This window comes from Mesorhizobium album (genome assembly GCF_033977205.1).
In the GTDB taxonomy this organism is placed as follows: Bacteria; Pseudomonadota; Alphaproteobacteria; order Rhizobiales; family Rhizobiaceae; genus Mesorhizobium; species Mesorhizobium album.
In genome coordinates, this window is record NZ_JAVIIW010000025.1 from 1 (window position 1) to 56130 (window position 56130).

The 56130-nt window shown below is 62.0% G+C and carries 54 protein-coding genes, 1 tRNA gene and 4 pseudogenes (1 of these 59 only partly in view); 24 read left to right on the top strand and 35 right to left on the bottom strand.

The annotated features are described in order from the left end of the window. Window positions 1-55: 55 nt before the first annotated feature. Window positions 56-322 carry a hypothetical protein gene (locus RFN28_RS20595; RefSeq protein ID WP_320289121.1) on the bottom strand — a complete coding sequence of 89 codons (267 nt, stop codon included), beginning with the start codon at window positions 320-322 and terminating at the stop codon, window positions 56-58. A 185-nt stretch (window positions 323-507) separates the two neighbouring features. Between RFN28_RS20595 and RFN28_RS20600 the strand changes: the two genes are divergently transcribed. From RFN28_RS20600 to RFN28_RS20610, 3 genes are all read left to right on the top strand, one after another. After that, window positions 508-1614, top strand: a complete 1107-nt coding sequence (locus RFN28_RS20600; RefSeq protein ID WP_320289122.1) for an IS5 family transposase — start codon at window positions 508-510, stop codon at window positions 1612-1614. Next, a complete protein-coding gene (locus RFN28_RS20605) occupies window positions 1611-1937 on the top strand; it encodes a hypothetical protein (protein ID WP_320289123.1) in 327 nt (108 codons plus the stop codon). Before RFN28_RS20600 ends, RFN28_RS20605 begins: the two co-directional genes overlap by 4 nt. A gap of 129 nt (window positions 1938-2066) precedes the next feature. Then, on the top strand, window positions 2067-3518 hold the full coding sequence (locus RFN28_RS20610) for an MFS transporter (protein ID WP_320289124.1): 1452 nt from the start codon (window positions 2067-2069) through the stop codon (window positions 3516-3518). On the opposite strand, the gene coaBC is transcribed toward RFN28_RS20610, so the two are convergent. The 3 genes from coaBC to ubiE form a co-directional block, all read right to left on the bottom strand. Beyond that, window positions 3515-4993, bottom strand: coding sequence for a bifunctional phosphopantothenoylcysteine decarboxylase/phosphopantothenate--cysteine ligase CoaBC (gene coaBC / locus RFN28_RS20615; RefSeq protein ID WP_320289125.1), 1479 nt, complete (start codon window positions 4991-4993; stop codon window positions 3515-3517). The two genes, RFN28_RS20610 and coaBC, sit on opposite strands and share 4 nt — an antisense overlap. 81 nt (window positions 4994-5074) lie before the next feature. Beyond that, window positions 5075-6649 carry a 2-polyprenylphenol 6-hydroxylase gene (gene ubiB / locus RFN28_RS20620; RefSeq protein WP_320289126.1) on the bottom strand — a complete coding sequence of 525 codons (1575 nt, stop codon included), beginning with the start codon at window positions 6647-6649 and terminating at the stop codon, window positions 5075-5077. Between the two features lie 28 nt (window positions 6650-6677). Next, entirely contained in the window at window positions 6678-7454 is a 777-nt protein-coding gene (gene ubiE, locus RFN28_RS20625) for a bifunctional demethylmenaquinone methyltransferase/2-methoxy-6-polyprenyl-1,4-benzoquinol methylase UbiE (RefSeq protein WP_320289127.1), read from the bottom strand. Between the two features lie 168 nt (window positions 7455-7622). Between ubiE and RFN28_RS20630 the strand changes: the two genes are divergently transcribed. From RFN28_RS20630 to RFN28_RS20640, 3 genes are all read left to right on the top strand, one after another. Further along, complete coding sequence (locus tag RFN28_RS20630) at window positions 7623-8597, top strand: adenosine deaminase (protein ID WP_320289128.1); 975 nt, start codon at window positions 7623-7625, stop codon at window positions 8595-8597. Window positions 8598-8722: 125 nt separating this feature from the next. Next, entirely contained in the window at window positions 8723-9352 is a 630-nt protein-coding gene (gene upp / locus RFN28_RS20635; protein ID WP_067002624.1) for a uracil phosphoribosyltransferase, read from the top strand. A gap of 106 nt (window positions 9353-9458) precedes the next feature. Continuing rightward, entirely contained in the window at window positions 9459-10019 is a 561-nt protein-coding gene (locus RFN28_RS20640) for a TIGR02281 family clan AA aspartic protease (RefSeq protein ID WP_320289129.1), read from the top strand. A gap of 8 nt (window positions 10020-10027) precedes the next feature. Here the strand turns inward: RFN28_RS20640 and deoA are convergent, their stop codons facing one another. The 6 genes from deoA to RFN28_RS20670 all read right to left on the bottom strand — a co-directional run bounded on the left by deoA (window position 10028) and on the right by RFN28_RS20670 (window position 16266). Beyond that, window positions 10028-11344, bottom strand: a complete 1317-nt coding sequence (deoA, locus tag RFN28_RS20645; RefSeq protein ID WP_320289130.1) for a thymidine phosphorylase — start codon at window positions 11342-11344, stop codon at window positions 10028-10030. Further along, window positions 11344-12150 carry a purine-nucleoside phosphorylase gene (locus RFN28_RS20650; RefSeq protein ID WP_320289131.1) on the bottom strand — a complete coding sequence of 269 codons (807 nt, stop codon included), beginning with the start codon at window positions 12148-12150 and terminating at the stop codon, window positions 11344-11346. The genes deoA and RFN28_RS20650 overlap by 1 nt, the downstream gene beginning before the upstream one ends. 13 nt (window positions 12151-12163) lie before the next feature. Continuing rightward, the gene (cdd, locus tag RFN28_RS20655; protein WP_320289132.1) at window positions 12164-12556 is read right to left on the bottom strand and encodes a cytidine deaminase; all 393 of its coding nucleotides are present in this window, start codon (window positions 12554-12556) and stop codon (window positions 12164-12166) included. Between the two features lie 68 nt (window positions 12557-12624). Beyond that, entirely contained in the window at window positions 12625-13596 is a 972-nt protein-coding gene (locus tag RFN28_RS20660) for an ABC transporter permease (protein WP_320289133.1), read from the bottom strand. 1 nt (window position 13597) lies between these two features. Next, on the bottom strand, window positions 13598-14737 hold the full coding sequence (locus RFN28_RS20665) for an ABC transporter permease (RefSeq protein ID WP_320289134.1): 1140 nt from the start codon (window positions 14735-14737) through the stop codon (window positions 13598-13600). Continuing rightward, complete coding sequence (locus tag RFN28_RS20670) at window positions 14734-16266, bottom strand: ABC transporter ATP-binding protein (protein WP_320289135.1); 1533 nt, start codon at window positions 16264-16266, stop codon at window positions 14734-14736. Before RFN28_RS20670 ends, RFN28_RS20665 begins: the two co-directional genes overlap by 4 nt. A gap of 165 nt (window positions 16267-16431) precedes the next feature. Between RFN28_RS20670 and RFN28_RS20675 the strand changes: the two genes are divergently transcribed. Both RFN28_RS20675 and RFN28_RS20680 read left to right on the top strand, forming a co-directional pair. Further along, complete coding sequence (locus RFN28_RS20675) at window positions 16432-16641, top strand: SlyX family protein (protein ID WP_320289136.1); 210 nt, start codon at window positions 16432-16434, stop codon at window positions 16639-16641. A gap of 40 nt (window positions 16642-16681) precedes the next feature. Beyond that, a complete protein-coding gene (locus RFN28_RS20680) occupies window positions 16682-17089 on the top strand; it encodes a hypothetical protein (protein ID WP_320289137.1) in 408 nt (135 codons plus the stop codon). A gap of 60 nt (window positions 17090-17149) precedes the next feature. Here the strand turns inward: RFN28_RS20680 and RFN28_RS20685 are convergent, their stop codons facing one another. The 5 genes from RFN28_RS20685 to RFN28_RS20705 form a co-directional block, all read right to left on the bottom strand. Beyond that, window positions 17150-18139, bottom strand: a complete 990-nt coding sequence (locus RFN28_RS20685; protein WP_320289138.1) for a BMP family lipoprotein — start codon at window positions 18137-18139, stop codon at window positions 17150-17152. A gap of 202 nt (window positions 18140-18341) precedes the next feature. After that, entirely contained in the window at window positions 18342-18662 is a 321-nt protein-coding gene (locus RFN28_RS20690) for a hypothetical protein (RefSeq protein WP_320289139.1), read from the bottom strand. Window positions 18663-18814: 152 nt separating this feature from the next. Next, on the bottom strand, window positions 18815-19516 hold the full coding sequence (locus RFN28_RS20695) for a DUF2569 family protein (RefSeq protein ID WP_320289140.1): 702 nt from the start codon (window positions 19514-19516) through the stop codon (window positions 18815-18817). 183 nt (window positions 19517-19699) lie between these two features. Beyond that, window positions 19700-21109, bottom strand: coding sequence for a protein kinase domain-containing protein (locus RFN28_RS20700; RefSeq protein WP_320289141.1), 1410 nt, complete (start codon window positions 21107-21109; stop codon window positions 19700-19702). Window positions 21110-21127: 18 nt separating this feature from the next. Next, a complete protein-coding gene (locus RFN28_RS20705) occupies window positions 21128-21868 on the bottom strand; it encodes a metallophosphoesterase family protein (protein WP_320289142.1) in 741 nt (246 codons plus the stop codon). 435 nt (window positions 21869-22303) lie between these two features. Between RFN28_RS20705 and RFN28_RS20710 the strand changes: the two genes are divergently transcribed. Continuing rightward, window positions 22304-22393, top strand: a tRNA-Ser gene (locus RFN28_RS20710). A gap of 114 nt (window positions 22394-22507) precedes the next feature. Then, window positions 22508-23827 (top strand): integrase, encoded by a 1320-nt coding sequence (locus RFN28_RS20715; protein ID WP_320223723.1) that lies wholly within the window; start codon window positions 22508-22510, stop codon window positions 23825-23827. A gap of 78 nt (window positions 23828-23905) precedes the next feature. Here the strand turns inward: RFN28_RS20715 and ftsZ are convergent, their stop codons facing one another. Then, complete coding sequence (ftsZ, locus tag RFN28_RS20720) at window positions 23906-24898, bottom strand: cell division protein FtsZ (RefSeq protein ID WP_320223724.1); 993 nt, start codon at window positions 24896-24898, stop codon at window positions 23906-23908. Between ftsZ and RFN28_RS20725 the strand changes: the two genes are divergently transcribed. Continuing rightward, a complete protein-coding gene (locus tag RFN28_RS20725) occupies window positions 24888-25157 on the top strand; it encodes a hypothetical protein (RefSeq protein WP_320223725.1) in 270 nt (89 codons plus the stop codon). The two genes, ftsZ and RFN28_RS20725, sit on opposite strands and share 11 nt — an antisense overlap. A gap of 150 nt (window positions 25158-25307) precedes the next feature. Here the strand turns inward: RFN28_RS20725 and RFN28_RS20730 are convergent, their stop codons facing one another. The 12 genes from RFN28_RS20730 to RFN28_RS20785 all read right to left on the bottom strand — a co-directional run bounded on the left by RFN28_RS20730 (window position 25308) and on the right by RFN28_RS20785 (window position 37225). Then, entirely contained in the window at window positions 25308-25571 is a 264-nt protein-coding gene (locus RFN28_RS20730; protein WP_320223726.1) for a DUF2274 domain-containing protein, read from the bottom strand. Window positions 25572-25574: 3 nt separating this feature from the next. Beyond that, window positions 25575-26822, bottom strand: coding sequence for a TraB/TrbI/VirB10 family type IV secretion system protein (locus RFN28_RS20735; RefSeq protein ID WP_320223727.1), 1248 nt, complete (start codon window positions 26820-26822; stop codon window positions 25575-25577). A gap of 11 nt (window positions 26823-26833) precedes the next feature. Further along, window positions 26834-27862: a P-type conjugative transfer protein TrbG gene (trbG, locus tag RFN28_RS20740; RefSeq protein WP_320223728.1), complete on the bottom strand. Its 1029-nt coding sequence runs from the start codon at window positions 27860-27862 to the stop codon at window positions 26834-26836. Beyond that, window positions 27852-28583, bottom strand: coding sequence for a conjugal transfer protein TrbF (gene trbF, locus RFN28_RS20745; RefSeq protein WP_320223729.1), 732 nt, complete (start codon window positions 28581-28583; stop codon window positions 27852-27854). Before trbF ends, trbG begins: the two co-directional genes overlap by 11 nt. Continuing rightward, entirely contained in the window at window positions 28584-29906 is a 1323-nt protein-coding gene (gene trbL / locus RFN28_RS20750; RefSeq protein ID WP_320223730.1) for a P-type conjugative transfer protein TrbL, read from the bottom strand. It lies immediately after the preceding gene. Window positions 29907-29939: 33 nt separating this feature from the next. Further along, window positions 29940-30665: a P-type conjugative transfer protein TrbJ gene (trbJ, locus tag RFN28_RS20755; protein WP_320223731.1), complete on the bottom strand. Its 726-nt coding sequence runs from the start codon at window positions 30663-30665 to the stop codon at window positions 29940-29942. Next, on the bottom strand, window positions 30662-33112 hold the full coding sequence (trbE, locus tag RFN28_RS20760; protein WP_320223732.1) for a conjugal transfer protein TrbE: 2451 nt from the start codon (window positions 33110-33112) through the stop codon (window positions 30662-30664). Before trbE ends, trbJ begins: the two co-directional genes overlap by 4 nt. Then, window positions 33106-33378, bottom strand: a complete 273-nt coding sequence (locus RFN28_RS20765) for a VirB3 family type IV secretion system protein (RefSeq protein WP_320223733.1) — start codon at window positions 33376-33378, stop codon at window positions 33106-33108. The genes trbE and RFN28_RS20765 overlap by 7 nt, the downstream gene beginning before the upstream one ends. Further along, window positions 33375-33686 (bottom strand): TrbC/VirB2 family type IV secretion system protein, encoded by a 312-nt coding sequence (locus RFN28_RS20770; protein ID WP_320223734.1) that lies wholly within the window; start codon window positions 33684-33686, stop codon window positions 33375-33377. The genes RFN28_RS20765 and RFN28_RS20770 overlap by 4 nt, the downstream gene beginning before the upstream one ends. Window positions 33687-33697: 11 nt before the next feature. Continuing rightward, entirely contained in the window at window positions 33698-34666 is a 969-nt protein-coding gene (gene trbB / locus RFN28_RS20775; protein WP_320223735.1) for a P-type conjugative transfer ATPase TrbB, read from the bottom strand. After that, a complete protein-coding gene (locus tag RFN28_RS20780; protein WP_320223736.1) occupies window positions 34663-35076 on the bottom strand; it encodes a CopG family transcriptional regulator in 414 nt (137 codons plus the stop codon). The genes trbB and RFN28_RS20780 overlap by 4 nt, the downstream gene beginning before the upstream one ends. A 118-nt stretch (window positions 35077-35194) precedes the next feature. Continuing rightward, window positions 35195-37225: a conjugal transfer protein TraG gene (locus RFN28_RS20785; protein ID WP_320223737.1), complete on the bottom strand. Its 2031-nt coding sequence runs from the start codon at window positions 37223-37225 to the stop codon at window positions 35195-35197. Window positions 37226-37486: 261 nt separating this feature from the next. Here RFN28_RS20785 and RFN28_RS20790 point away from each other — a divergent pair, with 261 nt between their 5' ends. Beyond that, window positions 37487-37741, top strand: coding sequence for an NAD(P)-dependent oxidoreductase (locus RFN28_RS20790; RefSeq protein ID WP_320223738.1), 255 nt, complete (start codon window positions 37487-37489; stop codon window positions 37739-37741). Window positions 37742-37866: 125 nt separating this feature from the next. Beyond that, window positions 37867-37962 (top strand): annotated as a pseudogene (locus RFN28_RS34905) (DsbA family oxidoreductase); the annotation flags it as partial. On the opposite strand, the gene RFN28_RS20795 reads toward RFN28_RS34905, so the two are convergent. The 4 genes from RFN28_RS20795 to RFN28_RS20810 all read right to left on the bottom strand — a co-directional run bounded on the left by RFN28_RS20795 (window position 37962) and on the right by RFN28_RS20810 (window position 41207). After that, entirely contained in the window at window positions 37962-38381 is a 420-nt protein-coding gene (locus RFN28_RS20795; RefSeq protein ID WP_320223739.1) for a hypothetical protein, read from the bottom strand. The pseudogene RFN28_RS34905 and the gene RFN28_RS20795 overlap by 1 nt on opposite strands. Before the next feature lie 396 nt (window positions 38382-38777). Beyond that, window positions 38778-39167 carry a hypothetical protein gene (locus RFN28_RS20800; protein WP_320223740.1) on the bottom strand — a complete coding sequence of 130 codons (390 nt, stop codon included), beginning with the start codon at window positions 39165-39167 and terminating at the stop codon, window positions 38778-38780. A 112-nt stretch (window positions 39168-39279) separates the two neighbouring features. After that, entirely contained in the window at window positions 39280-41001 is a 1722-nt protein-coding gene (locus RFN28_RS20805; RefSeq protein WP_320223741.1) for an outer membrane protein, read from the bottom strand. Continuing rightward, a complete protein-coding gene (locus RFN28_RS20810) occupies window positions 40983-41207 on the bottom strand; it encodes a hypothetical protein (RefSeq protein ID WP_320212920.1) in 225 nt (74 codons plus the stop codon). The genes RFN28_RS20805 and RFN28_RS20810 overlap by 19 nt, the downstream gene beginning before the upstream one ends. Window positions 41208-42021: 814 nt before the next feature. Between RFN28_RS20810 and RFN28_RS20815 the strand changes: the two are divergent. The 4 genes and pseudogenes from RFN28_RS20815 to RFN28_RS20830 all read left to right on the top strand — a co-directional run. Beyond that, window positions 42022-42251 (top strand): annotated as a pseudogene (locus RFN28_RS20815) (IS6 family transposase); the annotation flags it as partial. Then, window positions 42245-42391 (top strand): hypothetical protein, encoded by a 147-nt coding sequence (locus RFN28_RS20820; protein WP_320223742.1) that lies wholly within the window; start codon window positions 42245-42247, stop codon window positions 42389-42391. The pseudogene RFN28_RS20815 and the gene RFN28_RS20820, both read left to right, overlap by 7 nt. A 194-nt stretch (window positions 42392-42585) precedes the next feature. After that, the gene (locus RFN28_RS20825; RefSeq protein WP_320223743.1) at window positions 42586-42810 is read left to right on the top strand and encodes a hypothetical protein; all 225 of its coding nucleotides are present in this window, start codon (window positions 42586-42588) and stop codon (window positions 42808-42810) included. A 143-nt stretch (window positions 42811-42953) separates the two neighbouring features. After that, window positions 42954-43175 (top strand): hypothetical protein, encoded by a 222-nt coding sequence (locus RFN28_RS20830; protein WP_320223744.1) that lies wholly within the window; start codon window positions 42954-42956, stop codon window positions 43173-43175. Between the two features lie 1129 nt (window positions 43176-44304). On the opposite strand, the gene RFN28_RS20835 is transcribed toward RFN28_RS20830, so the two are convergent. After that, window positions 44305-44949 (bottom strand): hypothetical protein, encoded by a 645-nt coding sequence (locus RFN28_RS20835; protein WP_320289143.1) that lies wholly within the window; start codon window positions 44947-44949, stop codon window positions 44305-44307. Between the two features lie 2553 nt (window positions 44950-47502). Between RFN28_RS20835 and RFN28_RS20840 the strand changes: the two genes are divergently transcribed. Further along, complete coding sequence (locus tag RFN28_RS20840) at window positions 47503-48003, top strand: hypothetical protein (protein WP_320222750.1); 501 nt, start codon at window positions 47503-47505, stop codon at window positions 48001-48003. A 33-nt stretch (window positions 48004-48036) separates the two neighbouring features. Further along, window positions 48037-48402 (top strand): excalibur calcium-binding domain-containing protein, encoded by a 366-nt coding sequence (locus RFN28_RS20845; RefSeq protein WP_320222751.1) that lies wholly within the window; start codon window positions 48037-48039, stop codon window positions 48400-48402. A 453-nt stretch (window positions 48403-48855) separates the two neighbouring features. Here the strand turns inward: RFN28_RS20845 and RFN28_RS20850 are convergent. Continuing rightward, window positions 48856-49334, bottom strand: a pseudogene (locus RFN28_RS20850) (ISKra4 family transposase); the annotation flags it as partial. A gap of 309 nt (window positions 49335-49643) precedes the next feature. Between RFN28_RS20850 and RFN28_RS20855 the strand changes: the two are divergent. The 4 genes from RFN28_RS20855 (at window position 49644) to RFN28_RS20870 (ending at window position 54570) form a co-directional block, all read left to right on the top strand. Then, a complete protein-coding gene (locus tag RFN28_RS20855; protein WP_320222752.1) occupies window positions 49644-50675 on the top strand; it encodes a LacI family DNA-binding transcriptional regulator in 1032 nt (343 codons plus the stop codon). A 154-nt stretch (window positions 50676-50829) separates the two neighbouring features. Beyond that, window positions 50830-51663, top strand: coding sequence for a TIM barrel protein (locus RFN28_RS20860; protein ID WP_320222753.1), 834 nt, complete (start codon window positions 50830-50832; stop codon window positions 51661-51663). Window positions 51664-51800: 137 nt separating this feature from the next. Then, complete coding sequence (gene purU / locus RFN28_RS20865) at window positions 51801-52685, top strand: formyltetrahydrofolate deformylase (protein ID WP_320222754.1); 885 nt, start codon at window positions 51801-51803, stop codon at window positions 52683-52685. Window positions 52686-53793: 1108 nt separating this feature from the next. Next, entirely contained in the window at window positions 53794-54570 is a 777-nt protein-coding gene (locus tag RFN28_RS20870) for an antitoxin Xre/MbcA/ParS-like domain-containing protein (RefSeq protein WP_320222755.1), read from the top strand. A 392-nt stretch (window positions 54571-54962) separates the two neighbouring features. Here the strand turns inward: RFN28_RS20870 and tnpA are convergent. Beyond that, a pseudogene (tnpA, locus tag RFN28_RS20875) lies at window positions 54963-55273 on the bottom strand (IS200/IS605 family transposase); the annotation flags it as partial. 161 nt (window positions 55274-55434) lie between these two features. On the opposite strand from tnpA, the gene RFN28_RS20880 reads away from it, so the two are divergent. Next, window positions 55435-56130 carry the 5' portion of a putative bifunctional diguanylate cyclase/phosphodiesterase gene (locus RFN28_RS20880; protein ID WP_320228066.1) on the top strand. 1923 nt of this gene lie beyond the right edge of the window, so 696 of the gene's 2619 nt are visible here — the first part of the coding sequence; its start codon is at window positions 55435-55437; its stop codon lies beyond the right edge, outside the window.

Below are 56130 nucleotides of genomic sequence, written 5' to 3' on the forward strand. Positions count from 1 at the left end.
CAGCTTGCGGTGGTTTGAAGCCTGCCCCTGACGGCCGGCTTCGAGGGACCTGCCCTCATCTCTTGTGCAGTTCCGCACCTCCATCGCTGTCAGCGCGTTCGTGGCACACAGCCGTCAGCATATCGGAAATCATTCCCGACATAGCTGCCGGCCGAAGCATGTCGTCTAGGCGATGAAGGCCCCGACTAAGCAGCATGGTATTTACATCGTGGAAGAAATCATAGACGTCCTGCATCGCGATCTCGAAATCCTTGAGCCGCAGCTGGTAGAGCAGCAGAGCTTCCGCGTTGAATTTCGACGTTTCTACAGTTTCGCGATGCATGGGACTGATTCCCCCCAACAGCTATGACTAGGGGCAATGGCGATAGTCGTCCAGCTAAGATTCACGAGCCCCTGAAGCAGACTTCGGCAGTCGCGGACCAATTGGGCTAGCAGGCTGTTGAAGAAGTGCTGGCGCGGTTGTTTGGAGCGTGATTCACTGCTGCCCTGATGATTTGGGGAGCGTGGATGCGCGGATTGGACGAACGGGCAGGTTCGCTGTTTTCCTATGTGGACCTTGAGGCGCGGGTTCGGCGGGATCATCCGCTTCGGGTGATACGGGAGATCGTGAACACGGCTCTTGTCGAGATGGACGGCGATTTTGCCGTGCTTTATCGGCCCGGGCTCGGCCGGCCCTCGATTGCGCCGGAGCGCTTGCTGCGTGCGATGCTGTTGCAGGCTTTCTACGGCATTCGCTCGGAGCGTCAGTTGATGGAGCGGATGGAGTTCGATCTTCTGTTTTGCTGGTTCGTGGGGCTCGGCGTTGACGAGCCGGCCTGGGATCATTCGAGCTTCACCAAGAACCGGGATCGGCTGTTGGAAGGCGAGATCGCGGCGAAGTTTCTGCGCGCGGTGCTGGCGCAACCAAGGGTGAAGCGGCTGTTGTCGTCGGATCACTTCTCGGTGGATGGGACGCTGATCGAAGCCTGGGCATCGATCAAGAGCTTCCGCCGCAAGGATGGCGGCGACAACGATCCGGATGGCGCTGGCCGCAACGCCGAGCGCGGCTTCCACAAGGAGAAGCGCTCCAACGATACGCACCAGAGCACGAGCGATCCGCAGGCGCGGCTCTACAAGAAGGGCGACGGTCAGCCGGCGAAGCTGTGCTACATGGGCCATGCGCTGATGGAGAACCGCCACGGACTGGTCGTGGACGGCGGCGTCACCCAGGCTACGGGCAAAGCCGAACGCGAGGCTGCGCTTGCCATGTTGGAACGCCGGCCATCGCGGCGGCGCATCACGCTCGGGGCCGACAAGGCCTATGACGTACGCCAGTTCGTCAAGGACCTGCGCGAGCACAAGGTCACGCCGCACATCGCCATCGACGGTCACCTCAGCAAAACCGGCAAGCCTCGTGTGACGGCGATCGATGGCCGCACGAAGCGCCATCCGGGCTATGAAGCCAGCCAGCGCTGCCGCAAGCGGATCGAAGAGGTGTTCGGCTGGATCAAGTCATCGGCCGGCATGGCCAAGGTCAAGCTGCGAGGATGCGCCCGTGTGGGCGCGGCCTTCACCCTGAACCTGGCGGCCTACAATCTGGTCCGCTTGCCCAAGCTGCTGGCGGTACAGGCATGAGCCTCGCCGGCCGTTGGCGGATCGTCGCGATGCCCGACTATGTCGAGGACTATCGCGACATGATGGAGCCCGCCTACATCGAATTCGCGACCAACGGCTCCGGCGAATTCGCCTTCGGCTGCGTCACCGGGCAGATCTTCGGCGCGGGCGACGGCAATCACCTCGCCTTCTCCTGGCAAGGCAACGACGAAATGGACGAAACCCAAGGTGATGGCTGGGCCGAAATCCAACCAGACGGCTCCATCATGGGCCAAATCTGCTTCCACAACGGTGACGAAGCTGACTTCATCGCCCGCAAGTGGACTTCTTCAACAGCCTGCTAGAGCTCGCACAGGACGATCAAGAATCCGCTTGAGCTCAACTGCGCTTGAGGTTCTACAAGCCCTGCCGAACTGGATCTGGCGCTTCCTTCGAAGGCGAATGAGGCTGCCGTTGGCAAGCAGGAGATCGACGTGACGGCAGCGTGCGGAAACAAGGTGGCCGGCAGCAGGGTGGATTGGCGGGCATTGTGGGCAAGCGGCGACCTGGCGCGCTTCTGCTTCATCAGCCTCGGCATCCTGCTGCATGCCACCAATGAGACGATGGTGGCGACCATCATGCCCGCCATGGTCGGCGAGCTGGCGGGCGTGCAGCTCGTTGGTTGGTCGCTGGCGATCTACGAGCTTGGCGCCATCGTTGCGGGTGCTGCGGCAGGCCGGCTGGTGAACTATGTCGCGCTGCACTCCAACATGATGGTCGCCGCCTTGCTTTACGCGACCGGCGCCCTGATCTGCGCCACGGCGCCTGCCATGCCGCTATTCCTCATCGGACGCCTGGTCGAAGGGCTCGGCGGCGGCGCGCTCGTGTCGCTCGCCTTCGTTTCGGTCGAGCGGCTCTTTCCACGCAACATCTGGCCGCAGCTCTTCGGCATCATATCGGCAATCTGGGGCGTCGCCGCCTTCAGCGGCCCGATGCTCGGCGCGATCATAACCGAGTTCCTGTCATGGCGCTGGGCCTTCGGCGTCTTCACGCTTGGCGGCGCGGCAATGGCCCTGGCCAGCTTCATCGTGCTCGACACGCCTGAAGCGGCGAAGCCGCGGGCGGGCAGCGGCACGGCGCCGCCCTTCCCCTATCCGGCGCTTGCCTGCCTCGCGGTCAGCGTCGTGCTGATCGCTGCTGCCGGCATCGACATTGCCCTGCTGCGCTCGTCGCTGCTGCTCCTCTCCGGCCTGATCGGCCTGGCGCTGTTCTTCCGCATCGATGCTCTCAGGCCACGCTCGCGCCTCTTCCCGTCACTTTTGTTTTCATGGCGCTCGCCGCTCGGCAGCGGCATGACCATGGTTGCGGCATTCTCCGTGGCCACCTGCACCTTCACCATTTACGGGCCGCTGCTTCTGACCACGCTGCACGGCATTCCGATCCTGACGACCGGCTACATCATCGCCGCCGAATCGATCGCTTGGTCGATCCTGTCGATCCTCATCGCCAATGCGCCGCTGGAACGTGAAAGGCTGATCATCGTCATCGGCGCGCTGATGATCGCCTCCGGTCTCGCCGGCTTCGCTTACACCATCCCGGCGGGCTCGATTCCGCTGATCCTGCTCTGCGCCCTGCTGCAGGGCGGCGGCTTCGGCGTCTGCTGGCCGTTCCTGACGCGCGTCATCGTCGCTTCGGCCCGCGACGGCGAGCAGACGATCGCCTCGGCCGCCGTGCCGACCATGCAGCGCATCGGCTATGCGGTGGGCGCAGCCCTTGCCGGCATCGTCGCCAACGCCAGCAGCTTCTCGGAAGGGCTGAACCGCGAGGCGGCCGCCGGCGTCGCCGGCTGGCTATTCCTTGCCTTCGTGCCGCTCGGGATCCTCGGCTGCATCGCCGCCCTCAGGATCGCACTACCGGCCATGCGGCCCCAGACAGCGGCCGGCTAAACGACGGTTGCCTGCAGCCGCTCGGCAATGAGCGCGGCGAGCCGTGCTGCCACCTCGTCCTTGCCCATCTCCGGCCATTCCTCGACCCCGGTCCTGGAGACGATGCGCACCTTGTTGCGGTCGCCGCCCATCACACCCGACGGGCCGATGCCGCTCGCATGCGAAACGTCGTTGGCGACGATGAAATCGGCGCCTTTCTTCCTGAGCTTGGCCTCGGCGTTGCCGATGAGGTCCTGCGTCTCGGCGGCAAAGCCGACGACAAGACCGGGCCTCTGGGCATGATGGCCAATGCTGGCGAGGATGTCGGGATTCTCGACCATCTGCAGCGCCGGCGGCCCCTTTCCCGCCACCTTCTTGATCTTCTCGCCGGAAGCGTTAGCGGTCCGCCAGTCGGCAACCGCGGCGACGAACACCGCCGCGTCCGCCGGCAAAAGGCTCTCGACCGCATCTTTCATTTCGACTGCGGTTTCGACATGCGTGGTCTTGACCCCGGCCGGGTCGGCGATGTTGACCGGACCGGACACCAGCCGGACATCGGCGCCGAGCTTCGCCAGCGCCGCCGCGATCGCGTGGCCTTGCTTGCCGGACGAGCGGTTGGCGATGTAGCGCACCGGGTCGATCGGCTCATGCGTCGGCCCCGAGGTGACGATGATCCTGCGGCCCGCGAGCGGCTTCGGCTTCTCGTCGAGCATCGCCTCGATCGCGGCCACGATCTCCAGCGGCTCGGCCATACGGCCTTCGCCGGCCTCGTTGCTCTCCGCCATCTCGCCCTTGGCCGGGCCGACAAAGGCGATGCCGTCCTTTTGCATGGTCGCCCGGTTGCGGCGCGTCGCCGGATGCGACCACATTCTTGGATTCATCGCCGGCGCCATCAGCACCTTCTTGTCGGTGGCTAAAAGCACCGTCGAGGCAAGATCGTTGGCATGGCCGTTGGCGAGCTTCGCCATCAAGTCGGCGGTGGCTGGCGCAACGACCAGTAGATCGGCATCGCGCGACAGCCTTATGTGGCCGACATCGTGCTCGTCATTGCGGTCGAACAGGTCGGTGAAGACATGGTCGGCCGAAAGCGCGCCGGCCGAAAGCGTGGTGACGAATTCCTGCGCGGCCGATGTCATCACCACCCGCACCGAAGCGCCGCGCTTGCGCAGGCGCCGGATCAGGTCAAGCGACTTGTAGGCGGCAATGCCGCCGCCGATGATGAGCAGGATGCGCTTGGCCGAGAGGGTCATGCGGTTTGCCGCAGATTGGCTACGCCGCGGTAGCGCAATATCAAAACCGCCATGCGGCTCGACTAAGCTTCGGATGGTCGCATAAAGGGTTTCGCCCTCGGGCGCGGCCGCCGCTCCCGCGGACAGAACGCTTTTGCCCAGGATGTCGCGTGCCTCTTCCTCCATCGACACGCCGCGCGCCGCGGCACGTTCGCGCAACTTCTGTTTCACATCGTCCGCTAGATTACGGACCGTGATCGTGCCCATGATCTCAGCTCCTAGCCATCGACGTTACGACCTCGTCGCCGCTTGCAATGCTAGCAAACGTGGCGCTAGCATTGCAAGCAGTCAGAGCAATTTCCACGCTATATAGATCAACGTCAGCGCTATCACCCACAGCGCCACGCGGCCGGAACGGGTGTGGCGCGCCTCGGCCTTGCCGATGGCATGCGCGGTGGCCTCGTCGAAGCGCAGGCCGTGCTCGGCCATCAGGTCGATCTCGCGCGACAGCCGCTCGGTGCGGGCCGCAATGTCCGGCGCCTGCCTCGCCAGCGACACCAGGGCCTTGCCGGCGTCGCGCGCGTCGGAAAGCATGCCGCGCGGGCCGAGATTGCCGGCGATCCAGTCGCTGACAACGGGTTCCGAGGTCTTCCACATGTTGAAGGCAGGATCGAGGGTTCGGGCGACGCCTTCGACCACGACCATGGTCTTTTGCAACAGCACCAGTTCGGTGCGCGTCGCCATGTCGAAGAGGTCGGTGACCTCGAACAGCAGCGTCAGAAGCTTCGCCATCGAGATCGTGTCGGCCGACTGGCCGTGGATTGGCTCGCCGATGGCCCGGATCGCCTGCGCGAAGGCCGAGACATTGTGCTGGCGCGGCACATAGCCGGCCTCGAAATGCACCTCGGCGACGCGGTGATAGTCGCGCACGATGAAGCCGTAGAGGATTTCGGCAAGGAAGCGCCGCTCCTTCTTGCCGAGCCGCCCGGCAATGCCGAGATCGACGGCAACGATGGTGCCGTCCGGCTCGACGAACAGGTTGCCCGGATGCATGTCGGCATGGAAAAAGCCGTCGCGCAGCGTGTGCCTGAGGAATGACTGGATCAGATTGGCGGCAATCGCCTTGAGGTCGTGCCCGGCGGCGGCAAGGCCGGCCAGATCGTTCATCTTGATGCCGTCGATCCACTCCATGGTGATCACGTCGCGGCCGGTCCGTTCCCAGTCGACTGCGGGCACGCGAAAGCCCGGATCGCCCTTCGTGTTTTCAGCGAGCTCGGAAAACGCGGCCGCCTCGAGCCGCATGTCCATTTCGACCTTGGTGGTCTGCGCCAGCGTTTGGGTCACCTCGATCGGCCGCAGCCGGCGCGACGACGGGATGTACTTCTCCTGTAGGCGCGCGGCGAGGAAATAGCTCTCGAGATCCTGGAAGAAATGATGGCGCACGCCGGGCCGGATGACCTTTACCGCGACGCGCGAAGCTCTCCCGTCACGAAAGACCTCGGCGCAGTGCACCTGGGCGATCGAGGCTGCCGCCACCGGATCGCCGAAGCTTTCGTAGAGATCGTCGATCTTGCGGCCGAGCGAGGCTTCGATCGCGTGAACCGCCTCCGCTTTCGGGAAGGTGTGCATCTTGTCCTGCAGCAGGGCAAGATCGACCGCCATGTCGTTGCCGACCACATCGGGCCGTGTCGCCAGGAACTGGCCGAGCTTCACGTAGGACGGGCCGAGCCGCACCACTGCCTTCGCCAGCCGGTCGCCGCGCTCGTAGGTCCGCGCGCGGCGGCGCGTCAGCAGCCGCGCCAGCTGCCAGCCGAGCTTTGGCATGCCGGAGAGCTCCTCGCCCGGCAGCGCCGCGACAACGCCTTCGCGGACCAGCACCCAGCCGGCCCTGACGAGCCGAAAGGCGGCGCCGACGCTGCTCATCGCCCAGCCTGCCTCAAGGATCCCGGCCTCAAAGCTTCCAGCCCGAATGGAGCGCTGCGATGCCCCCCGAATAGTTGCGGAAAGTGACGCGATCGAAGCCAGCCCGCGCGATCATCGCCGCGAAGTTCTGCTGGTTGGGGAATTTGCGGATCGATTCGACCAGATAGGAATAGGGCTCGCCGTCGCCGGTCACCACCTTGCCGATCCTCGGAATGGCATTGAAGGACCAGGCCTCGTAGACCCTGTCGAGCAGCGGCATGTCGACCTCGGAGAACTCGAGGCAGAGGAAGCGCCCGCCGCGCTTCAGCACGCGGAAGGCTTCGCTGAGCGCCACATCGATGCGCGGCACGTTGCGGATGCCGAACGCGATCGTGTAGGCGTCGAACGTATCGTCCTCGAAGGGCAGAGCCTCGGCATTGGCCTCGACGAAGTCGGCGTTTGCCGAAAGGCCCTGCTTCTCGGCGCGGTCGCGGCCGACGGCAAGCATCGAGCCGTTGATGTCGAGCACGGTGGCATGCGCGTGGCGGTGGCTGGCCTCGACGATGCGGAAGGCGATATCGCCCGTGCCGCCGGCGACATCGAGCACCTTCCAGCCGGGTCGCTTCGGCGGATTGAGCCACGCGACCATCGCGTCCTTCCACAGCCGATGCAGCCCGCCCGACATCAGATCGTTCATGATGTCGTAGCGATTGGCCACCTTATGGAAGACGTCGTTGACGAGGGACTGCTTGTCGCCCGCCCCTACCTTCCTGAAACCATAGGAGGTTTCCATGCCGCCCGCGGCCGTGGTTCTCTCAACTGACATTATTGTGATCCGCCATAAAACCGGCGGGACCATAGCCGATCGATGGGGCCGACGCTATTGTCCGAAGCGCGGTTTTCAGCCGCGCCTTCGAGACGGGTTCGGGCAGGGTCTCGCATGACTTTCCGCCCGCAATTCACGCGGGGACAGAGTACCGGACGGGATGACCGCATGATCTTGAAAGCCGAATTGCACTGCCACATCGAAGGGGCAGCGGCGCCCGACCTTGTCGTCAGCCAGGCCCGCAAATACGGCAAGGACCCCTCGCCCTACATCCAGAACGGCTCCTTCGTCTGGCACGATTTCTCCTCTTTCCTCGCAGCCTACGACTTCGCCTCCGACCTGTTTCGTACGGAGGAGGACTATGCCCGGCTGACCGATCATTACCTGACCAGCCTCGCCCGCGACGGCGCGATCTATTCCGAGATCTTCACCTCGCCGGATCACGCCAAGAAGGCCGGACTGTCGCCCAAGGCCTATACGGATGCGCTGGGCGAAGGCATGTTGCGCGCCAAGGCGAGGACCGGAATCGAGGGGCGCATGATCGTCACTGGCGTGCGCCATGTCGGCGTCGAGGCGATCGAGCAGGCGGCGCGTTTCGCCGCCCGCTGCGGCCATCCGCTGGTGACCGGCTTCGGCGTCGCCGGCGACGAGCGGATCGGCGATGTCGAGGATTATGTCCGGGCCTTCGAGATCGCCCGCGAGGCGGGCCTCGGCATCACCATCCATGCCGGCGAGCTGATGGGCTGGGAAAGTGTGGCGGCAGCGCTCGACCACATCCGCCCCTCCCGCATCGGCCACGGCGTGCGCGCCATCGAAAACCCCGACCTTGTGCGCCGCATTGCGGCCGAGGGCGTGGTGCTGGAATGCTGCCCCGGCTCCAACATCGCGCTCAAGGTGTTCGCAAGCTTCGCCGACCATCCTTTCCCGGCATTGCGCGCGGCCGGCTGCAGGGCGACCCTCAATTCCGACGACCCGCCCTATTTCTGGACCTCGCTGAAGCGCGAATACGACATCGCCGCCGAGCATTTCGCGATGGACGACAAGGCGCTCACCGCCGTCACCAGGACGGCCATCGAGGCCGCCTTCGTCGACCGGAAGACCAAGGCAGCGTTGCTTGCCCGTCTCAGCAGCGGCGGGCGCTGATTCTTCTTCTGGATTTCTTTTGCTGGATTCCTGGCAAAAGCTGTGGTGGATGACGGCTGGCGGTTTCTTGGCCGGCGCAATGCCGCTAGGGTCGCTGCAGCAAGCCGGAACTACAGGAGATCACGATGCAGGGCGTCACCGTCGTCGACCACCCCCTTGTCCAGCACAAGCTGACCATCATGCGCAAGAAGGAGACCTCGACCGCAGGCTTCCGTCGGCTGCTGCGCGAGATCTCGCTGCTCCTTGGCTATGAGGTCACCCGCAATCTCGAGCTCACCACCACCACCATCGAGACGCCGATCGAGGAGATGGAAGCGCCGACGCTGGAGGGCAAGAAGCTGGTCTTCGCCTCCGTGCTGCGCGCCGGCAACGGCCTGCTCGAAGGCCTGCTCGACCTGGTGCCGGCGGCGCGCGTCGCCCATATCGGCCTCTACCGCGACCACGAGACGCTGGAGGCGATCGAGTATTTCTTCAAGGCGCCGAGCGACCTCGCCGACCGGCTGGTGATCGTCGTCGATCCGATGCTGGCGACGGCGAATTCGGCGATTGCTGCGATCGACAAGCTGAAGGGCCGCGGCGCCACCAACATCCGTTTCCTCTGCCTGCTCGCGGCGCCCGAGGGCATCGAGCGATTCACCAAGGCGCATCCGGATGTCCCGATCTTCACCGCCTCGATCGACCGCCAATTGAACGACAAAGGCTACATCATGCCCGGCCTCGGCGACGCCGGCGATCGCATGTATGGGACGAAGTGAGCGGCTTTCTTTACCGCTCGTTTACGCAAGAATGCGGTTCCGCCGCACGTTAAAGCTGAAAACACCATGTCGGGCTTAAGGATCGGGCCTTCACGAAGGTCGATCCATGCTGCGCAAGCTGCTCATCCTTGGCGTCTTTGCCGGAACCTCGGCGTCAATCCCGATCGTCTATCAGTCGAACCCGCAGCTGCTCGACAGCTTGCTGAAATCGGCGGTCGCGCCCAAATCGCCGGTGCCGGAGCCGGACGTCAAGCTCGCCTCGGTTCCAGCCAAGCCGGCGGCACCGATGCTGCTCGGCCGCCAGGTGCTGCTCAATGCCGACGAGCGCGGTCATTTCACCTCCGCATTCAAGCTCAACGGCCGCCAGATCGACGGCATGATCGACACCGGCGCGACGCTGGTCGCCATCAACACCTCGACGGCGCGTCGCATCGGCATCTCGCTCAACCCGTCGGATTTCAATCAACAGGTGAACACGGCGAACGGCGCCATCAAGGCCGCCGTGGTGACAGTCGACCGCCTGCAGATCGGCAGGATCTCCGTCGACAACGTCCAGGCGGTGGTGCTCGACGACCGGGCGTTGCAAACCAACCTGATCGGCATGAGCTTCCTGCAGCGGCTGCAGAAATACGAAGTCCAGAACGGCGCGCTGCTGCTGGTGCAGTAGGCGCGCTCCTATAGCGGCAGGATTCGCCTGAGCACGGTCTTTTCGGCGGGCGGCTTCGAGGCGCCGATCGTATAGGCGGAACGCACCGCTGCGGCGGCGACCTCGGCATCCGCCTCGGTGCGCGCATGGACAAGCGCCAGCGCCTCGCCCGCCCGCACCTCCGCGCCGACCGGCAACAGCCTGGTGAAGCCGACGGCGTGGTCGATCCTGTCGTCCGGACGGGTGCGCCCGCCGCCAAGGGCAACGACCGCGAGCCCGATGTCGCGCGTCGCGATGCCTGTGACGAAGCCGTCCTCGGCCGTTTCCACGGCGAATTCCACCGCTGCCTTCGGCAGATATTTTTCAGGGTTCTCGACGAAATCGGCGGGACCGCCGAGCGCCGTCACCATCCGCGCGAACACCGCCGCCGCGCGGCCGCCGGCAAGTGTCTCGGCGGCGCGCCTGATGCCGTCCTGGTTAGACGAGGCAAGTCCGGCCGACTGCAGCATTTCGGCGGCGAGCGCCAGCGACACATCCTCCAGCCGCCGGTCGCGGAACCGGCCCGTGAGGAAGTCGACAGCATTCTTCACCTCGACCGCATTGCCGGCAGCCGAGGCCAGCGGCTCGTTCATGCCCGTCACCAGCGCCGAGGCCTTCAGGCCCGCGCCATTGGCGACCTCGACCAGGCTGTTCGCCAACGCCACCGCATCGCGCGACTTCTCCATGAAGGCGCCGTTGCCGACCTTGACGTCGAGCACAAGCGAGCCCAGCCCGGCGGCAAGCTTCTTCGACAGGATCGAGGCGGTGATCAGCGGCACCGACTCCACCGTGCCCGTCACGTCGCGGATCGCATAGAGCCGCCGGTCGGCGGGCGCGAGATCGGCGGTCTGGCCGATGATGGCGCAGCCGGTTTCCAGCACCGTCTTGCGCAAGCGCGCCACATCGGGCTGGCTGGTGTAGCCGGGGATGGCGTCCATCTTGTCGAGCGTGCCGCCGGTGTGGCCAAGACCGCGGCCTGAAATCATCGGCACATAGGCGCCGCAGGCGGCGACGATCGGCGCCAGCATCAGCGAGACGTTGTCGCCGACGCCGCCGGTCGAATGTTTGTCTGTGACCGGCCCCGGCAGGTCGGACCAGTCGAGCACATCGCCGGAATCGCGCATGGCGAGCGTCAGCGCCACTGCTTCATCGCGGCTCATGCCTTTGAGGAAGACGGCCATGGCGAAGGCGCCGATCTGGCCCTCGGAAATGGTGCCTGCCGTCAGCCCCTCGATGAAGGCCGATATCTCGGACGCCGACAGCCTGTGGCCGTCACGCTTGCGGCGGATGATTTCTTGGGGAAGCATCAGCTGTCCGGCAGGCCGTCTTGGAAGACGCGCCGCAGGATCGTCGCCAGCCGCGCGCCGCCGACCGGCGCCATGTCCTTGGTTTCCTGGTGCGAGAGCTCCGCCCCGGTCATGCCCGCCGCCAGGTTGGTGATGACCGAGCAGGCGGCGACCTTGAGGCCGAGGAAGCGAGCGAGGATGACCTCCGGCACGGTCGACATGCCGACGGCATTGGCGCCCATGACGCGTGCCATGCGGATCTCTGCCGGCGTCTCGAAGCAGGGGCCTGAGAACCACATGTAGACGCCCTGGTGCAGCTTGGTGCCGGTTGCCTTGGCCGCCTTCTCGATCGCCCCGCGCAGACCCGCATCATAGGCCTCGGCGAGGCCGACGAAGCGGCGATCGCTCGGCTCGCCGATCAGCGGATTGGAGCCGGAGAAGTTGATGTGGTCGGTGATCAGCATCACCGAGCCCGGTCCCATCTCCGCATCGACCGAGCCGGCGGCATTGGTCAGGATGAGATGCGAGATGCCGACGCCGGCAAGCACCTCCAGCGCCGGGCGCATCGCGGCGGCGTTGCCGTGCTCGTAGTAATGCGCGCGGCCAGAGAGCATCAGTGCGGGGGTGCCGGCGAAATAGCCGGCCACCACCTCGCCGGCGTGGCCGGAAACGCCGCTTCGCGGGAAACCCGGCAGCTCGGCATAGGAAATGCGGCGGGCATCCTCTACCTGGTCGACCAGCCCGCCAAGGCCGGAGCCCAGAACAAGGGCCGCGGTCGGCGCCAGCCCGTCCAGCTTCTCGACCAGATGATCCAACGCTTCCTTCATTTGAGCCCGTTCTTCATTTCAAAACATCGCCCCTAAAGCCGTAAGGCAGCATCTCGCCCATGGTGACCGTCTCGACCACGCCGGCATTGTCGCAGAGATAGAGCTTGGTCTCCGGCCGGCAGAATTCCGCCAGCCGCTGCCGGCAGCCGCCGCAGGGCGTGCATTTGGCCATGCGCTTGGCAACCACCGCGATCTCGGTGATCTTGCCGCCGCCGCCCATGATGTAGTGACCGAGCGCCGTGGTCTCGGCGCACCAGCCCTCGGGATAGGACGCCACCTCGACATTGGCGCCGGTGAAGACGCGCCCGTCCTCGGTGCGCAGTGCCGCACCGACGGGAAACTTCGAATAGGGCGCATAGGCCTTGGCCATCGCCTTCTTCGCCGCCTCGAACAGATCATGCGACAATTTCTTCTTCTCTCCCCGAGATCGTGTTCAAAAGCCGGCTGCCCTCGAGACCGGGCCGTTTCCCGACCTCAGCGTTCCTTGACATAGGGCACGCCGCCGGCGCGCGGCGGGATCGCCTTGCCGATGAAGCCGGCGAGCAGGATGACGGTGAGCACATAGGGCAGCGCCTGCATGAATTGCACTGGCACCTTTCCGATGATTGGCAGCGGCGTGCCTTGCAGGCGGATCGACAGCGCGTCGAGGAAGCCGAACAGCAGACAGGCGAACATGGCGTTGACCGGCTTCCATTTGGCGAAGATCAGCGCGGCAAGCGCGATATAGCCCTTGCCCGCCGTCATGTCCTTCACGAAGCCGCCATTTTGCACCATCGACAGATAGGCGCCGGCCACCCCGGTGAGGATGCCGGTGCAGATCAGCGCCCGGTAGCGCAGCCAGGCGACCGAGATGCCGGCGGTGTCGACGGCGGCCGGATTTTCGCCGACCGCGCGCATCCTGAGGCCGAAGCGGGTGCGGAACAGCACCCACCAGGTGAACGGCACCATCGCGAACGCGAAATAGACCAGGATCGAATGGCCGGAGATCAGCTCGGAATAGATCGGCCCGAGGATCGGCACGCCCCTCAACGCATCTGCGCCCGGCCAGACGATCGCCTCGAAGCGCTCGCCGGGCTGCAGCGCCGGCGTGCGGCCGCCCTGCTGGAACCAGGCCTGGCCGAGGATGATGGTCGACCCTGCGGCGACGAAGTTGATGGCAACGCCGGAGACGATCTGGTTGCCGCGATGCGTGATCGAGGCAAAACCGTGCACCATCGCGAAGGCGACCGAGATCAGGATGGCCATGCCGAGGCCGATGAACGCGGAATGGAAGACGGAAGCCGCGGCGGCGCCGGCAAAGGCGCCGACCAGCATCTTGCCTTCGAGGCCGATGTCGAAAATGCCGGCACGCTCGGAATAGAGGCCCGCCAGGCAGGCGAGCAGCAGCGGCACCGACAGGCGGATGGTCGAGTCCAGCACCTGGACGATGGCGTTGAAACTATCCATCTCAGGCCCCCTTCCCCTTGACCGCTTCGATGCCGACTGCCTTCGGGCTGAACGAGGCGAACAGCGCCTGGATATACGGCCTGAACATGTGCTCGAGCGCGCCGGCGAACAGGATGACCAGGCCCTGGATGATGACGATCATGTCGCGGCTGATCGCCGGCATCTCGAAGGCGAGCTCGGCGCCGCCCTGGTAGAGCATGCCGAACAGGATCGCGGCGAGCACGATGCCCACGGGGTGCGAGCGCCCCATCAGCGCCACCGCGATGCCGACGAAGCCGGCGCCGGAGACGAAGTCGAGCGCGACATTGTGCTGGTCGCCCATCACCGGGTTGAGCGCCATCATGCCGGCCAGCGCGCCGGAAATGACCATGGCGATCAGGATGATGCGGGTTTCCGAAATGCCGGCATAGCGCGCCGCCTTCGGGCTGTGGCCATAGGTGCGCATCTCGTAGCCGAGCTTGGTGCGCCAGATCAGCAGCCAGACGAGGAAGGCCATGACCAGCGCCAGCAGGAAGCAGATGTTCAGCGGCGCCGAGCGGATCTTGGCGCCGAACAGTTCGAGGATCCAGTTGAGCTTCGGCAATTCCGCGCCGGGCAGGAAGTTGCGCGTCTGCGGCGCCATCGAGCCGGCCGGCTTCAGCACGTCGACCAGCGCATAGACCATGACGCTGGCGGCGATGAAGTTGAACATGATGGTGGTGATGACGATGTGCGAGCCGCGCTTGGCCTGCAGATAGGCCGGGATCAGCGCCCACAGCGCCCCCATGCCGGCTGCCGCGATGATCGCCAGCGGGAAGGTCAGCCACCACGGGAAGATGCTGTCGAGGGTAAGGCAGACGACGCCGATGCCGAGGCCGGCTATGTAGCCCTGTCCCTCGCCGCCGATGTTGAACAGCCCGCAATGGACGGCGACCGCCACCGAAAGCCCGCTGAAGATGAAGGTCGTGGCGTAGAAGAGGGTGAACGCGATGCCCGTGCCCCGGCCGAAGGCGCCCTGGACCAGGATGACGGCGGCGCGGAACGGATTTTCGCCGACCAGCATGACGACGAAGCCGGCGACGATGAAGGCGACCGAGAGATTGATCAGCGGGATCAGCCCGTAGTCGGCCCAGGCGGGCAGCTTGGCGTAAGGCGTGCTCATTCAGCAGCCTCCTGGTGCTCGACGCCGGCCATCAGCAGGCCAAGCTCGCCTTCGGTCGCCTCGGGGCCGCGCTCGCCGACGATGCGGCCGGCAAACATCACCAGGATACGGTCGGAAAGCGAACGGATCTCGTCCAACTCGACCGACACCACCAGCACGGCCTTGCCCTGGTCGCGCATGGCGATCAGCCGCTTGTGGATGAACTCGATGGCGCCGACATCGACGCCGCGCGTCGGCTGGCCGACGATCAGCACGCCGGGATCCTGCTCCATCTCCCGGGCCAGTACGATCTTCTGCTGGTTGCCACCGGAGAAATTAGCCGTCTTCAGCCGTGGATTGCCGGGGCGTATGTCGTATTTCTCGATCTTGTCCTTCGCGTCGGCCATGATGGCGTCGACGTTGAGGAATGGACCTTTCAGATAGCGCTCGTCGTCATGATAGCCGAGGATCGAATTCTCGTTCTCCTCGAAGGCGAGCACCAGTCCGACATGATGGCGGTCCTCCGGCACATGCGCCAACCCCCGGTCGCGCAATTCGCCAGGGTCGGCCTTGCCGGTAAGGTCGACCGGCTTACCTCCGAGCATGACCTCGCCCGAGACGGCGTGCCGGATGCCGGAGATCGCCTCGAGCAGTTCCGACTGACCGTTACCGGCAACGCCGGCGATGCCGACGATCTCGCCGCCGCGCACGTCGAAGGAAACGTCGTCGACCATGGTGACGCCGCGTGAGTCCTTCACCGTCAAATTTTTGACCGACAGCTTGATCGCGCCGGCTTTCGACTCGCCCTTCTCGACCCGCAAGAGCACGCGCCGGCCGACCATCAGCTCGGCCAGTTCGCCGGCCGTGGTCTCCTTCGTCGCCCTGGTTGCCACCATGGTTCCCTGGCGCATGACCGAGACCGTGTCGGTGATAGCCATGATCTCGCGCAGCTTGTGGGTGATCAGCACCACCGTTTTTCCCTGCTCCTTCAACTGCTTGAGGATGCGGAACAGGTGGTCGGCCTCGGCCGGCGTCAAAACCCCGGTCGGCTCGTCGAGGATCAGGATCTCGGCGCCGCGGTAGAGCGCCTTGAGTATCTCGACGCGCTGCTGCAGGCCGACCGGCAGTTCCTCGATGATGGCGTCGGGATCGACCTCGAGGCCATATTCGCGTTCCAGCCGTTCCAGTTCCGAGCGCGCCTTGGCGATGCTGCTCTTCAGAAGCGCATCCGTCTCGGCGCCGAGGATGACGTTTTCCAGCACCGTGAAATTGTCGACCAGCATGAAATGCTGGTGCACCATGCCGATGCCGAGCGCGATTGCGTCGTTGGAGGTGTTGATCGACACCGGCTTGCCGCCGACGCGGATCTCGCCGCTGTCGGCCTGGTAGAAGCCGTAGAGGATCGACATCAGCGTCGACTTGCCGGCGCCGTTCTCGCCAACGATGCCATGGATGGTGCCGCGCGCCACTTCCAGGTTGATGTCGCGGTTGGCGCGTACCGCGCCAAAACTCTTGTTGATGCCTATAAGCTCGATTGCGGCTTGCGCCATGCAGCCTGTCCCACTCGTATTTTTTTATCGCTTGGTCAAAACGCCTAGCATGATGCCCCGCCCGTGCCAATTGGCCGGAACGGCATTCACTCTCGACAAATCCCCGCGCGCTTGTCAATTTCGAAGGTGGCCGAGAGTTTCACATTCACAGAACCCGGGTTTTGAATGACCATGCCTGACGACCGGCTGACGACACTGGAAATCCGCGCCGCCGAGCAGGAAAAGACGATCGAGGAACTGTCCGGCCAGATCGCTGAGCAGTGGAAGGTGATCGAGCGCATGGAACGCAAGCTCGCCGCCCTTACCGACCAGTTCCTGGCGCTGGAGGAGCAGGCCGCTCCCGATGTGCCGGTGACCAAGCCGCCGCACTGGTGAGCGGGCATTGGGGGCTGACGAGCCATGGGGGAGAACGGTGATGGCCAGTGAAGGCGACCGCGTCGCAAGGGCCGGCGACTATGTCTTCGGACTGATGGACGAACGGGAGCGGGCCCGCGCCGAGCGCGACCTTCAGGTCGATCCCGCCTTTCGCGACGCGGTGCTGCGGCTTGCCGAGCGCATGCGTGCGCTGGACCCTGCAGGACCGCCGAATGCGACTTCGGACGATCGCTGGAAGCTTGTGCACCAGCGGCTTGCCGAACTGCCGCAGATGCGGCTTGCCGGATTGAACGAGAGCGAGGCGCAGCCGCCGCCCGTCGTGATCAACAAGATCGAGCGCAAGCCCTACGGCATCGGCCTGCATTCGCTTGGCGGCCGGCTCGGCTTCGTCATCGCGCTCGCCCTGTTGGCGGCCTTCGCGCTGGGCTATCTCGCCGGCACGCTATAAGCCAAAAAAGAAACCGCCGGGCTTTCGCCCGGCGGTCCACAGACTGAGCTTACTTGCCGATCAATACGGGCACTTGTTGTCGGCGGTGTAGTCGTGCACCTGGACCTTGCCGGCGATGATGTCGGCCTTGGCCTTTTCCACGGCCGCCTTCATCTCGTCGGTAACCAGCGCCTTGTTGTTGTCATCCATGGCGTAGTCGACGCCGCCTTCCTTGAGGCCGAGATTCTGGACGCCGCCCTTGAAGGTGCCGTTCTTGCCATCCATGAAGGCGTTGTAGACGGCGACGTCCACGCGCTTCATCATCGAGGTCAGCACCTTGCCGGGCTGCAGGCCGTTCTGGTTGGAATCGACGCCGATGCCGAGCTTGCCGGCATCCGCCGCGGCCTGCAGCACGCCGACGCCGGTGCCGCCGGCTGCGGCGTAGACCACGTCCGCACCCTGGTCGATCTGCGTCTTGGCGATTTCGCCGCCCTTGGCCGGGTCGTTCCAGGCGGCCGGCGTGTCGCCGGTCATGTTCTGGATGACGTCAGTTGCGCCGGCCGACTTGGCGCCGCCGACATAGCCGCATTCGAACTTGCGGATCAGCGGGATGTCCATGCCGCCGACGAAGCCGACTTTTTTCGACTTCGAAGCCATCGCCGCCATGATGCCGACGAGGTAGGAGCCTTCGTTCTCCTTGAATACCAGCGAGCGGACGTTCGGCAGGTCGACGGCATCGTCGATGATGGCGAAGTTGAGGTCGGTATATTCGGCCGCGACCTTCTTCAACGCATCCTCCCATGCGAAGCCGGCCATGACGATCGGATTGCGGCCGTCCTCGGCGAAGCGGCGCAGCGCCTGCTCGCGTTGCGAAGCGTTGGAGACCTCGAATTCGACGTAAGCCACGCCGGTTTCGGTCTTGAACTTCTCGGCGCCGTGAAAGGCGGCCTCATTGAAGGATTTGTCGAACTTGCCGCCGAGATCGTAGAGGATAGCCGGCTGGACATCCGCTGCGAAGGCCGGAAGAACCATTGCAGTTGCGGCCAGAAGGCCGAGAACGATACGTTTCATGTGATCCACACCCTGTCGGTTATTTTCCGTTTGCACCGCCTGCCTGCCCGGTTCTCCGGCAGGCATGCGACGTCAGGCAGGAAGTGTATACCCCTCCCGCTCGCGGGCAATCTGGCATGGCCCGAAACAAAATTCACGCGGAATTTTGACCTGTTGGAAAAAGTGGCCAACCGACCGTTTCGGGCGAAGCGAAACGTCCGCGTCAGTTGGTCGGAGCGAATTCATGGCGCCGCCGCCGGTAGCCGATGGCGTAGAGCAGGAACGCCAGCACCGCGAACACCGCGAAGCCCGGCTGGCTGAGCACCCAGGCGATGATCCCGTCCCAGATCAGCGGATTGGCCTTGGCGCGGACATAGGTTTCGAAGGCGGCGCGCGTGTCGGGCGATACCGCCAGCCAGCTTGCGTTGAGCGGCGTCATCACGAGCGCCGATGCCGCGACCGAACGTGTGGTATCGATCACCGCCATGATGACGCAAACCGACAAGGCAATCATTGCCGCCAGCCGAAAGATGAAACGCAACATCCAACGCACTCCCCGGGAAAAGCTCCCGTCTGCCCCGCAACCGACATAGAGCGTGCGCAACCGCCACGCAATCGCGACACGCGATTTTGAGCCGATCTTGTTTGACGCAATCCCGGACGGAAAACCGCTGCGCACTTTTCCTGGAATTGCTTTTAGGCGCTCGGCGCCGGCTTCCGCCGGTTGACCCGCCAGATGGCGAAGATTCCGCCGGCGATCGCCCCGACGATCAGGCCTGCGAGGCCGACGAAGACGGCGAAAAACCCGCAGGCGCCCTCGAAGCAGCTCATGTGGCTGGCGTCCGCGATCAGCGACCCGGCGAAAAATCCGGCTCCGGCGCCGATGGCGCCGCCAAGGATGATCCCGAGCAGCGCCGCAAGCAGCGAGACTAGGAGCGGCGGACGCGCGGTCTCAGAATTGGCATAGACCGCCTCGGCGCCGGCGCCGGGCCGCAACAGGTAGATGCAGAGCAGGCCGATAGCGATCTCGGCCAGCGTGAAGCCCAGCGCTTCGGCCGAGAAGACGAAGTCGGGCACCAGAAGCGTGTAGCCCTGGCGCACGACGAGCCACAGGATGATGGCGACCTGCCAGATCGTGTAGTGGCGCGGGAAACGCGCCGACCGGTTAAAGGCGAGGCCGAGCAGGTAAAGCCCCCACAAAATGGTGACGACTCCGCCGGCCAGCCCGCCATAGATCATGAAGAGCACGCTTTCGGGCAGGTTGAAGTCGCCGATGAGCCGCCAGCTCGAGATCAGGCCGTAGGCCGACAGCCCCATGACGATGATCAGCCACGCCACGGGGATAAAGGAAAGCCCGCTGTCCGGCTGGCCTGCGGGTTGCTGGTTGATCGATGCCATGTCAGGACGATGCCCCTCGCAAAGCCCAATGCAATTCCAGGAGATGCCGCTCCCGCGCGTGTTGCTTGAAACCAATAGCCAGAGCGATCCAGCGATTCTATCGAAAGCCGAAGCGCTCCGGAACAATCGACAGGCAGTCAGGACCGAAGTCAAGCGCGGCCGATCTGGCCAGGCACCGCGACATCAGGGCAGCCGCCTTTGCTCCTCGATTGCCTTCAATCGGACGACCGACACCGAGCAAAGGGCTCGCGCCACGACCTTGGTCGAGACACTGCCGAGATGCCGGCGAATCGCCGAAGACGATCGGGCGCCGACCACGATATGCCCGACATCATTGTGCTCGGCGTAGCTGAGGATCGCGTCAGCGGGACTGACGGCCTCCAGCACGTGATAGCTTATGCGATCTTCCGGCAGGTGCAGCGGACGCGCCCAGTCCTTCAGCGCGACCAGCCGCCTCAGATAGGTCAGGTGTCCCGATTCGCCGGCGGCCGGCGTGTCGGCGATGATCTCGGTCTTCAACACCGTTACACAGGCCAGCCAGGAATCCTGCCGCGCGGCAAGGACACGCGCGGTTTCGTTGAGAACCTCCGCTGCCAGCGCATCGGTTCCGTTGGCAAGGTCGACCGCGGCCAGAACGATCGGCGGTCCGGCCTGCACCCTGGAGCTGGCCGGCTTCCCCACCAGCGCTTTCTCATCCGTCCTGCGGAAGAGATTCCCGATGGCTTCCCAGATTCTTGCGTTCGATGGCGCGGGCGGCCTGGCGACCACGACCTGATCGGGGTTTCTGAGGTCTGAAAGCACATGCGCCGCATCGGCATACCGCCTGGATCTGTCAACTTCCATGCATCGAAGGATGACGGCTTCCAGCCACCTCGGAATGGCCTTGTCGATGTCGCGCGGCAGCCTGGGCGCATGATAGAGCCTGCGCTTCATTCCAGCGAAGGTGGCCGGACGTCCGAACGGCTCCTCGCCTGTGACGAGCTGATAGAGGATGCAGCCCAGCGCAAACAGGTCGCTTGCGGGATCGGACCTCTCGCCCAGCACCTGTTCCGGCGAAATATAGGCTGCGGTGCCCATCGGCACGGAACTCTCCTCGCCGAGAAGGTCCGGAAGCTCGGCGTGGCGGGCGAGGCCGAAGTCCAGAAGGACGACGCCGCGCTCGGCGAGGATGATGTTCTCGGGCTTGAGATCGAGATGGACGACCTTTTGGCGATGTAACGCCGCAAGTGCCTTCGCGATTTCCGCGCCGATCCTTGCCACTTCGTCCGGCGGCAGTGGCGCGCGGCCGGTCATTTCCGCCAGGCCGACACCGGCGACAAACTCCATTGCGATGTAAGGCACTTCCGCCAGGCTGCCGGATGCTGCAAAGCGCGGCACATGCGGACCCGACAGGCGCTTGAGGATCAGTTCCTCGACCTCGAAACCAAGAATGACGGAGACGTCCCCGCCCGGGTCGAGAAAGGGGATCTTCAGCAGAAGCGGGAAATCGAACTTCGGATTTTTCGCGCGCCAGAGTGACGCCATGCCGCCGGATTGAAGCCTTTCGACGAGCTCGAAACCGTCGATGCTTGCCCCTGCCTCGAATCTCTGCATCCATCGTCTCCAGGAGAACTAGCGGCCAATTTTCAGACGCATGCCAAGCCACGCAGGCAGGCCCGACGCCTGAACCTTGCGGGCGGTTTCTGCGTGATCGTAGGGAACGCGAACCATCGTCACCTCGCGCCGTTCCGTGTCGAGAAGCGCGAAGCAGGCGGCCGGATTGCCGTCACGCGGCTGGCCGACGGCGCCAACCACAACCAGATGCCGTCGCAGTTCAGACAACGGCGCAGCGACATTTGCCAGAGGTGAAAAATGGATCGGCCGGGCGCCCGGCAGGGCATAATAAATGGCCGGAATGTGGGTATGGCCACAGAAGATGAAGCGGGCATCGCTTGAGGACAGACAGCGTTCCGCCGTGCCGATGTCGCGTATGTACACCCATTTCTCCGGCCGTTCGGCGCTGGCGTGAACATAGAGCCGGTCTTCGGACCGGAGCGAAAGCGGCAGCCGCGCCAGGAAATCGAAATGCTGCCGAGCGAGGCGTTTGCGGGTCCACTCGATGGCTACCCGCGCGTTTTCGGTCATGTCGGTCCGGCTGGCCACCACCGCTTCGTCGTGGTTGCCCATGATGCAAACTGCGCCGTCCTCGACCAGATCGGCAGCCTTCTCGACGACGTAGACTGGGTCGGGCCCATAGCCGACCAGATCGCCAAGCAGGACCAACTGGTCCGGCGCCTGTCTGTGGACGGCCTCCAGGACCGCGTCGAACGCCTCGCGGTTGGCATGGATGTCAGACAGGATCGCTATGCGCATTCACCTTGTCCCCGAAACAGCACACCATAGTAAGGCAGCGGCCGCAAAGGGTTTGATCAGGCTCAATGCCGGTGCGCGACTTCACGACAAGGCATTCCCCGCCACCGTGGTCGCCTGGCTGTTTCGGCGATGGTTTTGCCGGTTTGCCGTGGATAAGCTCATCGGCCGTTGACACCGGACGACCGCACGCTGGCGCGCGGACTGCCTTGCCTCCGGACCATTCGCGACAAAAGGCTTTGGAATGCCATTATGGCTTGGCATTCGCTTTCGGATCGACTAGATGAGCCCCGCGCCTGTTTTGCCTAGACGGCTAGAGGTGCGGGGAAAGGGTTGTCTGCCGGTTGAAGGCACCCCAAATAGCCGACGAGGCCTTCCCGAGGGAGATGCATCTCCCCAACCCGCGCGGCGAAACCGGCCGGCGTGAGATGCAAGGACGGAGAGGTGGCCGAGTGGTTGAAGGCGCACGCCTGGAAAGTGTGTTTACGGGAAACCGTAACGCGGGTTCGAATCCCGCTCTCTCCGCCAGCTATCTTCCATAAAAACCATTAGTTTTCAAAAACTTCCTTGCGGCCCTTGACCGCCAGATATCGAAACATATCTCATTCTGTGTAACAAACTGTGTAACATTAGAGTGAGCTAATGCGGCGATCTACAGCGCCACGCCCGCATAAGCGGGATGGTATCTGGTATCTCGTGCGCCGGGTGCCTAAGGAATTTGCGTCGTTCGACCGCCGCGGCTTGGTGCGCATTTCAACCGGGGTGGCAGTTGCTGACGATCCGCGTGGTGTAAGGGCTCGCGATGCGGTGCGAAGTCTCGGCGCGGAGCTCGAGACTTATTGGCGCAAACTGGGTGACGGCCAGTCCGCAGAGGCAGCTCTGCGTTTCGAGGCAGCGAGGAAGCGCGCACGATCGTTCGGGCTGGCTTATCGAACCAATGAGGAGCTGGCGGCGGGGCCGCTGGACGAACTCATAGCCCGCATGAAGCTGCTTCTCGATAGAAATGCCATCGACAACGCAGCGGACGTCGCGGCGGTCATGGGCGGCGTGCAGCGGCCGGCACTGCGCCTGAGCGGGCTCCTCAAGGAGTTCGAGGCGATCGAGCAACAGAACCTGCTGGCGATGTCTCCAAACCAGATAAAGAAGTGGCGGAATCCCAAGAAGCGGGCGATCGCAAACTTGATCGGCGTCATCGGCGATAAGGAGATCGCTCGCATGACGCGAGAGGATGCGGTTGCCTTCCGTGAATGGTGGCAGAAGCGCGTCGTTGGAGGGGGCCTCGACATCGGGACGGCCAATAAGGACATCGGCCACATCTCCAAGATGCTGCGTGTTGTCGACCTCACGCACCAGCTCAAACTGGAGCCAGTTTTCCACCACCTTCGCCTTTCCGGGGCCGTCGCAGCCCAGCGCGCAGCGTTCAGCGAGCAGTTCGTGCAGGAAAAGATTCTCGCCGACGGGGCGCTTGACGGGCTGAATGACGAGGCCCGCCACCTTGTCTATCTAATTGCCGATACCGGACTGAGGCTTTCCGAAGCGGCTAATCTCACCGCAGAGACTATCCACCTCGACCACGAAATTCCGCACGTCCAGGTGCGCCCCAATGGCCGCCGTCTGAAGACCGATCATTCCGCACGCGATATCCCCCTGGTCGGCTGCGCGCTTGACGTGATGAAGCTGCATCCGAATGGCTTTCCGCGATACCGCGATAAGGCGGCTTCGCTGTCGGCGCTCGTCAACAAAGTGCTTGGCAAAAAGAAGCTGCTGCCTACCTCGGAGCATAGCCTCTATAGTCTGAGACACACTTTCGAGGACCGGCTAACGGCTGTCGAGGCGCCGGAGAAGGTGACCGCTTCCCTGATGGGGCACAAATGGATCCGGCCGAAGTATGGCGCCGGACCGTCCCTGATGCAGAAGCACGAGTGGCTTCAAAAGATTGCTTTCAAGCCGCCAAAAGGCTAGCGGCGCCCGTTCTCTCGGGACCGCCCAACGGGAGCGCTTAGGCTCGCGGCATTCCACTGTCGCGGAAATCGCTTCGTCTCAGGCGATCCTTTGCTCAAGCTGTACGACGTTTGTGTCGTTACGCAGGCCCGTTGCGACGACCGACACCCGGAACTTCCCTGCTAATGCGTGGTCGAAGATGGCGCCGACGATAATGTTGGCGTCCGCATCGACTTCTTCCCGTATCCGTGTCGCTGCCTCGTCGACCTCGAACAGCGTCATGTCCATCCCGCCGCAGATCGATACGAGCAGCCCCCTGGCGCCGGTCATGGAGGCCTCATCAAGGAGCGGATTGGCGATTGCGGCCTCGGCTGCCGCCCTTGCCCGGCCCTCTCCGGAAGCCTCGCCGGTTCCCATCATCGCGCGGCCCATGTCACGCATCACCGACTTCACGTCGGCAAAGTCAAGGTTGATCAGGCCTTCTTTCACCACGAGATCAGTGATGCAGCCGACGCCCGCGTAGAGAACACGGTCGGCCATGGCAAACGCGTCGGCAAACGTGGTCCTGGCGTCGGCGACCCTGAACAGGTTTTGGTTCGGGATGACGATCACGGTGTCGGCGCTTTCACGAAGGCGCTCGATCCCGTCCTCAGCAGCCTGTGTCCTGCGCTTCCCTTCGAAGACGAAAGGCTTGGTGACGACGGCCACTGTCAAAATGCCGGCATCGCGCGCGGCACGCGCAATCACGGGCGCAGCACCGGTGCCCGTGCCGCCGCCCATTCCGGCGGTGATGAAACACATATGCGTTCCCATCAGCTGGCCCATTATCTCGTCGAGCGATTCCTCGGCGGCGGCAATTCCGACATGAGGCAAAGACCCGGCGCCGAGGCCTTGGGTGACATGCGCACCCAACTGGATCAATCGAGACGCTTTTGACATGGTGAGCGCCTGGGCATCAGTGTTGGCGACGACGAACTCGACGCCTTGCAGGCCTTCGGCGATCATGTTGTTGACGGCGTTTCCGCCGGCGCCGCCGACCCCAATGACGGTAATCTTAGGCCTCATCTCGAGGATTTCCGGCTTGGCTGCCATTGAGGTTTCTCCCTACAAAGGCGCCGGCTACACTGCCGAGCGCACCACACGGAGCCAGGTCAGCGAGCAGGCGAATCAGGCGATCCCAACCACGATCAGGGAATCAGAGGAGGCGCCTGACTTCAAGGTCGAGCTTAAGACGATCAGGTGTCCTAGCGTCCTCATATTCGGCGCCTTTCTGCATCAGTTCCGCCAGCACGCGGCGAGCCCGGTCTTGGTTTCCGAGCCGCCGTCGCATCTCCTCAAGCTCTTGCTCTAGCCGTTCGAAGGTCGGGGTGTAGGATTCGCCATGACGAACGACCAAATAGGCGGCGACAGCGAGAAACCGCTCCAGTTCCGCCAGAGGCGGTGGAGAACTGGGAAATGCTGCGGAGCGCCGCATGGCCGGTTTGACCTATCTCGGCTTCGACTACTCGGAACCGGAACCCGACAGGCGTCGCGACTTTTCTGTGGCTGGGAAGCCTTCCCTTCTGGCCTTCGCGAAAGCTCGGTCGCCCTCCAGGAACTCGACCAGCATGAACGGAATGAGCTCACCTACTGCCTCGGACTCGCCGTAGGTTTGACGGTATAGTGTCGCATAGTCCTTAAGGGCTTGGCTCAGGTCCGCGCTGATGGTGATGGTGATTTTCGAAGGTGTTCGGTCAGGGAGCTTTCCCAGCTTCAGATTTGACATCACCTACTCCTGCGAGCTTGGATAGGACCGAAGCACGAGATCCTTCTGCACGATGACGCGGAGCGGCCAGCCGGGGCGCACCGTGATTGTCGGCTGAATGTTAAGGTTCTTTTCGGTGATGCGCTGGCCGGCTTGACTGACGTTTTGTTGAGTGGATTCCCGGATCGCCTTGACCAGGTCGCTTTCGTTTTCACCAAAACTCAACTCGGGGCCGACACCCAGCAATGTGGCCAGCGCAACTCCCTTGATCAGCTGCCAGGTGTGGAAATCAACCTTGTCCTCAAGCCCTGCGTAGCCGGCGGTGTCTGTGGCGGGCAGATTGTCGATTTCGATGGAGGAGCCGTCGGGCAGCAGAATGCGCTGCCAGACCAGCAGGGCGCGTTTTTGCCCAAAGGCGACGACGCTGTCATAGGTGCCGATCAGGCGTGAGCCTTGGGGGATCAGCAAGATGCTACCGGTGACAGTGTCGTGCACATTCTCGGTGACCTGCGCAACTACCAAACCGGGCAAGTCGGAATTGATGCCGGTGATAAGGCTTGCCGCGATCACGCTGCCAGCCATCAACTGATAGGGCGAAGCGGGCGTCTGCAGTGCATGCGGATTGTAGATTCCGTTTGTGTCCCGCTGACTGATAAAATCGAGCTTGCGCTGCTGGTCCCCCTTCGCCGAGGCTTCGGGGGATGGACTGCTCTGGTCGCCCGCGGCTGGAGCAATAGAACCTGACGCCCGGGAGGCACCGGCTTGCGGAAGTGCCCCAAATGGCTGCTCGGCACCTTGCTCACTGGCATCTGTCCGCTTCGATCGATTATCGATCCGGAACATGACTTGCGACTCGCGCGCCGAAATCGCCTGCTGGGCAAGGCGCTGCTCCTCGGCGGAGATTTCCTGCCCCGGCGCGACGCCGAGCTGACGCTGTCGCTCAAGGATGGGACGGCCGAGATCGCCTGGCAGTGGTGGTCCAAGCATAGGCACCTTTGGCTTGATCGCGGAATAGTCCTTGGGGAGGTTTTCGAGCCCCTCGGCTGTTGGCTTGCGCTCGGTGTTATAGCGGTCCTCTGCCTGGCCCTTGATGCGCCAGGCCGGCCCTTGAAGCGCGAGCATGGTAACGCCGAATATGGCGCCCGATCCGAGCGCGGCGATAGCGATGATCACGCCGCGCCTGAATCGGACGGCGCGTCGCGGCGATGCTCGCAACTGCAGCTGCTCGGGATCAAGCTTCGGCGGAGCGGTGGAATGGGACGTGTCTGTCATGGGCGCTCCCCTCACCTGCCGAGACGAGAAAAAAGCGAGATCCGCCGCGGCGGCTGCCGGCCGTCGGTTCTGGTGATGCGCACCACCTGCTGTTGCTTGGTCCCGAGGCGCAGTTCGGCCGAAGCGAACAGACGATCGACGATGTAGTAGTTGCCCCGCATGCGGTAATTGACGAGCTGGCTACCTCCGTCAGCGCCGACGATGAAGAGCGGCGGCGCCTCGCCCTGGTCGATGCGACGTGGGAATTCGATGTAGACCTTGCTGCCGTCATCGAAGGCACGCCTCGGCCTCCAGGGCGGCGTGTCGCCGGTGATCGAATAGCGGAAGCGAATATTCTCGAGTGCGACGTTCGACGCCATCGGCGTGACAGCTTCAGCTTGAGCATTGCGCTGGCGCAGCGCGATGATCTGGTCCTCGCTATAGGTCCACGAGATGGCCGCCATTGCGGTCTTGTCAGTGCTTTGTAGCTGCAGGTGATACGTCCGACGTTCCGTGGTGATCACCAGGTTGGTGTTAAGCCCCGGCGCGAAGGGTTTGACCAGCACATGCGTGCGCTGGTTGTCACCGGTGCCGCTGACGGTGTCGCCGATCACCCAGCGCACCGTGTCGCCGGCGGACACGGCTGTCAGTTTCTCGCCTGGCTGCAGGGCAATGTCGGTGACGCGCTCCGGCGCGGCGTAGAGTTGATAGAGCGCACCATCGGTAAAGGGATAGACCTGGACCGCGTTGACATAGCCATACTTGGTGGGTTGCTGCGTCGCCGCCTTGTTGGCATCGGCGACACGTTCTTCGGGGTTGCGCTTGTCCTCGGCGACTTTGTCCGGGTCGGGCTGCAACTGGCCGGACAGCGGCAGCGGCTTTGGCACCTCGACGATCTTGACCAGCTTCTCCGGCGGCCTCTCGATTGTCGCCGGTTTGAAGTCGGCAGCATCATACGAAATCTCAGGCGGCGGCACCGGCTTCGACGCGCAGGCGCAGAGGACGACTGCCGACGCGGACAGGATCAGCGCGGCACGGAACGATCGGGCTCTATTTGTCATTATCGGGCTCCTTTGGGGAAACGGATGTTGGCGTGGCGCTGTCGAGCTCGCGCGACCAGTCGATGGCGTTGATGAAGACGCCGAGCGGGTTGTTGCGGAGCTGATCGGTATTGCTTGGCGGTCGGATCACGATGGTCAGGATCGCCGTCCATCGCATCGTGCTGGCCAGGCTGCCGCGCTCAAAAACCTGCTCGGTCCATTTGACCTGGAACGAGCTGTCGGAAGCCCTGACCACGCTGGTCACCTGCACTGACACGCTGCGCGTGCCAATCTGACCGAAGGGGTCGTTCGTCTTGGCGTACTCGTTGAGGAAGAGTGCTGCGCGGTCGGTGGCAAAGTCGTAGGCCGCCAGCCAGTTCTGCCGCACCAGCACCGGATCGGTGGAGATCGAACGGACATTTTGAATGAAGCGGCCGAGATGCCAGGCGATCTGAGCGTCAGTGGGCTCATAGTCCCGGATCGCTGGTGCCACGGCGCGCGCCTCACCGAAGCGGTCGACCTCGACGACATAGGGCACAACGCGGCTTTGCATCGACTGCCAAACAAGGCCGCCGGAGAGCCCCGTTGCCAACGCCAGGCAGCCAATGGCTATGAGCCGCCAGTTGCGCGCCTGCACCCGAGATGAACCGATGCGTTCGTCCCAGAGCTGGGCGGCCTTCTGATACGGAGTAACCGGCTCGGGCGTCTTGCCGTAACGTTGAACGGGTCGCTTGAAGAGCATCTAGTCGTCCTTGTCGCTGAGAGAAGGATTGGCGCTACCGCCCGGCCTGTCGCCCTCACGGACGGCTTGCATGGCGGCGTGGCGGTGGGCACGGGCGGTCTGTTCGGAACGCAGGCGCCTTGCCCAGCCGGGCGCAGCATCCGCGGCCCTGCCGGATGGGTTTCCTGTCATTGACGCAGTCGGCGCGCCCCCGGTCGCGGTCCATGCGGCCTCGCGCCCGGCATCGGCGCTGCGCGCGAACCCTCCCGCGGCAGATCGTGCTGCCTGCATCGCGGCGCCGCCCACGGCACCCGCCACACCGTGCATTCCGGCAGACACACCGGACAGGCCAGTCTCAGCCGAGGTTGCACGTCCCAACTGCCATGCCGAGGAAGCTGCCGAACCCATTGTCGTGCCGGCTCGGATCGCGGCGAGACCGCCGCCTGTTGCCATGCGCGCACCGGCAAAGGCAGCTCCCCCGGCAACGAGCGCTGATCCAGCAGCGGCCGCCGTGGTCCCGAGTGCGGCGCCGGCGCCAAGCTGCGGTGCGCCGGAGACAAGGCCCGAAGCGATCCCCGGGCCGAATATGCCGAGACCAAGCAGCGCCAGTGCGCCGAGCACCTGCGACATGGCGGCCGCCAGATCCGGCTCCTTGCCTTGCAGAGCGGAAGCGAATTCGCCGAAGAGCGTCGAGCCGATGCCGACGATAACGGCGAGCACCATCACCTTGATGCCTGACGAGATCACATTGCCGAGCACACGCTCAGCCAGAAATGCTGACCGGTTCCAGAGCGCGAAGGGCACAAGAACGAAGCCAGCCAGGGTGGTGAGCTTGAACTCCAGGATGGTGATGAAGAGCTGGATCGAAAGAATGAAGAAGGCGATGATGACCAGGAACCACGCCACGAGCAGCACGAAGATGGTGAGCGCGTTGCCGAAGATTTCCGGAAAGCCAAGAAGCTGGCTCGCTTGATCGAGCAGCGGCCAGGCCCCCTCGAAGCCGGTCGCGGCGATGCGCCCAGGATGCAAGAGATTGTCGGCGGAGAGATTGCCGGAGGACGCGTTGATGCCGAGTCCGGCAAAAGACCGATAGATGATATCGGCGAGGTTCTTGAAATTGTTCAGGATGAAAGCGAAAACGCCGACATAGAGTACTTTGCGGACGAGCCGCCCGAGGATGTTGGCTTCGCCGCCGAAGGCCCACGCCAGGCCGGCAAGCGTGATGTCGATGCCGATCAGAGTGGTGGTGAGGAAGGCGACGTCGCCCGAAAGCAGACCGAACCCGCTGTCGATATAGCGGATAAAAGTCTCCATGAAGCGATCGATGACCCCGAGGTCGTTCATGCCGCCGCCTTCCTTGTCGTGATGAACTGTTGATCAGTTGCCGGGATAGGCCGTGCCGGTCCCCAGGAAGCGCTTCGTCGTCTGTCGGGCGGCTTCCTCCGACTGCGCCTTGCGAGCGGCATCCTCAGCCTCAGCCCGAAACTGCGTCGCCAGCAGCGTCTGGATCTGCATCTGCTGCTTGGTTGAAAGCGCGATCAGCTGGTTGGTGGCCTGGCTTGCCTGAAGCGCGCCAGCTGCCCCTTGGCTGCGGTTCACGAGATCGGCAAGCAGGTCGCCGTCGCCGCGGACATTCTCGACGATCTGCGACTGGACGCCCATGGTCTGGCGGAACGCCTGCATGGCGCTCTGCCAGCGCTCACGCGCGGCGCTCGCCACGTCGCTGACCTTGATCGTGGCGTCATAGCTTTCGGGATATTGCTGTCGCCACTGGTCCTGAAGCTTGTCGAGATCGAAGCTCAGGCCGCTCGCCTGGTCCATCAAACCGTCGATCCGTTGGAGCGAACCGGCAAGCTGGCCAAGGGAAGAGAAATCCAGGCTCTGGAGGTTGCGCGCCATGTTCTGCAGCATGGTCGCCTGGTTCTGAAGCGACTGGATCTGATTGTTGATCTGCTCCAATGCGCGCGCCGCCGAGAGCACGTTCTGCGTATAGTTGGAGGGATCGAAGACAATCAGGGCATAGGCTGGCCGGACATAGTCGGCCAACGGTTTGGCGATCAGGGAAAGAGTGATCAGGCCGGAGAGAAAACGGCGCCGCATCATGACGATTGCTCCTTATCTGGTTGAGGGAATTGCCGGAGAAGCTCGGCGGCCCAGTCGAGGCCGCGTGCATTGAGGAAGTTGGAGGCAAAGCCGTTCTGCCCGTGCTCGGACAGCACGCTATCGATTAGGGTCTGGCTGGCAGGATCGGAGGCACCGCAAAGCGCAAGCGCGATCGGGCCGAGGCCGAGCTCGAAGAGTCGGTTCCCACGGCGCGATTGCAGATAGTACTGCCGCTTCGGTGTGGCGCGAGCGACCAGCTCGATCTGCCGCTCGTTCAGACCGAAGCGTTCGTAGGCTGCCTTAGCCTGCGGTTCCACGGCACGATCGTTGGGGAGAAAAATGCGCTGCGGGCAACTCTCAATGATTGCCGGCGCGATCGCAGAGCTGGCGATATCGGCAAGCGACTGCGTGGCGAAGATGACCGACACGTTCTTCTTGCGCAGCACCTTCAGCCATTCGCGGATGCGGGCGGCAAAGAGCGGATTGTCGAGATAGACCCAAGCTTCGTCGAGCATGAGCAGTGTCGGCCGTCCGTCGAACCGCTCTTCCAAACGATGGAAAAGATAAGTGAGCACCGGCAACACAGCGCCTTGGCTGTGCATCAGCTCCTCGGTCTCGAAACACTGCACATTGGACAAGGCCAGCCGATCATGATCGGCATCAAGCAGCCGGCCGAAGGAACCGTCGAGCGTGTAGGGCATCAAAGCGGACTTCAGGGCGTTGGACTGAAGCAGGACCGACAGGCCGGTCAGCGTGCGCTCCTCAACCGGCGCGGTGGCCAGACTGGTGAGCGCCGACCAGACCGCCTCTTTCACCTCTGGCGTGACGGTGACGTTCTCATGGGCAATGAGGCCGGCGATCCATTCGGCCGCCCAACTGCGGGCAGCCTGGTCGCCGATTTCGCGCAGCGGCTGGAACGCAAGCGCGCCGTCCGCACCGAGCGCGTGGTGCTCTCCTCCCATTGCAAGTGTTGTCGCGCGCGCCGAATTGCCCTTGTCGAAGACATAGACCCGCGCGCCGGCGTAGCGTCGGAACTGGAGCGCAATCAGGGCAAGCAGAACCGACTTGCCCGCTCCAGTCGGACCAACGATCAGCATGTGGCCGACATCGTCGACATGGGTGGAAAGCCGGAACGGTGTCGACCCGCTCGTCTCGGCGTAGAGAAGCGGCGGAGCCTCTGCTTCTGTGACCTTTGTGAGATGCTCGTTTGCCGTCGGGCCGGCCCAAACAGATGACAGCGGCATCAGATGGGCCAGGTTCAGCGTGTGAACGAGCGGCTGGCGAACATTCGCATAAACATGGCCTGGCAATGAGCCGAGCCAGGCCTCGACCGCGTTGACGCTTTCACGGATCGTGGTGAAGCCGAGTCCATTAATGATGCGCTCAACCGCGCGAAGTTTTTCCGCGGCAGCTTGCCGGTCCTCGTCCAATACCGTCACGGTCGTAGTCAGATAGCCGAAGCCGACATGATCGCCGCCTAATGCCTGAAGTGCTTCGTCGGCATCGAGCGCCTTGTTGTCGGCATCGCTGTCAACGAGCGGGACGGGTTCGTTGGTGACGACCTCGCGCAAGATCGCGACGATCGATTTGCGCTTTGCAAACCATTGCCGCCGCAACCGGATCAGCGTTTTGGTGCTTTCCGTTTTGTCAAGCGGAATGAAGCGCGTCATCCAGCGATAGGCAAAATCTTGGTGGTTGAGCGCGTCGAGGATTCCCGGCCGGGTGAGGTTCGGGAAGCCGAGGATGGTGAGCGTGCGCAGATGCTGGTCGCCCAGCATAGGCTCCAATCCGCCGGTGAGCGGCCCATCGACCAGAATGCCGTCGAGATAGATTGGCGTTTCCGGCACCGCGACACCATGGCGGCGGGTGGAGATGGTGCCGTGCAGGTAGGTCAACATCTCGGCATCGTCGAGAACGCGCACTTCGGGCATGAAGCCCGACAGGAGATCCAGAACGCGGTTGGTCTCATCTCGAAACCGCGCCAGCTCCTGGCGCCAATCCCTTTCGCTCTGCGAACGATGGGAATCGACGAGCGCGCTTTCCGCCCGAGCGTGGCTGTCCGGCGGCGGCATGAACACCACGGTCAGGTGATACCGGCTTTCGAAATGCGCGACCTTGCCCTCAAAAGCGGCGCGGCGTTCTTCGTCGACCAGCCATGAGGCCGCGTCGGGGAAATGCGAGGCTGGATAGCCAAGCGCTTCGACGCGCTCGGCCTCGAAGAACAGTGCCCAGCCTGAACCGAGCCTTCTCAGGGCATTGTTCGCCCGGGCGCAAATGCCGATGAGTTCGGCTTCCGTCGCGCTTTCGAGATCGGGACCGCGGAACCGCATCGTCCGTTGAAAGCTGCCGTCCTTATTCAGCACGATGCCCGGCGCCACCAATGCAGCCCAGGGCAGATGGTCGGCGAGCCGGTCGGCTTTGCCGCGATATTCCGACAGGTTCAGCATGCAAGCCACCCCCTCAGACGAAGGTGGCGGACAAGCACACTGGCGAAGTCCGGATCGCGGCGGGCCGCGAAGACCGCGAGCGTGTGACCAGCAAGCCAGAGCACCAGTCCAGCAATCCACTGCTGCAAGCCAAGGCCTATCGCCGCGGCGACCGTGCCGTTGAGGATTGCCACCGCTCGTGGCGCACCGCCCAGCAGGATCGGCTCCGTCAATGCCCGGTGGACCGGCACCTCGAAGCCCTCAATATGTTGCTCTCCAGTGCTCATCCGACGACTGCCCCGCCGCCGAAGGAGAAGAAGGAGAGGAAGAAGCTCGACGCAGCGAAGGCGATCGACAGGCCGAAGACGATCTGGATTAGCCGCCGGAAACCGCCTGCCGTGTCGCCGAAGGCGAGGGTCAGACCGGTGGTGATGATGATGATCACCGCGACAATCTTGGCCACCGGTCCCTGCACCGATTCCAGTATCTGCTGCAGCGGCTGTTCCCACGGCATGCCAGAGCCGGCAGCGTATGCTGGAGCCGTAAGACAGAACGCGAGCGCGGCGGACGAAAGAAAGCGAAGCTTCTTGCGCATGAACTGGCCTTTCAGAACTGTTGGAGTTGGGGAAGCGTGAGTTGGGTGACGGCGTAGTCGCCACTGCCGTCGAGACCGGTGACCTCGGCGATCGCGTCGATGCGGCGCGAGGATCCACGCCCGGCGATGAAGACGATCAGATCTATCGCATCGACGATGAGGCGACGGGGAATGGTGACGACGGCTTCCTGAGCGAGTTGCTCGATGCGATAGAGGGCAGAGCGTGCCGAGTTGGCGTGGACGGTGGCGATGCCGCCGGGATGCCCGGTGTTCCAGGCCTTCAGCATGTCGAGCGCTTCCGAGCCTCTGACTTCGCCGACGATGATGCGATCGGGTCGAAGGCGTAGCGTCGAGCGAACGAGATCGGCGAGGGTGACCGAGCCGCGCCTTGTTCTCAAGGCAACGCAGTCCTTGGCCGCACATTGCAATTCGCGCGTATCCTCGATCAGGATTACCCGCTCGTCGTATTCGGCGACTTCGGCCAAGAGCGCATTGGCAAGGGTCGTCTTGCCCGATGACGTGCCGCCAGCGACCAGGATGTTGCGACGCTCGCGTACCGCCTTCGTCAGCACATCGGCCTGCACCTGCAGCATGATCCGGTCTGCGACATAGTTGGCTAACGTGTAGAGCTTTGCGGCCGGCTTGCGGATGGCAAAGCATGGCGCCAGCACCACCGGTGGCAGCAGGCCCTCAAAGCGCTCGCCCGACGGCAGTTCGGCGCTGATAATCGGATTGTCGGCATGCGCCTCGGCGCGCACATGGGAGGCGACCAGACGGATGATGCGCTCCGCTTCCGACGGGTGCATGGACACGCCAGTGTCGATCCGGCCTTCTCCGAGACGGTCGAGCCGCAGCGCACCATCAGGATTGACCATCACCTCGATGACCAACGGATCTGCCAGCGCCTCGGTGATCGCCGGGCCCATTGCGGTGCGCAACATCGCGCGCCGGCGATGGTCGGCTTCGGGATGAGAGCTCATCCTTCGCCTCCCCCGCTATTCTCCTTGCCGAGCGAGCGTTTCCCGGATGCGATCTGCCGACCGACCTGCTCGACAAATTTGTCGAAACGCTCCTGGGCAATCGCCTGCGTTGCCTTGTCGGGGACCGGCGTATGAGCATGGAGCGTGATCGAAAAGCGGATGAAGAGCGCCAGGCTCTCCAGGATCATCTCTGCATCGCGCCTGACATGACCAAGGTCGCGGGAAAGACGATCGAGCCTCACACCATAGCGCCGGTCGAGCTCATTCTCGCCGCGCCGGTCGATGAAGGCCTCAACCGCCTTTGCGACCACCGCGGATTTGGTGGTCGAGGGGTCGCGGCTAAGGTTGTCCAGTTTCTCGCTGAGCTCCGGCTCGAGCAGAAACTGATGACGAATGCGGTGTGGCTTCATGCGGCTTGTTCTCGACAGGCCGGCGTTGGGCCGGCGACAGGAACAAGCATCGGCCGGGCGCTCGAAATTGCTTATGGTCGTTATCTACGCTGAGATACGCTTTGGCTTTGGGCGGCGTTCAGAAGCCGGGCACGATATCCTTGTCGTCGCCCCTGCCCTCGTTGACGCCATAAGCGCGCGCCGCGGTAGAAATCCGGTCCATCACACGCTTGTCGGCGAGCGCTCCGCTATCATCGTCGGCGGGCTTGAAGAGATCGTCCTTTTCCGACTCTTGGCCGACAACGACCTGTTCTTCCAGCACACCAGGATGGCGTTGCTGTTGAACGCCTCCCTCGTCTTCAATTGCCGTGCCGACGCTGTCATCGTCAGCAGCAAGACGGTGATCGACGGTGCGCACCTGTCCGGTCCAATCGTCCGGGCGTGATGCAGGACAGTCGGCGTAAGGACCGTCGCGCAATACCGGCGCAGGAAGCACCCGCTCCGTGAAATTCTGGTCCTGATAATAGCGCAGCCTCTTGGCGCGGATCGGCGACAACCCCGAAACAAGCACCAATTCGTCCGTCGGCGGAAGCTGCATCACCTCTCCCGGAGTCAACAGCGGTCGGGCGGTCTCCTGGCGGCTCACCATGACGTGCGAAAGCCAGGGCGCCAGCCGGTGGCCGGCATAGTTGCGCATGGACCTGAGCTCCGTCGCCGTACCCAGCGCATCCGAGATGCGCTTAGCCGTGCGCTCGTCATTGGAGGAAAAGGCAATTCGCACATGGCAGTTATCAAGAATGGCGTTGTTCTCGCCATAAGCCTTGGAAATCTGGTTCAAGGATTGCGCGATCAGATAGGCGCGAATGCCGTAACCGGCCATGAAGGCCAGTGCGGTCTCGAAGAAGTCGAGCCGGCCGAGCGCCGGGAATTCGTCCAGCATCATGAGAAGCTGATATTTCCGGCTCTTCTTCGGATCACCCTCCAGGCGCTCGGTCAGCCGCCTGCCGACCTGATTGAGGATCAGTCGAACCAGCGGCTTGGTGCGCGAGATGTCCGACGGCGGAACGACGAGATAGAGCGACATTGGCCGTTCGGCATCCATGAGGTCTGCAATGCGCCAGTCGCAGGCCGATGTTGCCGCGGCCACGGTCGGATCGCGATAGAGACCGAGAAACGACATGGCGGTCGACAGAACGCCCGAACGCTCGTTCTCTGACTTGTTGAGCACCTCGCGTGCTGCCGAGGCTACAACGGGATGGACCTGAGGCCTGTTCGCCGCGCCGAGGTGGTTTGTCGTCATCATGCGCTGCAGTGTCGAGGCAAACGAACGTTGGGGATCCGACAGGAAGGTGGCGACGCGTGCAAGCGTCTTTTCCTCTTCGGCGTAGAGCACGTGTAGGATCGCGCCGACCAACAGTGAATGGCTGGTCTTCTCCCAATGATTTCGTCGCTCGAGCGCACCTTCCGGATCGACCAAGACGTCGGCAATGTTCTGAACGTCGCGGACCTCGTTTGGACCTTTGCGCACTTCCAGCAGCGGATTGTAGCGCGCCGATCGTGGATCGGTCGGATTGAACAAAAGGCAGTATGAGAACTTTGACCGCCAGCCTGAGGTGAGCTGCCAGTTCTCGCCTTTGATGTCATGAATGACGGCCGAGCCAGTCCAGGAAAGGAGCGTCGGAACGACCAATCCGACTCCCTTGCCTGAACGTGTCGGAGCAAAGGCCATCACATGCTCCGGCCCATCATGGCGAAGATACCGATCCTTCAATTTGCCAAGGAAAACACCGGCCGGCAGAAACAGCCTTGCCTTCTCGATCTCTAGCGTCGTGGCCCATCGCGAGGAGCCGTAGGTGGTGACCAGCCCTCTTTGCCGCGCGCGCCAGAGCGAGCCAGCGATCGCGGCTGCGCAGCCCAAGAACCCGCTGGCGCCGGCCAGCGCGCCTGCCTGATCAAATATCTCGGGCGCGTAGGCATCGAAGTGGAACCACCATTCAAACAGTTTCCACGGCTTGTAGATCGGCCAGCCGGCCACGACGAACCATGGCACACCAAGCGGCGACTGATAGCCGAGCATGTGGGCGCACCATTGCGTCGACGTCCAGACGCCAAGAATGACGATCGCGAACACGACGGCGATCTGCCCGATTAACAGCTTCGTGGGCGTCATTGGCTAGGCTCGCTGGACAACGCAACGTAGCATCGCGCGGCCAGGCCCAATTACGAATGCGCCTCACGTACGATTGGATGCGATGACTCGCTATGTATTGCCGTCAACCGTCATCGGCCGGTTGTTCCAGTGTGGAGTCATGAATGGACTCCGCAACGTGATCTCGGTCATGGACGAACTGAATGTCCTGCGGCTTATTCAGGTTCGACCGCGAGCTACCGCGATGCAGAAGATGGCTTCGACTTGAAGTCGGAGGCTTTGGTGACGCTCTTCAAGGTGATCGCACGGAGTTCCTACGAAGACATCAAGGCGACCGGCGAATTGATTGCAGGCTCCGACCTCGACTGGACTTTGGTGCGCATTCCGTTCCTCAAGGACGGTCCGGCCGATGGCGGCTTAGCGGTTGGTTCCTACGGCATGAAACTGTCCAGAGGACATCTGGCAAAGTTTAGGTTCGATCAAGTCCCGAGCAGAGAGTTTGTGCGGGCCGCTCCTGGCATTGCCGACCATTTGTAACCCGACATGGAAGCTCATGGGCGTGCGCATGAACATTGATATTCATCTCGCCGCTTACGGGACGCTCGCGAGGAGCCAGTAATCAGATCAATGGAGAAAGCCATGAAAGTGGAGGTCTGGTCCATATGGCCTGCCCCAGGTGCTACATCGCCAAACATCGCTTCGACAACGCGCTGTCCCGGTCCGAACATCGCGACCAGGTGGAGGTCATCTGGCGCAGCTACCAGCTCGATCCTGACGCACCCTCCATCACGAACAAGAGCCTCAACGACAGCTTGTCGGAAAGGCACAGCTTGAGTCTTAACGAGGCGCGATGAACGATCAAATGCGTCGGCTCGGCGCGCAGGAAGGACTCGACTACAATTTCGATGGGGCGCCCTAAGGCAACTCGTTCGATGCACCCCGGCTGATCCACTTCGCACGCGCGCTTGGCGTACAAACGGGGATGGAGGAGCGCCTGTTCAGGGCTTACTTCAGCGAGGGTAAGGCGCTGGGTGATATCAATACCCTGGTCGAGCTTGCTAGGGAGCTCGGCATCAACGCCGAAGAAGCGCGTAGCGTCCTCGCCGGCGAGGCATTCGCTGACCAAGTTCGGGCGGATACATAGACTGCGCGACGGCTGGGCCTCAAGGGCGCCCATTCTTTATGATCGACGAAAAATACGCATCGCAGGTGCCCAGGCGTCGCAAGACTTTCCGGGACGCGCTGAAGCAAGCCTGGATGGAGTCATATCGGCTCGCCAGCATTATTTCAGGCGCTGCCACGGAAGCGGATGCGAGATCCCGCAACCTATAGCCGTAGTAAAGGCTGACTGATTCTCACCATCGATCACTTTGGTCCAGCGCAGCTCGCAGGAAGAGCCACGCCGGTCCGCGCCCCAGACTGCCGGCCCCGCTAGCTGCTAGCAGAACCCGTCGCAACGGCTGCCGACGACCTGATCGCGGCACTTGGAGGCCGGTAGCAATGGGAAAGCGGCGCTATGGCTTGAGGCTAAATGCCGAATTCCAGTGTCACGCGATGGTGTCGACGCGTCTATTCACGTTTCGAAGGTGTCGATGAAACGTTGGCGCAGTATGTTCTTTTGCACCATGCCCATGCTGTTGCGCGGTAACTCAGCGACCACGAATATCCGCTTAGGCTGCTTGAAACGGGCAAACTTGTTCTGCATGGCTTGCAGCAATCCTGCCCCGTCGAATTGCGAACCCGCCGAAAAGATCACGGCTGCGATCAGATACCTGCATTTATTCGACGCTAACTCGAAAGCAGGAGCGTCCCCCCGGATCAACATGATACATCCGCAGCGCCGGTGACCTGGAGGCGCGGCGAAGGCGCGTCGCACCTGCCATTGCAGGATTGACCAATGTGAAACGACCGATAGGTCGCCAACTGTCGTCTTTGGCACTCGGCCTGAGGTTTTGCCTCCCATGCGACCCCTCTTCAGGTTTGGGGAGAAGCCTTCCCCAGCTGCAACACCGCGCAATCGGGTGCTCTTTGCGGCAACAGCGGTTTAAACAGACTTCAAGCCATAAATATACGTTTCAGTCCAACCTATAGGAGACCTCTATGAACGTGCCCCACCGCTCCATGCTGTACTTAGCAAGAGCAGGCTGCTTATCAATCTTGCCGACGTCATCGCAGATGCAGTTATAGGTAACATTGCTGTTGTTCTTCGTCCACATTGCCCAGTACCGGGCACCAATGCCGATGCTGAAATTCTTGTTGAAGAAGTAGGATAGTGCTCCTTCGACCTGAACGCCCCCGCCACCTTGCCCCCGCTGATCGTAGAAAGTTGGTCTGGCCCGAAGAAGGTGGTCGTCACGACCACGGAAGTCCGTCCACGGCAGGTAAGCAACATCTGCGCTCACACGCCAGCGCTCAAGCAGCATAGTCTCGGCGTAAAGGCCGATGCGCGGCGCATTCCAATCGGATTCTTGGCGGCCAGTGATCAGAGGCTGTGTTGGCACCTGGCATGGACCGAACGGCGAAGCGATCTGCACGCATCCGATCGAATCCGACTTCTGGCCGTAATAGGTCCATCCGACGAATGCACCCAGTTTATAGGTGCTACCGCGCAGAAAGTTGAAGCCCGCATCAGCCGTATAGTACGCGAACTTTCCATTTGCTTGGCCGTGTAAGGTGTTGCTGTAGGCGAGTTTGTCAATGCTCGAATCTTCGTCGTTCATCCGTCCTTTGTCGAAGCGTCCGGCGCCAATGTTGCCCTTCAAGAATATCCCCCAGGGGCTATCAAGGCGTCCGAAAAATTCGCCCGAAATGCCGTCCAACCCCCTGTACGTCAGCCTAGAGCTGGGGATGCTCTCATCCCCAAGTGTTGGTGGCGCAAGGATGTAATCCCACTGAAATATCCCCCGGCTGAGCCAGGCCCGTGAGCCACCCTCGAAGGACCAATCGCCTGTATATACAATAGGCTTGGCTTCTGTCGCCCCGTCCGAGAGTAGTGTATCATTCCGTCCCATAGATCGCGGGTAGACGCCAAAGTGGTAATTCAGGCCGACCTTTCCCACGTGATAGCTACTAGATAAATTGCTGCTGCTGGTGGGGACGAATCCAAGAGGTGGGTACTGTATGGTCGAAGGAGTCGTTAAACGCGTCCCGCTAAAACCCATATAGTCGTACTCGAATTTGACAGACCAATCAGGCGAGAGCGCTTGCTCAACGCCAGCTCCGAGACTCCAACCGAAGCGACCATAATCGAAATGTGTTGTGTGCCGTCCGAACCCAGGGGAGTCCTGCATCAAAAATTCGTTGTTGTTGGCGATCTCGCCACGATTGTTTTGCCAAGCTACGCCTGCCTTGACGTAGGCCAGCATTTGGCCCTGCGGGCCAAACGTGTACCCGGCACGTGCGGTCGCTGTGAAAAAGGAGTTCGGACCTGCATGGCAGGTGTCTATTACAGCAGTGCCTGAGAAGGCAAAACAGCTGTTTGTGCCGTCGGAGACAGCGTAGCTCGCGTCGAGTTCGGCGCCGAATACCAACCTATCTCTTTGCCAATTGTAGCCGAGCTGGCCTCCGGCCATGAACACCGGAGTGCTGACGACGTCTCCATAAATCGATGGGCCATAAGGATCACTGAAGGACGTGCCGCCATAGCCTCCGCCGCCGTGGACGCCAATATATCCTCCGGTCCAGTCCCAAACCGCCGGTCCCGGCTCGACCATCCTGTTGAGATTGGCCGAATTGGCTGCACCGCATGCGGCGAACGCAACTATTGCCCCGCCCCAAATTAGAACTCCAGATCGCATTTCACCTCACTAAACAAACGACGCATGACGCGATCGGCAACGAAGCTCCCAAGGCTGGCGGTCGTGGCGCCGCTCCAACAACCGCTGGGCAAAACCCGTGCCAGCTTGAGCCACTCGCCTTGCCAGCGCTTTTCGATAGCGATGTCATCTAGGCGACAAATTGGATCGCGTTCGGCAGGCCGAGAAGACGTGCCCGCTTTGGCCATGAACGCGGCTGCGTATTCGGCCTAATCGGCCCGAAGCTGCGATTTTGGCCATGTGGCGGCGATCCGGTACCGCGCCAATGACGCGGCGCCCCAAAAAAGACAGCGGATGTCGACCCATCAGGATCTGATCCGCTGGTCTATCCAGGATAGTCCGGCGCATCGCCACCAGGCTTGCCCAGCGTCGCATAAAGCACGCCGATGTAATTGCGTGGGCGCCAACCGCCTCCGAAATCAACGCAAACGCATTCGACTGTACAAAATCGACCATATTGCTCGCCGTTTTCGATTGAGGACAGTGGCGCATTGCCTCTCTGCTAGGTCATTTAGACCGTGCCGGTCGTACGGATGACCGTGGTGGTTTCTGCGATCTTCTTCTGCATGGTGCATTCCTTTTCCGTATGAGTACCTGAACTGGTTTGGCGGATGCCACTCCAGTCATGTTGCCGTACGCCAGGCTTCCTGGTGTCAGCACGCTGCAAGGAGGAACAGCAACTTTCGTGCCACATATGTAAAGGGGTTCGAAGAAACTCGGAAGTTCCATAGGGTCCAGTCGCTTATCGATAAATGGCTCTCGCGCACGAGCCTCAACCCACAGGGCGCACAATTGTCGTGTGTGGGACAATTGTTAGGTTTGTCCTGCCGCTGAACTGTCATCCAGGCGATTAGAGCCCTTGGTAATTTCTTCTGCTTCAGCATGGTGATCTGAAGGCCCCGTAAAGTTAACTGACGGCTGATGAAGAATGTGCGTACATGGACGATGTCAGAAAGTTGCTCATGATCCGCTTATCGTCGCCACCGCTTTCCCGCCGAGTTCATTGCGCACGCAGTATGGCTCTACTTTCGCCTTCCGCTCAGCCTGCGCATGGTTGAGGACATGCTGGCGATCCGCGGTATCATCGTCACGCATCACACCATTCGAAGCTGGGCGGAGAAATTCGGACGGCATTTCGCCCGGAGATCAAGCGACGGTCAGCCAGCTGCCTGGGCGACAAATGGCATCTCGACGAACGTGTGGTGGCCATCAATGGCAAGAAGCAGTGGCTCATCTCAGATCGGAGGAAGTTTTCCGGCTGTTCGGCGAAATGGCCAACGTCGGTCAGGTGATCTATCTCACCCTTGAGCAGCACCTATGCGACATCGCCAAGGCGATCATTCCCAACGTTGCCATCCACGAGCTCGGGTAATTCAAACGGCATTTTGTCGTGCCTCATCTCGGCCGCTGGGTACCCCGTCGCCACTGCCTGAAGCGAACCTCGACAGGGCTGACTGTTCAAGGTGGCGCGCAGAGACGGAACGTGTGACATTGGATGCGACACGCCCCGGTCGCCGTTTCTAGGCTGGCCGCCTGCCATCCAACAGCGGAGGACGCTATCGCGCGTTGCCCAGGGGCACGTCGACCGAGGCGGACAACCCGCATGTGGTGATCCTCGCCCACGCCTATTTCGACAATCTCTCGCCTGTCGTCGTGCAGCAGCTGGCGCTCGGCGGCCTGCCATCTAGCCACGGTGCTCAACGAGACGGTCGCGGCCGGGAAGTAGCCCGGCGGATTGACGCGCTTCCTCGACCAACGCCGAGCGCAGCCGGCATGTGCCAGTTCTACTGAGATTGCGCCGATAGCCGATGCTTGAAGGTTTTGCTGAACCAACTTCGCGTTTCGTCCCGACAAGGAAGTCGCCGGCACTGAATCGAGTACTTTTCGATGGTGCGCGGCGCAACTGGTGATCAGGATTCCCGGCTCACTTACGGATGAACCAGAAAACGCCATTGAAGGAAACGGCCGGAGCGGCTCGTCAACGGCAGCGAGTCCGCCGCGCAACTGTCATCGCCAAATCTGGCGAAGAGTGCCACCTCGCTTTGCGCGACACGCGCGAGCGCGTCGAGGTCGGTGTCGGAAATTTCGATGAGCTTGCCGATGCCGACGGATTCGCCGGTGCTCGCCTCATCTTTCGCGTCGCTTACGGTCGATGAGCCGGACCGTCGTCGGGCACCAGTGCCTGGGCCAGGGCCCTTGTCTCGTTGACTGAGGTCTGCAGCTTGGCCGCAATCTTGTCCGCCGCACTAGCAGCTGTCTCACCGTCCACGAATTCGAGGACCGAGCCTTGATGTTGGCGACGTCGACGCCGGCAGCGTCCGCGGCCACGGCATCAACAACCTTTGTCGCCTCCGGGCTCATGGCCGTCGCGACGGCGTCCGGTCCGCGCATGAGCGCCAGCGCTACCTCCGCTCAGGCCGGCGCGCGCGTAATCGCAGCCGTCAGCAGGTTCTGCACGAGCATCAGGCGTACCGTGGAGACGGGGCTCTGCGAATGCCACTCGTTCAGTGCTTCCCGCACTTCGCACCATTCCACCATTGGCGCGTCATGAACCGCAAGCGTGCCACGAGCCAGTCGCGCGCAACGCGGTCCTTTGCCGACGAAGCAGAGGCAAAAGCGTATTATGCGGACGCCGCAAAGGGGGGAACTCCGGCTAGCGCGCTGCCGTTCACTCAGCAAATATAGGCGTCGAGCAGGAATATCGACACCATCCGCCCAGGATGCCAGATCGCGCGGCATCACGCCTGGCTTGCACCGACTACGATCCAAATAGGATCACCGGCCAGCGGATGATGGTGTCGAGCTCGCGCACGACGCGCAGGCCCGACAGCGAGGTGTCGGCGATCAGCGCCAGACACTCCCACGTATAGCTGATCTACTTGACGGTAGCGACCGAGACTCAACGCCCCGCGTCAGATTGCTCTCTGCTTCTGAAGGAAGCCATTAGCTCGGCTCGGGACTGATCGGAGGCTTGGCTGATCGGCAGCGCGACTCCTGTGTAACAGCCCTATGACCGAGTCGGTGTTGGAGTGCCTCAGGTTGTCGAGGTGCAGCCTGCCTGGCTGCCGCCTTTGCCCCAGTCGCCTGACCAGCACCCGCGTGCCGTCAAGACTCCGCCGGGCGGCTCAACGACCAGCCCGCGGCACAGCTCGCACGACGGCTGGGAGCCCACCTGGAGCCCACCCGTATCACCCAGCAGCAGAACGGCTATAATTGCGATGTCTTTGTGCTCCAACGCCACTTTGGTGTCGCCCAGCAGTACGGCATCGTTGCCCGCAAAGTCCTTCACCAGGCCGACCAGCTGCCCGTCCTCAATCCGACCGTTGATTTGGCTCTGGTGGTTCTCGTCAAGCCAAATATGCTGAACTTGCGCAGCGCCGTTATATCGCCAGGAATCGAGCTTTCACCCACCTTGGCTGTTTTAGCCACCTCGGCACGGTAGGCGGCAAAAAGCACCTCGTCCGGGTGCTCGCGGCCGCGCTTGCGACTGCGCCTTTTCTGAACGACGGAAACCTGGTGCGACGCCTCGGCCGGCGTTGTATGGCGCGCGCCGGTCAGATCGCCCTGTTGATTGGCCGCAGGCCGATATGCGTCCGCGACGACGTGAGGGAGGCTCACGCCATCGGGTGCGCTTCCAAATCTCGTGGCGGGCAGGTTGACCCGCGGCGGCGGCATGGAACTCAAAGCTTCGCAAGCGCGCCCAATCGCTGCGCGGCTCCGCGGCTGATCGACACTTTGCGCGGGTGAGTGGACGACCCGCTCCGCATCCTGCCAGAACTGCGCCGAAGCGAAACTTGCGACCGGCAACGGCCCGGCGCGGTCGGCGGCGGCAAAGAGCTCGTCCTGGTCAAAACTCTGCGCAGGTGAGTGAGCTGGTGGAGCAAAGGGCAAGTGCGAACCGCCTTCCGCGGCGTCCTCCTCTTGCAGCATCCTCGGTCCAACCGCATCTGCATGTGAGCCGGTCCGCCGCCTGGCGAGACGGCTGTTTGGAACGGCTTGCCGATGCTGGCCCGGCGGCAACGCGTTCAGACGCTCCTGAAAACGCGCCTGGTTGGTCTGATGCTGTTGCGAGCCTGCATCGTCTGTGCGGGCGAAATCTGAGACGATGGATTGACGTTGTTAAAGGGATCCATGCTATCTCCTTTGCCTGTTCCGAGCAGCTCATGACGGCCTGGCGGTTGGAAACTGTTCTGTGATGTAACGTCCGGAATTATCTGTCGCCGTGAGGGCCCGAGCCCAGAATTATCTGTCGTCGGCTGGGAGTAACCGGGGCAAAACCATAGCGGACCACCCGCTTCGGACCCGTTGCTGCAGGCGAGCTCCGCTTGGACGACTGCTCCATCCCGCTCGGCTTCAGCGTCGGCGCGGCGGTAGACCTTTCAGACGCCGTATCTCATCCTTCAGAGCCGCATTCTCGGCGCGAAGCCCGGCGACCTCCGCCCGCAACTGCCACGATCACGTCGAGCAGGCCCGCAGGGGTCAGCGTTCGAGAATCGGGTGGCTCCGACATGGTCTGATGGAATCATGCCGCACGCCAAACCGCCACCCACCTCAACCCGACACGCCCGAGTCATAATGCCGCGTCCGCCACCACTGTACTAGATTTAGCGAAAAGGCTGTCCGGGAATTACCGAAGCACGCATTTCAAGAGGGTGGCACGAATTTTTTAGCACTCGATACGGAGAGTGCTACCGATATGAATTCTTAGAGCTAATTGCGCGCAGTAAGAACCAGACAAAAAGGACTGGTCCAGTTTTCTGAAGGACCGTAGGCGTTCGTCAGTTCTTGGACAGTTAACCAGAGTAGCGTCTGGGGCCCATGCATACGTGATGCATGCATCCTTAGGAGACTATGATGGACCCGAGCAACTTCAATCTATTTGGATTCGATCCGAATGCGTACTTCGCCTTGGCGGCGCAGCAGCAGGCGGGACAGGCGGAAGAACCTGAGGGGGCTGCGCAAGGCCACTTTGAGCAGCACCTCGAAGGGGCGGCCCAGCCGAACGTTCCGGATCATGGGAGGAGGTATAGGGCCGCCCCTGGAGACGAGGACCTCATCCAGAGCGCGGGCAATATGGAGTTGCAGAGATCTGGGCGTGCGGCCGTAGATCAGTTCCGTTCAGGCCTTCGGAAACTATCTGAAAGGCTTCACGACGTTTATGGATTGTCTCTCTCTGGCCTCAGCTGCGAGTCGCTAAAGAGCTATGCTCGCACACTGTGCGCGGGTGAAAGCCAAGTCGTGAAGGGGCTGAACATGCTTAAGCGGTACCGTGGGACTTCCGGGGAGGGTTCGTCGCAGGCGGGCACTGGGAGGCGGTATCAGTTCGCTCCTGGAGACGATGACCTCATCCAGAGGGCGGGTGATTTCGCTCGGGCTGGTAACACTATAGCGGGTCATACCGTGGTCGAATATGGTTCCGGGCTCCGGAAGCTATCTGACAGGCTTCACAGCGTTTACGGCTTGTCTCTCTGTGGAGTCAGCGGCGAGGCGCTCAAGAATTATGCCCAGGAACTTTGTGGGGGTGATAAGCGGGTCGCGGCAGGGCTGCGCATGATTGAGAACTACCGTCAGACTCTTGGGGAGGGTACGTCGGGGGCTGCGGAGGGTAGCGCTAGACAGCCAGAGCACGAGTCGTCCCCGCCGCGGGTGTCGAGTTACAATCAAGACCAGCTTTGGGACTCGTATGATGCGGCGGAGGGAGGGTGGCGCGGCGCCTCTCCACCGCCCAGTCACAATTCGGCGGAGGTTTGGGCGGGCGTCGATCAATGGAACCAGGCGCCGCCCCAGAATTGGGGGGCCAACTCGTCGAGTTTTTGGCAGGGTGCGCCTTCACCGGCGCCCAGCGTCAATCAGCCAGGCCCATCGTGGGAGCAAGGCGCCGCAGCGTCGATCTTTGGGGCACCATACATGCCTTACGCGCCGCCTCCAGTGCCAGAGCTAAACATCTACGTCTCGGGCTGGCAACACGGCAATCAACGGGCGTCAATGGACCTGATGCGCGGAATGCACTACAAGGAAGTGTTGCCGAGCTCGTCTCGGCCGCAGACGAATTTCACCATTGACGGCGTGCTCTATACGGCGACATTGGGGCCGTCAGGTAGACAAAACGACATTCGGGTCTCCCGAAACTGAACAAGTGATTGTCTACATTTTTGTCAAAGCTATTTAAAGGTGAGACAAAGTAGCCAACTTATAAATGCGACATCATAATATTCCTTATTACTTCGTTCGCAAGTTACAATATTTGCAAAGTACGAAGACGCAAGCCGCCGACCGGGTGGAGCTGGTCAGGGTTGCCTGGCCCGGTCGGCGGCGGATGGCTCCAGCTGCAAGATAAACTTTAGCTTTGACATCCCGATCACTCCGCCGCTTCAGCTACAGCAAGCTTCCGAAACCCACGGGCATTTACCAGAATAGATTTGCTATCTTGCGCTAATATTTGCTTTGAGAGATGCTGGCCTCAGCCGTGGGAGGGCTGGGGGTATGAAAATAAAGGTGTTGCCGGCACTTTGTGCCGCTGCCGCGCTGTGCGGCTGTCAAACTAGCAATCAAACAGACTATGTTCAGATCGGGTATGGGCCGAGTTTCGATGTCGCCCATGCACAATGCGAACTTCAGAAAAGGTCAGTAGACCAAGGCTATATTGCGATTGGGTCGCCGGGGTTTGTTGCCGGTGCCGGGATTGGCAATGCTATCGGCAATGCGATCGCTGAAGATGATTTCATGCGGAATTGTCTCATCATCAGCGGCTGGAAGCGTGCGCCGCATGGACAAGCCGGCGCGGCAGCAGCATCGGTCGCTATCGGTGCATCACCTACGCCCTATGGGATTGCACGCGCGCCTGGCAGCTGGATCAACACCGCGTTGTTGGACTGGAAGGATGCGAACAACAAATGCGTTGCTGGTGACAAGACGGCTTGCGCCACGCGAGCGAAACTTGGCGCGAAGTTGAAATCAGCCGGCATCAATCCCTCCCCGGTGTAAGGCGGGAACGACGTTATGCGAAGGAAGATCTCGATGTGCGTCCTCATCGTGGCATTGAGTGTTAGCGGCTGTGCGGCCGACTATCTCAACAACTACGACACGATGACGTTGGCGGCAGGTGACTCCGCTCGCCAGAACCAACTTCTCCAGACGGTCGACCCGTTCAACCCCAACAGCAACAACACGAAGATCGAGGGCGACGGGCAGCGGATGACGGCTGTCGTTCAAAGGTACCGCGGAACGCCGCAGCCGGCATCTGCCTTACGAAACAACGGCGCCGATCTGGACTGCGCCGGTGGTAGGGGCAACAACCCCGTCGTCCAGGGACCTGTTTCGGTCGGCCCGTCCGATCCCAACCACCTGGACCGTGATCATGATGGCGTGGGTTGCGAGAGGTAGGGGAGCAAAATGAGATTCGGAATCCGCAGACCAAGCATCAAACGCAGCATTGCGGCCAGAACATCCGTTAAACGGATGGTGAAGCACAGTTTCGGCCTGAAAGCCCCACGCGGTAGGGGATGGGTCACCGACCCTAAGCGAGCCACTTACAATCGGGTCTATGACCGCACCACCGTCAGCTTCTGGAGCCTGCTCAAAAGGTTGTTTGGCGGCAGATGAAGCAGTTCGGCGCCAAGCGCTCTCGCGCCAGCCGTTGGGCAAGCGTGCCGCTCCGCCTCGTGCTGGTAACTGTGGCGGCGGCTTCCGCCCTGGTGACGCAGTTTGTTATGCATAACACCGGCTCGCTGCCAGAGATCAATTTGCAAAACCTGATCAAGCCGAAGCCAGTCGCGATTGGTGGGGTCCGCTGCCCCGCGTTGTTCAAGTTGGGGAGCATGAGGATTTGTGGGGCGGTCATGCGGCGCGGGCCGTTTCTCTGTTCTCGCGATTGGCGTTGACCATGCCGGGATACCATTGCCGGAAGGTCGAGCGGAGGGAACCGTCAAAGGTCTGCGTGCGGGTTTGCAGCAGAAGATGCGCGCCGACCCTGCTCCACTGCATCTGCTGTTTCTTTGCGAAGCGCTCGGAGATGACGGCGTTAACGGTGGCCTCGACGAAGGCCGAGGAGATGCGCTCACCGGACCGATAGCGTTCGCCGTAATTGATCAGGCTCGCACTGTTGGAGGCAATGTAGGCCTGGAAGTCGCCGATGGCGGTCAGGAACTTGCGCATGTTCGGATAGCCTGTTTCCAGACCTTCCGCGTGAATCGAAGGTCGGCAATTTCGTCACGGGCACGATAGACGTTACCATGCCAAAGATGCCACTTGATCCTGCCGAGGCCTTCAAGCAGATTCTGCCCGGCCTGCTCGTCGTAGATCTCGACACCCTTCGAGATCTATCTCAGAGAGAACAACTGACCACCGTGGCGGCCGTGCTTGCCGCGGCACCGGTTGTTGGACCGTTGTGAGATGAAAGCTCTTTCAATCAAATGACGGGCGGGGTATGAGGGGAATGAAATCAAGGGTTCGCATGGGAGGGTTTTGAGCCGCAGCGTTCCGAAAGATCGGTCCTTGGCCAGCATTGACAATGCCCGCCTAAAAGGCTGATGGCGCCTCTTGCCTTGATCAACCGTAAAATGTGTAATCTTTCAAAGCCTCTCATCCGTAGTTGATCTACCTTTCATTCAATCTCATTGTGGGCCATGGGTAGGCGACCAACGATCACGGATCTCGCCGAGCGTGCAGGTGTTTCGGTCGCGACCATCGATCGCGTGCTGAACGGCCGGCAGCCGGTGCGCGAGGAGACCGCTCGCAAGGTCTACGAGGCGGCGCGAGAGATCGGCTATCACGCCGCGGATCTCATTCGGCAGCGCATCGAGCGCGACCTTCGACCGATCCGGTTCGGCTTCCTGCTCCTGAAGGAGGACCAAGCGTTCTATCGCGCTTTCGCGGCGCAGTTGACCAGGGCGGTGGAAGAAACGCCGGGCATACGCGGCATCGTGCATATCGAGTTCGTCAGGTCCCAGACCCCGTCCGACTTCGTTAAGGCGCTGGAGACGTTGGCGACGCGCGCGGAGGTGATCGGCATGGCCAGCCTCGATCATCACCTGGTGACGCGCACGGTAGAGTCATTGAAGGCATCCGGAAAGGCCGTGTTTTCGCTGCTGTCTGATTTCGCGCAGGGCGTTCGCGACACCTATGTTGGAGTTAACAACATGAAGGCAGGCCGCACCGCCGGCTGGCTCATCTCGCGGTCGGCGCCGCGGGTCGGCAAGGTGGCGGTCTTTGTCGGCAGCCATCGTTGGCACGGCCACGAACTGCGCGAGACAGGCTTTCGCAGCTACTTCCGCGAACATGCGCCGCAGTTCAATGTGCTCGATACGCTAGTGAACCTTGATACAAAGGAAGTCACCCATGAGGCGACGGTTACCCTGATTGACCGCTATCCCGATCTCACCGGCTTCTATGTCGCCGGCGGTGGGTTCGAAGGCGCAATTGCAGCGCTACGCGAACTGGATCTCGTGCGGCCGCCAAGCGTCGTTGTCAACGAACTCGTGCCGGAAACAATCGACGCCTTGAGGGAGCATCTGATCGTCGGCGTCATCGCCACGCCGCTCGAGCGGCTCTGCCGGGCGTTGATCGACTTGATGGTGAAGACTTTACAGGCCGGGCCGCTAGAAACGAGTGGACAACTGTTCCTCCCATTCACGCTGCACGTCCCAGAAAGCGTGTGATGCAGCGCTGTATGAAAGAATGAGAGAATAGTGGCACGAATTTGCCGAAATCCCTCTTCGCTGATGGGATTTCGTTTCTGGCTGTTGACCACAGCAATGAGCTACCTCAGTGAAGGTTAAAATCGGTCAATCCGCGACCGGATGAGGAGTTTATATGACCGCTCAACCGAAGTTCGCTATGAACCATATGGCAGCGCCGAGGCTCGATTGCCGCGCCTTCCTCGATCTTGCAGCTTTACTCGGGTGCCTTGGGGTCGAACTGCGCAATGATCTGGCGGACAAACAGCTGACGGACGCTGCGTTCTTCGACGGCGAAGCCCCAGCGGCAATCGGCAACTACGCGCGCTCCAAAGGCCTGCGGCTTCTCGGGCTTTCGGAAGTCTATGGGTTCAATGCTTGGTCGGACGCCATGCCGGCGAAGGTCCAGCTGCTCATCGAGCAAGCCAAGGAGGCCGGCGCAGAGTCGATTAGCCTAATTCCGCGCAACGATGCGCCGCAATACAGCGATGGTGGCCGCGACGAGGCGCTGCGTCGCTCGCTGGGCGAGATCCTGCCGATGCTGGACGCAGCCGACCTCGTGGCGCTTGTCGAGCCCTTAGGCTTCGTCACCTCATCGCTGCGGTGCAAGGCCGATGCCATCGCGGCAATCGAGGCAGTCGGCGGCAGCGGGCGCTGTAAGCTCGTGCACGATACCTTTCACCATTATCTTGCAGGCGAGAGCGAGTTCTTTCCTGAGCATACGGGCATCGTCCACATCTCCGGTGTCATCGATCCGAGCCTCAGCCCCGAGGAGATGCAAGATAGCCATCGAATCCTCGTCGACGAGCGCGACCGGCTCGGCAATATCGATCAGATCCGTAGTTTAATTGACGGAGGTTATTCTGGCGCTTTCTCCTACGAGCCGTTCTCCCGCGACATTCACCGGCTAAGCAGTGCTGAGGAGGCTTTCAGGATAAGCATGGATTTTATTCGCTCTACTCTCTCTTGAGTATTGCGCGGTGATAATTGCTCACTCGCGGACCCGCGAGCTTCAGTCTTTTTGCAAAGTATCCACCTGGCTACTCGCCAATACCCTGTTAGCGTTTCGCGGCACCTTGCCGGCGTGAGACTACTGAGGAGGAAACGATGTTCAGCTTTGCACTTCGGGTGAAATGCCGCTCCACCAGGGGGATCGTCGCTGCGATTTCAGGATTTCTTGCCGATCAGGCTTGCAACATCACTGACAGCGCGCAGTTTGACGATGCCGACACTGGCAATTTCTTCATGAGGGTGAGTTTCCGTTCCGAAGGCGGGCGTGAACTCGAAGAACTGCGCGCAGATTTCGATCCCATCGCATCGCGCTTTGGGATGGAAGCAGAGTTTTTTGACGAGGCCACGAAGCGAAAAGTCATCATCATGGTCTCGCGCTTCGGCCACTGCCTCAATGATCTCCTGTACCGTTGCCGCATCGGCGCTCTTCCGATCGATATCGTGGCAGTGATCTCTAATCACATGGATTATCAAAAGGTCGTGGTGAATCACGACATTCCGTTTCACTGCATCAAGGTGACGAAAGATAACAAATCCGAAGCGGAAGCACAGCAAATGCGCATCGTGGATGACACTGAAGCGGAGCTGATCGTGCTTGCCCGTTACATGCAGGTTCTCTCTGATGAAATGTGTCAAAAGATGTCTGGGCAGATCATAAACATCCACCACTCGTTTCTACCTTCGTTCAAAGGCGCCAATCCGTACAAGCAGGCTTACGAACGCGGCGTGAAATTAATCGGCGCCACATCGCATTACGTGACCGCAGATCTCGATGAAGGGCCGATCATCGAGCAGGACATCATCCGTGTGACACATGCGCAGTCGAATGATGACTACGTCAGCCTCGGCCGCGACGTTGAGGCACAAGCACTGGCTCGGGCGATACACGCGCACATCCACGGACGAGTATTCCTCAACGGCAGCAAGACGGTCGTGTTTCCACCGTCGCCAGGTTCATATGCTTCAGAGCGAATGGGATGAACGCTCGCAGGATGGTCAAAAGATCAGTTACGGACCACCGGTGGACAAACAGTCGACGAAGACGTCATCCGGCGAGGTTCGGGCGATCTGATATGCCGACCGGCTGCGTGGGTGTCACATTGAGCCGAAGAGCCCGCATGTGCTCTGGCAGGCCTACTTGAGACAGACTGCCAACTCACCACTTATTATTTCCGCGGCGATCTCGAGACAGCGGCCAAGGTAGAGGGCATCCCGTTCGATTGAGGGGATGCATCCAGCAGCATGCGGGCGAAGGTTTCCGATCACTTCTGCTCATTCCAATCGCGCCAGTGGCTGGGATGAATGTCGAGGGGCGCCTCCGTGATGCGCTGTCCGATTGTCCGGTCGAAATGGGGGGCAGTTCAGCGATAAGCTTCACGATACGGGCTGTCTTCGTCCACCAAACATTCCCCCAAGCGGGGCTCATTAGCAAACGTTCATGACGCTTTCGTGAGACTGCCACGATGGAGGATGTGATGAGACTCAGATTGTTTGCCGCTAGCCAAACTTCTTCGCATAGAGTTTAAGGTCGATGGAGCGGCTGTTGGAGCGGCTGTCGCCCAGCTCCGCCCCGGGTTGTTCAACCAATGTGCACAGTAGTAGTTGAACCCCATTCCTGGACGATGCGAGCCACAAAGACCACATCGTCAGCGTCAACCAACGCTTTCAAGTCGTCGCGGATTTTGCCCCGCTTGACCGCTGTATCCAGCCATACGGATTCGACCCCTTTGCACCACGTATAGTTATGTTTGATGTACTTGTAGACTGGATCCTAATTGCGCCCGCATGTTTCAAATCATAGGTAACGAGAAAATGCCAGTGTCCGTGACGCGGCTCTCCCCATCGTGCCGACCGGCACGATGATTCCTACCGTCGCGCGGCTGTCACACATCGCACCTAAACGCAAATCGAGGCGTCCCGTGACTGACATTTCGGGACGCCTCAACAGTTCGTTGGGGGTGTCGAAATGCTAGACAGCAACTGGTCGGGTCGCTGTATCTTTTGCTGCTGCCATTTCCGCTCGTCGCTGTAGCCGTTCAACAATCGGCCGCAGCTAGGGAGGGCAGCGCAGGGCGCGCAAGACAGATACATGACCAGATTTCAAAATCCGACGGATGGGATCTCGCAGAAGGCCTTGGCAGGCCTTGTCGCGGAAGCCGTGCAACAGGCTCTGATCCAGCACGGCATCGTTCTTGATACACAGACCCTGGCTTCAGCCAGCGCTATTGCCGGCAGCGTCGCCGCCGTCGTGCCCTTCCTTCCACAGGCACAGCGGCTTTCGATCGGCTCTTTCAAGGGCGAATGCGCGGCGCTTGTCTCCGAGTTCTTCAGCTCAGTGGCGGACGTCGCGCACGGCGGCTTGGCAAGTGCCAACAGCGCAGATGAAAGCCTGATGCCGGCAACCGCAGCACCTTCATCGCTGCAGCCGGCCAACGATCTGCAGTCGGTGCTGATTGAGGATTGGGCGGGCGAGGTCGCCGGATCGACCTTTCTGGAAGAGCATTTCCACATACCGCGCTCGACGCTGCATCGCTGGCAAAGGCGCAATGAGGTCGTTGCCTTGCGCAAGGGCGGCCGCAAGCATGTCTTCCCGCTCGCCCAGTTCGTCGACGGCAGGCCGGCATCAGGGATCAGCGAAGTGCTATCGGCAATCGGCAATCCAAGGCTGGCGTGGTTCTGGCTGACTCGCCCCTCGCCCGAACTCGACGGCCGCATTCCGATCGAGGTGCTCAAGCAGGACATGGTGTGTGACGTCGTGTCGGCCGCCCGCAAATTTCCTCGGCTTGAGCCACCGGACTCATTTCATCGGCGGGGGCTTCCTGCGCACGCAGGGCAGGAGTTCAGCGTGATGTTCCTCGGCCCTTGAGCTTGGCAGTGGGGTGCAGCCGGCACGATCCAGGCAGCACTGACCTGCCTCTGGCGATATGGCGGCCGATTTGAGGCCTCGTGTCGGCGAACGGCAGCGCCAACGCCGCACCGGCCCGCGCCCGGACAGATGGCGCCAAAGAGATAGGAGCTCTCGTTGCACCGGTCAGTGGGCTGGCACGGGCTTGAACTTCGGGAAGCAACGCTCAGGGTGGGCGAATCACCACTCGCCAACCACGAACCGTGCAATCGGAAATCCTGTGCCAGCTACGATGCGTTGGGCATGATTTACTTCGTAAAACCGTGTGAATTCTCCACCTGCTAAAAGGGCGGTGGCTTCAGGTTACGGCTTAAAGCCGGATCGGTCCGCGCGTTGGCGGACAGGGCGCGAACTCACGTCACGTTGAAGTTGTCGTCAGGCTCCGGCGGCGTCTGGTTCTTGATATACTCAACCCAAATCTCGTCGGTAACGTTCCCGCTCGTCGGCGCCCATAGCCCCTCGCCCACAGGTGCTGGCCCCAGTAGCGCTTGCGCAATATCCCGAACTCGCTCAGCAGCTTGTGCGAACTGCGCCCCTTCAAGTATTGCGCCGCGCGCGATACCGACAGGCTCGGCGGGATCGACACTAGCATATCCACGTGGTCTCGGTTGATCGACTCGGCATGCACCACCATTTCATGCGCTTGCGCCGTCTCGCGCAGCAGGCCGACGAACCAAATGCCTCTGCGCGGCACTCGATGTAACAGGATCATGACGCTTCGTTTAGTCGAACGTTAAGGGTCCTCGCCATAGGTTCCGCGACGAGCGGAGCACGGGATCGGACAAGGCGCGCGACCGCACCGCGGCAGACCCGGGCTTGCCTAGAATGCCGGATGCGCTGGGCGAGCGGAGCTTGCGCTCCTCAGAGGCCTTGACCCGATTGGACCCGCAGCAGAACCGGCGAGATGCGACCATGATTGCGGCTCTCAGAAACGTTTCCCTGCAGAAGGGTGCACACTCGATGATCGGGCTGGATCATACGGGCCTCGGCACGGTCGACGCTGCGGGGCAGAGCTTAGCGGCCCAAACGGAGTTCGACGACGTGAGGCTCATCCTGCGCCGCTGGCAATCCGCCTGCGGCGCAGGCGCGCTGCCGCCCTATGAGGAGATCGCGTTGGGCAGCGTCGGCCGCTTCTCGGATGAGATCGCTGTCGTCCGTCGTTTAGGGGACGAGCCACCTCTCCTGCTGCGCTGCGGCCAGCGCTTCCGCGCGATCGTGGGCCTTGCGGAGTCCGCGCGCAGCCTCGCGGAACTGCCATATGCCTTCAATCTAGCGATCGGCTCCGCTATCGATAAGGCCTGCTCGGCAGGCGAGCCGCGCCTCACAGTCTGCCACTGGGTCGTCGACGGCAAGGTTTCCACGATCGAGATCGTCGCGCTGCCGTTGTCGTGCCGCTGGCCGGGCGAATACTTCGTTCTATTCCTTCGCCCGCGCGCCAGCCAGGTCGAGCTTGCCAGTCTGCTCATCAACTCCACGCAGGAAGGCATCATCGGGCTGAGCCCGATCGATTGTGGGCATGGC

Bases quoted from the DNA above. Each gene is read 5' to 3' on its own strand.
- RFN28_RS20595 (WP_320289121.1), bottom strand. From the start codon at position 322: ATGCATCGCGAAACTGTAGAAACGTCGAAATTCAACGCGGAAGCTCTG.
- RFN28_RS20600 (WP_320289122.1), top strand. From the start codon at position 508: ATGCGCGGATTGGACGAACGGGCAGGTTCGCTGTTTTCCTATGTGGAC.
- RFN28_RS20605 (WP_320289123.1), top strand. From the start codon at position 1,611: ATGAGCCTCGCCGGCCGTTGGCGGATCGTCGCGATGCCCGACTATGTC.
- coaBC (WP_320289125.1), bottom strand. From the start codon at position 4,993: ATGGGCACGATCACGGTCCGTAATCTAGCGGACGATGTGAAACAGAAG.
- ubiB (WP_320289126.1), bottom strand. From the start codon at position 6,649: ATGAGCAGCGTCGGCGCCGCCTTTCGGCTCGTCAGGGCCGGCTGGGTG.
- ubiE (WP_320289127.1), bottom strand. From the start codon at position 7,454: ATGTCAGTTGAGAGAACCACGGCCGCGGGCGGCATGGAAACCTCCTAT.
- RFN28_RS20630 (WP_320289128.1), top strand. From the start codon at position 7,623: ATGATCTTGAAAGCCGAATTGCACTGCCACATCGAAGGGGCAGCGGCG.
- upp (WP_067002624.1), top strand. From the start codon at position 8,723: ATGCAGGGCGTCACCGTCGTCGACCACCCCCTTGTCCAGCACAAGCTG.
- RFN28_RS20640 (WP_320289129.1), top strand. From the start codon at position 9,459: ATGCTGCGCAAGCTGCTCATCCTTGGCGTCTTTGCCGGAACCTCGGCG.
- deoA (WP_320289130.1), bottom strand. From the start codon at position 11,344: ATGCTTCCCCAAGAAATCATCCGCCGCAAGCGTGACGGCCACAGGCTG.
- RFN28_RS20650 (WP_320289131.1), bottom strand. From the start codon at position 12,150: ATGAAGGAAGCGTTGGATCATCTGGTCGAGAAGCTGGACGGGCTGGCG.
- RFN28_RS20660 (WP_320289133.1), bottom strand. From the start codon at position 13,596: ATGGATAGTTTCAACGCCATCGTCCAGGTGCTGGACTCGACCATCCGC.
- RFN28_RS20665 (WP_320289134.1), bottom strand. From the start codon at position 14,737: ATGAGCACGCCTTACGCCAAGCTGCCCGCCTGGGCCGACTACGGGCTG.
- RFN28_RS20670 (WP_320289135.1), bottom strand. From the start codon at position 16,266: ATGGCGCAAGCCGCAATCGAGCTTATAGGCATCAACAAGAGTTTTGGC.
- RFN28_RS20675 (WP_320289136.1), top strand. From the start codon at position 16,432: ATGACCATGCCTGACGACCGGCTGACGACACTGGAAATCCGCGCCGCC.
- RFN28_RS20680 (WP_320289137.1), top strand. From the start codon at position 16,682: ATGGCCAGTGAAGGCGACCGCGTCGCAAGGGCCGGCGACTATGTCTTC.
- RFN28_RS20685 (WP_320289138.1), bottom strand. From the start codon at position 18,139: ATGAAACGTATCGTTCTCGGCCTTCTGGCCGCAACTGCAATGGTTCTT.
- RFN28_RS20690 (WP_320289139.1), bottom strand. From the start codon at position 18,662: ATGTTGCGTTTCATCTTTCGGCTGGCGGCAATGATTGCCTTGTCGGTT.
- RFN28_RS20695 (WP_320289140.1), bottom strand. From the start codon at position 19,516: ATGGCATCGATCAACCAGCAACCCGCAGGCCAGCCGGACAGCGGGCTT.
- RFN28_RS20700 (WP_320289141.1), bottom strand. From the start codon at position 21,109: ATGCAGAGATTCGAGGCAGGGGCAAGCATCGACGGTTTCGAGCTCGTC.
- RFN28_RS20705 (WP_320289142.1), bottom strand. From the start codon at position 21,868: ATGCGCATAGCGATCCTGTCTGACATCCATGCCAACCGCGAGGCGTTC.
- RFN28_RS20715 (WP_320223723.1), top strand. From the start codon at position 22,508: ATGCGGCGATCTACAGCGCCACGCCCGCATAAGCGGGATGGTATCTGG.
- ftsZ (WP_320223724.1), bottom strand. From the start codon at position 24,898: ATGGCAGCCAAGCCGGAAATCCTCGAGATGAGGCCTAAGATTACCGTC.
- RFN28_RS20730 (WP_320223726.1), bottom strand. From the start codon at position 25,571: ATGTCAAATCTGAAGCTGGGAAAGCTCCCTGACCGAACACCTTCGAAA.
- RFN28_RS20735 (WP_320223727.1), bottom strand. From the start codon at position 26,822: ATGACAGACACGTCCCATTCCACCGCTCCGCCGAAGCTTGATCCCGAG.
- trbG (WP_320223728.1), bottom strand. From the start codon at position 27,862: ATGACAAATAGAGCCCGATCGTTCCGTGCCGCGCTGATCCTGTCCGCG.
- trbF (WP_320223729.1), bottom strand. From the start codon at position 28,583: ATGCTCTTCAAGCGACCCGTTCAACGTTACGGCAAGACGCCCGAGCCG.
- trbL (WP_320223730.1), bottom strand. From the start codon at position 29,906: ATGAACGACCTCGGGGTCATCGATCGCTTCATGGAGACTTTTATCCGC.
- trbJ (WP_320223731.1), bottom strand. From the start codon at position 30,665: ATGATGCGGCGCCGTTTTCTCTCCGGCCTGATCACTCTTTCCCTGATC.
- trbE (WP_320223732.1), bottom strand. From the start codon at position 33,112: ATGCTGAACCTGTCGGAATATCGCGGCAAAGCCGACCGGCTCGCCGAC.
- RFN28_RS20765 (WP_320223733.1), bottom strand. From the start codon at position 33,378: ATGAGCACTGGAGAGCAACATATTGAGGGCTTCGAGGTGCCGGTCCAC.
- RFN28_RS20770 (WP_320223734.1), bottom strand. From the start codon at position 33,686: ATGCGCAAGAAGCTTCGCTTTCTTTCGTCCGCCGCGCTCGCGTTCTGT.
- trbB (WP_320223735.1), bottom strand. From the start codon at position 34,666: ATGAGCTCTCATCCCGAAGCCGACCATCGCCGGCGCGCGATGTTGCGC.
- RFN28_RS20780 (WP_320223736.1), bottom strand. From the start codon at position 35,076: ATGAAGCCACACCGCATTCGTCATCAGTTTCTGCTCGAGCCGGAGCTC.
- RFN28_RS20785 (WP_320223737.1), bottom strand. From the start codon at position 37,225: ATGACGCCCACGAAGCTGTTAATCGGGCAGATCGCCGTCGTGTTCGCG.
- RFN28_RS20795 (WP_320223739.1), bottom strand. From the start codon at position 38,381: ATGGGCGCCCTTGAGGCCCAGCCGTCGCGCAGTCTATGTATCCGCCCG.
- RFN28_RS20800 (WP_320223740.1), bottom strand. From the start codon at position 39,167: ATGGGAGGCAAAACCTCAGGCCGAGTGCCAAAGACGACAGTTGGCGAC.
- RFN28_RS20805 (WP_320223741.1), bottom strand. From the start codon at position 41,001: ATGCGATCTGGAGTTCTAATTTGGGGCGGGGCAATAGTTGCGTTCGCC.
- RFN28_RS20810 (WP_320212920.1), bottom strand. From the start codon at position 41,207: ATGGCCAAAGCGGGCACGTCTTCTCGGCCTGCCGAACGCGATCCAATT.
- RFN28_RS20830 (WP_320223744.1), top strand. From the start codon at position 42,954: ATGAACCAGAAAACGCCATTGAAGGAAACGGCCGGAGCGGCTCGTCAA.
- RFN28_RS20835 (WP_320289143.1), bottom strand. From the start codon at position 44,949: ATGCTGCAAGAGGAGGACGCCGCGGAAGGCGGTTCGCACTTGCCCTTT.
- RFN28_RS20840 (WP_320222750.1), top strand. From the start codon at position 47,503: ATGAAAATAAAGGTGTTGCCGGCACTTTGTGCCGCTGCCGCGCTGTGC.
- RFN28_RS20845 (WP_320222751.1), top strand. From the start codon at position 48,037: ATGTGCGTCCTCATCGTGGCATTGAGTGTTAGCGGCTGTGCGGCCGAC.
- RFN28_RS20855 (WP_320222752.1), top strand. From the start codon at position 49,644: ATGGGTAGGCGACCAACGATCACGGATCTCGCCGAGCGTGCAGGTGTT.
- RFN28_RS20860 (WP_320222753.1), top strand. From the start codon at position 50,830: ATGACCGCTCAACCGAAGTTCGCTATGAACCATATGGCAGCGCCGAGG.
- purU (WP_320222754.1), top strand. From the start codon at position 51,801: ATGTTCAGCTTTGCACTTCGGGTGAAATGCCGCTCCACCAGGGGGATC.
- RFN28_RS20870 (WP_320222755.1), top strand. From the start codon at position 53,794: ATGACCAGATTTCAAAATCCGACGGATGGGATCTCGCAGAAGGCCTTG.